We start from the raw sequence: 44632 nt of genomic DNA, 5'->3' as shown, positions 1-44632 counted from the left end.
TTTAATAAGACAAATGATTGGTATGCGGGAGTGTTTAAACTAGGTATGTGGTTATCGAGAGCTAAAAAATATTTTCCCAATAGCAACAACACTATAGGACTCATATTTGATTTTTGAAAAAACTCAGTACAACTCAAAGAGGCTTCTTCCCTACTCCCGACTCCCTACTCCCAGCCTACGCAAATAATTTCAGAAATCAAATCGGATTGCTATATTATTCGTTGGTATGATGAAATTATTGCTTACTTTGATAATGGTACAAATAGTGGCATGGTTGAGGGAATTAATAACAAGATTAAACTGATTAAACGTTCTGGTTATGGATTTAGAAGCTTTGAAAATTTTAGAGTCAGATGCTTATTAAATTGGCATTTTATTTATTAGTTTGGCATAACAAGTACTGAAGAGCCAATTCAGTTTTTATCTCCAAAGTAATTTGAAAAATTTTAATACCATAATTGAGCTATAACGCTTATGTCTTTCTTCTACAAAATTGGTTATTTCACAAAAATTTGCAGAGAATACAAACTACGGCTAAATCATAACTGGTTGTGCAAGTATATAACCTTAAGCTCTCACGAATGAGGACAGATGAACTGATGACGAAGGTGATTGCTTCTGTAAATTTATTAGAGGCGATCGCTCCTTAATTAATCCAGTCACAGAAGATATAGAAATATATTTAGTTTTTGTTTCCAAAATCTGGCTTACTGCCATTGAGCAAAAATCTGCTTTATTTGCTTAATTGCCTCATCAGCTGCTTGCTCGGAGGATATACCATCTACAATTATTCTGTGCAAAGCTTTACCCCAGACATTCTCCTTTAAAACCAAGCTATAGGCTGGGTTTTGAACAAAATAAAATGGGCGCGTTTCTTTATTGAGAAAAATCTTCACGGTAGTCGAAAGATACGGAGCTTTTGAGTCTACCCAAAAAGGATCTTTCCACGCCGATGTTAGGACTGGTAAATGACGACCTCCAGAAGCCTTGAGATAATTTCCCATGACTTCTGGTTGTATTAAGTATGCAAGAAACTCTTTAGCTAGTTTCTGTTTCTTGGACTCGGCAAACAAAAACACTTGCTTAACCGTAATTAAGTAGCGCATCGCCAAGCCATTGGGTTTATTTGGAAATTCTAAGATACCAAGCTTTTGATGATAGATAGATATCAGGGTTTTGCCGTACAGCAGTGTGATTGAAAACAACATCTGCAATGACTTTGACATTACAACTGTGAGCTTTTGTAATAAGTTTTTTGAAATCTCCTTGTGAACCTCTACCTTCAATGACACTGTAGTCTAAGGGTTGATAGCGTGCCCACCATTCTCGACTGGGATTAGATTTTTGGGTTGGAGAAGTTTGGATGTGAGAATATCCTTGCTTACCTAACTCACAAACAAACTGTTCAACATGACTATATTGCTGATTAAATGCATGAAAAATAGCAGTGGGCTTTTCTGTTGCCATTTAAACAGGAGAAACACAAATTGTGTAGAAAATAATTGCACAACTCTTATAAGTTTCTAACGCCATTCTGCTACAAAATGCCAATGACGATCGCCCTTATGCAGGAATGACTAAAGCAATTAGTGAACGTTTATCAAGTGATTGAACTTTACCTACTTGACTAAGATCGCTGACAACGCGGTCTAGTAATTCTCCAGCTTGCTCCCGATATTGATGTTCTCGACCTCGTAAACGAACAGCAAACTTCACAGAATCGCCTTTACTCAACCACCCAATTGCTTGTTCAATGCGTAACTTATAATCAGCCACACCCACGTTTAGACCGAACCGAACTTCTTTTACAACTGGTCTAGCACTTTGGGCCTGACGCTTTTTCTTTTGATACTGAAGTTTGCCATAATTAAGAATCTTTGCAACTGGAGCCTCTTTACCTTCGGAGACTAAAACTAGGTCAAGCTCTAAGCTTCCAGCTAGCTGTAGCGCCTCATATGTGTCGGTCAAACCACGATTGTTATTTTCATGGTCAATCAAGAAAACTTGGGGTGACTTGATTTGCGAGTTAATTAGTTGCTTTTGAATTGCGATAATGTTTTCCTCCCATTTATTCCAAAGCTGTAGTATGCCAATCATGCCAACTTAGCACGACTTTGTTGCTCCCATCTATTGTAACGTAATCCTTTGCTCCTCCCTATTCACAAAACCCGCACCCCACAAGCATCGCTTATCTTCAGAATCTCCTGTGTGCTTGGGGATTCGCTTATACTATAATCACCCTTTAAGAGGTTATTTATAAAGTAAAAATAAAATTCTTGTAGGGTGTGTTGGGCGCATATTTCGATATGATTTGTAACGAAAAATATGACTCTCGGCTATGACGCACCGCTATGTAAGACGGTGCGTCATAGGAAAGCCGTAACACACCCTAACTTTTGATTTACTTTATAAATAGCCTCTAAGAGGAACTTGTGTGAAGCTGTAATAGAGAGCAGGGTCTAACTCTCTTCTGTGTTCAGTTCTAACTTTCATAATTGCAAATATGCCTTCAATTACTTACAACCGCACCGACAGCCAGCAGCCGCAAAGCATTACCATTAAAGGTTATGTTGTCCGTCCAGGATTACACATTCTCACCTACGAGCAACTCAAGTTGCTGCGAGAGCAAACACAGCACCATTCTCAGCTTGAATATCTAGTGAGCCAAGGTGTGATTAAGTTGACTGGTTAATTTATACCATCACCCTCAACCCCGAAGCTCTGGCAACTGCATGGACAACGAATTGCTCCCGTTTTACCAGCAGTTCCTCTTGCTACTCCACCCACAGCAATCCACGCTCCTCGCTGCTTATGGGTAAACAGCACTCTACACCCATCAACCTCCGATTTGTAATCGCAGTATTACTCAGTAGCTTGCTGTAACTGGGCTGTTGTTTGTCCGGGGGGCATTCTTCAATAGAATCTAGCTTAGGTTTCTAGTCTAAAAATACACTTATGTGTTAAATCTCTTAACATCAAGTTTTACACAATTGAGGTGAGATCAGATGCCGGATATTATAGATACTGCAATTAATGCAGGTTCTTTCAACACCTTGGTAACAGCTATTACTACTGCTGGTCTTGATACTGCACTTAAGGGAGATGGGCCATTTACTGTCTTTGCACCAACAGACGAAGCCTTTTCCAAGCTTCCATCAGGAGCCGTAGAAGAACTCCTAGAGGATGTGATTAAGTTAAGAAAGGTTTTAGAGTACCATGTGGTTTCTGGCAAGATTAATGCGACTGATTTAGCTAAGTTGCAAAAGCTAACAACGACCGAGGGAAATGATATCAAAGTTAATGCTGAGAATGATGTTAAGGTGAATGATGCTTACATTGTGACTTCGGATGTGGAAGCTGACAATGGTGTTATCCATGTTATTGATAATGTGTTATTCCCTGAATAACTTTGTTCAGACACTTGCTTTCATTGAAATTTGTAATTCCGATCGGATGAGCATTTAATTTTTTGCCTTTATTGGCAATCAAAATGACCCAAACTAGATATGCTTATTCAGATTGAGTAGTTAATGTTGTATATAGGACTCCTGTCTGATTTATGAACAATATTTCAGATAAAACCCTGATAAAACGGGCTTTTCAGTCTCAGTATATTTTCAAAAATCAAATCGGAGTCCTATATTTCCAATTTGTTTGTAGGAGCTTCTTCATTACTTGAGGTACTTTGCTAGTGGTGGGTTGAACTGGAGCAAATGAGAGCGAATATTATTGATCCAGTTAAACTCAAAGTAACAGCAATAGAGTGCAATGCCATTTCCTCCTGCGTTTTTGACAAGAGAAAACGCTGTGTTGATGCAGCCTTTAGTTCACTGGCCGTTGCTACCCTAGCGTGTGTTGCATCCAAGAGAAAATTGCATAAAAAAAGCCCCCAGTATTTCTACTAGGGGTGAAAAATATAATACCATTTCACTTTATGTTTGTCGGAGATGCCCCTGTTTGTGCCTCTACTTAGATAAAAGGCTGGAGTATTTCTCAAATATTACAGCAAAAAGTGATCAGGTATAAAATTAACCAACATTTGCCAAGAGTAATTCTCGTTTTTCTGATTTTTTTACTCTTATCTGAGAGTCATCATCAACATCGATAATCGCTGTGTCTCCATCTGTAATTTCACCAGACAGCATTGCTTCGGCGAGAGAATCTTCTAGGAGGCGCATAATTGCCCGACGTAATGGTCTAGCACCATAGCTGGGGTTGTAGCCTTCTTGTACCACACGCTCTTTGAAGCGATCGGTAACTTCTAGGATAATTCCCTTTTCTGTCAAGCGGCTAGCAACATCGCGGAGCATAATTTCAGCGATTTGCTTAACTTCATCCTTGGAAAGCTGGGTGAAGACGATAATCTCATCAAGACGGTTGAGGAATTCAGGACGGAAGTAAGCTTTCAATTCCTCATTTACCAAGGTGCGGATGCGGTTGTAACTAGCGTCGGCTTGAGTGTCGAAGTCAAAGCCTAAACCACTACCACCTTTTTCAATCACCTTAGAACCGATGTTGGAAGTCAAAATGATCAGCGTGTTCTTGAAGTCCACTTTCCGACCTTTGGCATCGGTAAGATGACCGTCATCCAAGATTTGCAGCAGCATATTGAATACATCGGGGTGCGCTTTTTCGATTTCGTCGAATAGCAGCACTGTGTAAGGTTTACGCCGCACGGCTTCAGTCAGTTGTCCGCCTTCGTCGTATCCGACATAACCAGGAGGCGAACCAATTAGCTTGGCGACGGTGTGGCTTTCCATGTATTCGGACATATCTAGGCGAATCATCGAGTCTTCCGAACCGAAGAAGTAGGCAGCTAGTGCCTTCGCCAATTCTGTTTTACCGACTCCAGTAGGGCCAGAGAAGATAAAGCTAGCAATAGGACGATCTGGGCTTTTTAGTCCGACGCGGGCGCGACGGATACCGCGAGATACAGCCGAGACTGCTTGCTCTTGACCGATGAGTCGTTGGTGCAGAGTGTCTTCTAGGTGCAGGAGCAACTCTGACTCCGATTCAGTTAGCTTGTTGACTGGTACGCCAGTCCAAGAGGCAACAATTTGGGCGATGTCTTCTTCGTCAACGACGGTGGAGTTGACAGGTTGCTCGTTTTGTGTGAATGTTGCTTGCAGTTGTTCTGCGAGTTCTAACTCTTGGTCGCGCAGGCTTCCAGCTTTGTCAAAATCTTGGACTCTGACTGCTGCTTCTTTAGCTTTGGTGACGCCAGCGAGTTCACGCTTCAGTTCTTTATTAGGAGAACTCTGAGAGTTCCGCAGACGAACGCGAGAACCTGCTTCATCAATCAAGTCTATTGCCTTGTCGGGCAAGAAGCGATCGCTAATATAGCGGTCTGATAATTGTGCTGCTGCTACAAGTGCCGCATCCAAAATTGTGACTTTGTGGTGTTGTTCATAAGCACCGCGCAAGCCGTAGAGAATTTGTACGGTTTCCTCTACTGAGGGTTCCCCAACCATAATTGGTTGGAAACGACGCTCTAGGGCGGCATCGCGCTCGATATGCTTCCGATACTCATCGAGGGTAGTTGCGCCGATGCACTGGAGTTCACCTCGGGCTAAGGCAGGTTTGAGGATATTGGCTGCATCCAAACCACCTTCTGTACCACCAGCGCCAACCAAGGTGTGAATTTCGTCAATCACCAAGATGATATTGCCGACAGTGCGGACTTCTTCCACGACTTTTTTGATGCGTTCTTCAAAATCGCCACGGAAGCGAGTTCCAGCTACCAATGACCCCATATCGAGGCTGATAACTTGCTTACCCTGTAAGCTTTCGGGAACATCCTGGTTGATAATCCGTTGAGCTAGACCTTCTGCGATCGCAGTTTTACCAACTCCTGGTTCTCCAATCAACACTGGGTTGTTCTTAGTGCGACGACCGAGAATTTGGATAGCCCGCTCAATTTCCTTTTGGCGACCGACTACGGGGTCGAGTCTGCCTTCTTGTGCTAATTTGGTCAAATTCCTGCCAAACTCTTCCATAGTTAGCGGTTGGGTGCGCTTTTGACTACCACCACCAGCTAAAGTCGGTGCATTTTCACCCAAACGGCGAACTATGGCGCTGCGAACACTCTTGAAGTCAACTCCTAGATTTTGCAGTACTTTGGCGGCGACACCTTCACCAGCCTCGGTCAATCCCAAGAGTAAGTGTTCAGTGTTAATGTAATTCTGTCCCAGACTATGAGCTTCTTTAAAGGATTGCTCAAAGAGGCTTTTCACCTTGGGGGTAAAAGGAATTTCTGGTGGTACAAAGCCAGAACCCCTACCAATAATTTTTTCTACCTCGCGACGGGCATCTTTGAGGGTAACGCCTAACTCGGCCAGCACTTTAGCAGCAACCCCAGTTCCTTCTCCCATCAAACCCAGGAGAATTTGTTCTGTTCCTACAAAGTTATGTCCCAGGCGACGTGCTTCCTCCTGAGCTAGCATAATTACTCTAATGGCTTCGGAAGTGAAGTGTTCAAACATAGCGGGTTCTTGCTCCCTAGCTGCTTGGACTTTGGGTGAGATAAAATTCACCCTCATCTAAAGTTTTTTGTATTTTCTTAAGGACTAATGTAACTTTATTTAAAGTTAAGTGGCAGTGGTGAGAGCCGTAAGACCTCAGGTGTAGTTGCCGTCTAATAGGAGTGCTGAGTGCTGAGTAAAGTAGCTAGGAACTGAGTAGTGGTTAATTTAACAATTAAGCTTCAGTGTTTGGTGATTTACCTTTGCTTTTTTTGCTCCTCTGCTCTGGGCTAAACTAAAAACTCAGGATTTAGCATTCAACACTCAAGACTGACGATGACTGAAGCAACGGCCGGTAAAGACCAACAACATCCTCTTTATAACCGCGATCGCCCCCTTATTGATATTTTACTCTCTCAAGAGGCGACAGACTATAACTTAGCAGAATTAGCTAGACTGCGAATGCGTTATCAAGGGTTTCCAGGGGCGAGAGACATCCAAAAAGACCTAGATAAAGTCTTGCAGCAGTGGGGTTTGACCGAAGCGGAGCTTTTTGAGAAAACTCGCAAAATTCATGATTTGGGAGGAATTTACAAAAGTCGCGGCAAGAAAGAAGAACAGGATTGGAATTAGTTATGGGGCATTGGGCATTGGGCATTGGGCATTAAGCATTAATCACTTGACTCCTAACAGAGGCGATTAATCGCATCTCTCCCCACTCCCCACTCCCCACTGGAATGACGATCGCTAATTCTGTGCCTTTGCCTAACTCAGATGTCACCGTGAGTTGTCCACAATGTTTTTCTTCCACAATCTGCCGGGAAATTGACAATCCCAAACCTGTACCTTTGCCTACTGCCTTGGTGGTAAATAAGTAATCAAACAGTTTTTGCTTGACATTTTCTGACATTCCCTGGCCATTGTCTTGAATTCGGATCAAGACGTGATGCCGATCTTCAGACAAGCTGGTTTGAATTGTGATGCGATTGGGATTATTCTGGATTTGTTGGAAACTACGCCCTTTGTTAGATTCTTCCAAAGCATCAATGGCGTTGGCAATCAGATTCATAAATACTTGGTTGAGTTGCCCAGGAAAGCATTCTAATTGAGGTATTTGCCCATAATCTTTAACTACTTCAATGTCAGGATGATGCTCATTGGCTTTTAATCGATGGTTCAGGATGAGTAATGTACTTTCAATGCCTTCATGAATATTAAAAGGAACCTTGCGATCGCTATCTCCTCTAGAGAAGGTGCGGAGACTGGCGCTGATGCCACGGATGCGATCGCTACCTTCTTTCAGGGAAGAGATGAGTTTAGGTAAATCTTCTTGGAGATAGTCTAAATCAATTCTGGCGATCGCTGACTCAATTTTTGCTCCCGGATCAGGAAAGGTTTGCCGATAAAGGTCGATTAGTGCCAATAAGTCGTGAATATATTCTTGAGCTGGTTTCAAGTTGCCGGCAATAAAGTTAATCGGGTTATTAATTTCGTGGGCAATCCCTGTAATGAGGTTGCCCAGTGCCGACATTTTTTCGTTTTGCACGAAACTGTTGTATTGTGACTGTTGCAGGTCGTGCAATGCTTGAGTTAATAGTGCTGTTTGTTTTTCTATGGTGATTAAATCGCGGTATGACCTTAAAGCAGCGATCGCACTTGTAATTAACTTTTGGCGAGTCAGTTCCACCTTCAACTTATAATCATTGATGTCATAGTTAAAAATCACTGATTCTTCGGGCGCATCTCCCGGTTGTCCGGTGCGTAAAATCACCCGCACAATCTGATTTTTCAATTCTTCCCGAATATACTTAACCACCCTTAACCCAGCATCATTAGTTTCCATCACCACATCTAATAAAATAAACGCGGTATCTGGGTGAACGGCAATCAGCTTTTTGGCTTCTGTTCCCGAAAAAGCAGAGAGAAAATTTAACGGTTTGCCCTCAAAGGTAAAACTTCTCAAAGCCAGCTTGGTTGCTTGGTGGACTTCAACATCATCATCCACAATCATCATTTTCCAAGTTTCAGAAGTCTCTTGTCCCTGACTCTCTACCTCCAACGGAGTTAAGTGAGTGTGATCACTTATCTGCTCTTGATCATCTTCAAATATGAAGACTTCATCATCTTTCAGTGAGAGAAACATATCGGTATCGTTAAGCATTGCCAACCAACTTTGTTAAAAGGAACAAGAACACTTAATAGTTTGTGGACAGAGGTAGTGTCACTGTAAATAGGGTTCCCTTTTCTACTTCACTATGAACATCAATTGTCCCTTGCAGCTTTTGAGTAACTAAGTTGTAGACAATATGCAGACCTAAACCACTGCCTCCTTTTTGCCTAGCAGTGGTGAAGAAAGGCTCAAAAATTTTGTTTAAGTTTTCTGGTGGAATGCCGCAACCATCATCACTATATTGAATCACAACAGCCTCACCTTCTGGCTTCACCTGAATCCGCAACTGCCCTGATTCATGAAGTTGATAGGCATGAGTTAAGGAATTCATCACTAAGTTGGTGAAAATTTGCGCTAAAGCCCCAGGATAGCTGTTGATGATCACAGTTTCATCTCCTGTCACAATCAGGGTATGGCAAGCTTGTTTGAGTTTGGGATTTAGGCTGATGACAATTTCTTCCAAATACTGCTTGACTAAAAATGTCCGGTGTTCCAAACTGGTTTGATCCACCGCTACTTGCTTGAAACTTTGCACGAGTTCTCCGGCACGATTTAAGTTGCTGAGAATCAAGTCAGTACTTTCCTTGGCAATCTCCAGATAGTTGTTTAAGACTGAACGCTTTAATTGACCTTGTTCGACAGCCGTAATAAACGATCGCGTTTCGTCAGCTAAAGTAGAAGCAACGGTGATACTGGTGCCCACAGGTGTATTAATTTCATGAGCAATCCCAGCCACAAGACCACCTAAAGCCGCCATTTTCTCAGATTCCACCAGTTGCTTTTGGGTAGCTTTCAGGTCTTTTAGAGCTTGAGACAGTTCTTGAGTTCGTTCAGTTACCTTTTGTTCCAAGGTGTTGTACAGGGTAGCATTTTCAATGGAGATAGCAGCTTGAGACGAAAGCAAATTCAGAACTTCCACCCGTTCTGGGGTAAAGGCTCCAGTTGTGAGATTATTTTCTAAATAGACAATCCCGATCAAATTGCCTTGATTGAGGAGGGGAAAACTCAAGATAGATTTAGGTTGCTGTTGATGAATGTAAGAATCACGAGTGAAATTATCTGCATTAGCAGCGTCGCTTAATACAACACTATCTTTGGTACGAACAACGTAATCAATAATAGCATTAGATAATATTGCTTTACTGAAGGTTTCGATGACTTTAACTGCATCTGAGTCAATTGTTCCTGATGCTGCAATCTGCCATTTCCCCTGTTGGTTGAGAAGTAAATAACCCTTTTCTGCCCCAGCATTTTCGATGACAATTGTCATTAGTTTGGTCAGTAAAGTATCGAGTTTGATTTCTCGCCCCAGAATTTGGGAGGCTTTGAGGATGCTTTTTAAATCTAAGGAAGTTGATATGCTGGTACTACTGGTGGAGATGGTTTTAGAGGTTGGAAGTTGAGAGTTTCTTTCGGCTTGGTTTAAAAATTGGGGATAGCGTTTTTCTAAATCTGCTACTTTGGCTTTAGCCCCCCAGCGAGTGTAGGCATAATAGGCATTGAGTAGATAATCTTGGGCAATTCTGTCTTTACCCCATTGGAGATAAAATCTGGCAGCAAGTTCATTAGCGATCGCTTGTTCGTTGAGATATTCATGAACTGTAGCTTTAGCGATCGCGCGATCGTACATCTCAATGGCCTCAGCTTTTTGTCCTAAAACTCGATGCCGTTCAGCTTCCACTAAATAAAATTTGTGCAATAAATTTGTCGGCGTGTAGTTCGCCCAATTCTGCATTTTCGCTTGATTTGCTGTGACTTTTTCTAATAAGCCTGCTTGTGCTGACGGCAGTGCATCAGCATATAAAGCTAACGCCGTCAGAGAAGCGTAAAAATTCTGAAGTGGTACGATTATGTTTCCTATTAGTGCATTTAGACACTTTTCTAACTCTTGGACATTGGCTGCGGCCTGCGGGAAATCTTGGAAAAGATAGCAGAGAAACAACTTGGAGAAATATAGGTACGCCAGTCCAGTGCCATCATTAGCTTGCTGATGCCAGGGTAACATTTGCTCCTCCCGATAAGCTGCCCCACTTAAAAGACAAGGGTTTTCAGTTGTTTCTAGCAGATTTAAGGTTAACTGCCAATAAATAGCTAGATACTCAAAAGCCGCTTTGTTTTGGACTTGACCGAGGGAATGACTGTAGTTAGCAATTTGCCGTTCAACTTCCACCAAGTTTTGGCCAATCGCCCATAAATACACGCTATAAACGACCGCACAACTACCTGAAGATTCTATATCTCCTGTGTCTCTACCAATTTGATAAGCTTCCCTTAAAGACTTGATCGTTTGCGGGAGTGGTTCTTGCCAATGCCGGATGCAAGTATTAAATACAAAGCTGATGTAACATTTGAGATGTTGAGCATCGTAGCGTTCTAACAAACTCAAAGCAAGTTGACCAAATTGATAGCCCAATGTAATCTCTTCCAAGACTCCACAGAGAATTACACCGTACGCCACATAGGCAACCGTTGATAGTTCTGTATTGCCATGTTCCAGAGATAAATTCACCATCTCTAAAACAAGGAATGGGAATATCTCAGGCGCTCCCCGAAAGGCAGGTGACATGATGCTGGAAAGAATTTGCATCGCTGCTAGTTGGTGGGCTTCCCGCATTTGGGGCAGGTTGATTAGGTCTTCGACTTCCCTTCCCGCCAGATGATCTGCTGTTTGCTGTAACACTTTGCCCAGTTCTGAGTGATTTACAGGAGAGGAAAAATTAATTCCCAAGGCTTGCAGAACTTCTAGACCGGTTGCGGTCGCTGCTAGTAATTTATTCTGCATTGAAAAGCCTTGGATTTGAATTTGATAAACTTTTACCTTGTCTAACAAAACTTGAGTATTTTCTAGTACCTCTTCTACACATCTATTCATCTGTGTGAAGTCACCGCACAGAAATGCTGCTTCTGCTGCTGACTCAAATAATGCCAAGGTTTGGTCATAGTTTGTTTGCCAAGAATCTGCTGCTAGTAATTTAATGCCGATTAAAAAATATCCCATAGCAGCTTCATAAGCAGCAGATGCTTTGGCTTTACGTCCTGCTAATAAATTCAACTTAGCTAATTCATCCTGTTCAATTTGAGTATTAATTAACTCTGCACCAATATTTAATTGGTTAACAATTTCAAAAATTTTCTCTTCTTGCTCTGCTGCTGATGTATTGCTCAATATCAGTCGCCCAATTTGTAAATGGGTTGCTTGCTTTTGCGCTTCTGGAATCAAATAATAGGCAGCTTGTTGGACGCGATCGTGCTGGAATTTATAACTAGCTTTTTTCTCATCCCCAAAATTTCTCAGGTAATATTGATTATTTGAGAAAACAATTAAACCTTCTTGTAGTGCTGGTAATAAGTGGTCTAAGACTTCCTTGACTGATTGCTCAGAAATAACTGCCAAGGTAGACAAATCAAAATTATTACCAATACAAGCCGCTAACTGCAAATTTTTCTGAGTGCCTTCTGGCAAATTGACAATTTTTCTTGTCATTAATTCCACAACATTATCGGTAATGTCCTTGGCTTGAATCTGCTCTAAATCCCAGCACCACTGCTTTGTTGGATAATCAAAGCTGAGTAATATATCTGTATAGAGAGATTTCAAAAATTCAGTGATAAAGAAAGCATTACCCTGAGTTTTCTCGCAAACCAAATTAGTTAATGGCTGACTAAAGATAATTGAACAGCCCAATGCTTCCGCAATTAAAGCATTTACATCTTTTGGGGTGAGGTTTTCTAAATGAATCTTGGATACAGTTCCTCCCTCTTTATCAATCTCGTCCAAAGTGATCATCAATGGATGAATTGAATCTACTTCATTATCTCGATAGGCTCCGACAATGAGTAAATTTTGAATGTTGCGATCGCCTAAAATAATCTTGAGCAGTTTTAGCGAACCACTATCAGCCCATTGCAAATCATCAATGAAGAAAACTAGGGGATGTTCAGCCTGACAAATAGCCTTGATAAAGTTTTGGAAGACTAAATTAAAACGGTTTTGGGCTTCTTGTCCAGCCACCTGAGCTACAGGAGGTTGTTCGCCAATCACAAATTTTAAATTAGGAATGACATCAATTAAAACCTGTCCATTATTGCCAACAGCAGCTAATATTTTTTCTTGCCATTGTTTTAAAACGGATTCGCTTTCAGTCAATAATTGATTGCACAGGTCATTGAATCCTTGAGAAATGGCGTAGTAGGGAATATTTTTTTGGTACTGGTCATATTTACCAGTAATAAAATTGCCGCGTTTGGCTGTAATGGGTTTATGAACCTCATTTACTAAAGCTGATTTACCCACTCCCGAATAGCCTGCAACCAACATCAATTCAGTTGTACCATTGGCGATGCGATTGTCCTCTGGACACGCTACGCGATCGAAAGCCGCCAATAACGTCTCTAATTCTGGTTCCCGTCCATAGAGTTTTTGCGGAATTATAAACCGATCAGAAACATCCTGACTACCCAATGGAAACACCTCAATTTTGCCATTGGTTTGCAGTTGACGCAAACATTGTTCTAAATCTGCCTCAATACCAGAAGCAGACTGATAGCGGTCTTCGGCATTTTTCGCCATCAGTTTGATCACAATATCACAGAGGACTTGGGGAATAGAAAAAGAAACCTCACCCCAACCCTCTCCTTGGTAAGGAGAGGGTGCTTTATGCGGGTGAGGTTTATTCATACTTGGTGGTTGTTTAGCAATATGGCAATGAATCAACGCTAGAGGATCATCTCCTTCAAACGGTACTTCTGTTGTTAGTAATTTATAAAAGGTCACTCCTAAAGAATAGAAATCACTACGATAGTCAATCGCCCGATTCATTCGACCTGTTTGCTCAGGAGAAATGTAAGCAATAGTACCTTCTAGAACATTGGGATTTTTGAATGATTGGGTTTCTCGTGACAGAACAGTAGAAATACCAAAATCGATGATTTTAACTTGTCTGGTGTCGGGGTTCAAGACAATATTTGAGGGGTTAATATCTTTATGAATGATGTTAGCAGCGTGGATTTGTCCAAGGATTTCGACGATAGAAATACTCAACTGGAGAAACTCTTCTAACTCTATTTTTCCAGCTAGTTGCAATTGAGCTAAAGAACTACCGCCGAAATCTTCTAACACTAAGACTGGACGTTGTTGGTGAGTTTCCAAAGCGTAAACTTGGACAACTCCTGTGAGATTGAGATTGTGGATAATGTCATATTCACGCTGATAACAAGCAATACGTTCTGGCGAAGGATAAGCATCTCGCAGGGTTTTGAGAATTACAGGTTGGTCATCGGCTTCCCTGTAGCCTCGATAGATCAGAGAGTTGCTGCTGTCGTAGATTTGGTCAATAATTTTATAGCCGGAAAGCGTGAGCATAGTTTGGGTACTCCTTAAAAGTGGGTTAATGCTGTCCCAGTTATTTTGTTGGAGTTAGTGTACCCATTTCGAGACTTTATATCATGTCCGCCAGATTACCCATAATAAAAGAACCCCACCCCCAACCCCTCCCCGCTCTTCGGGAGGGGAGACAAAGCATAGCTTTGGCTCTTTGGGGAACTCCTGAGTTTAATAAGCAATCAAGCGGACATGATATTAGGAACAAAAAGATCCCCGACTTCTTAAAGAAGTCGGGGATCTGAACGTCTCAGTGGAGAGCAAATCAAATAGGATTGCTATATTCCTTATACATCTACAATTAGCCTTGCTTTTCTCAAAAAGAATTGGAGTACAGTTTCTTCTTTAGAAATAATGTCAGCTCTGCCTTCCATTCAAATGGGAATGGAACATTGTTTATTTCCTCGACCTAAAGACAGGCTTTGAGGTTCAATTGTTACCTCATAGAAGGCAGCACCTTTGGGAGTAGTTGTAGTTGCACCTGTAGGGTCAAAGATGCAATCAATGACTTACGAGTCAAACTAGAAAAGCGCTCCGATTTGGAAAACAGTTATAAAGCCAAAGCTCAACAAGTATATGACTGCTTTATTCGTCCTTTTATCAAAGATTTAGAAACAGAGAAAATCGAAACTTTAGTGTTTATCCAAGATGGAATTCTTCGCAATATCCCAATGGCAGCGCTGTTTGACGGTAAGCAATTCTTGATTGAAAAGTATGCGATCGCCACTACCCCAGCCCTGACTCTAACCAAGCCAATCCGCTATAACCCTGAAGAATTAAGGATATTGGCTTTCGGCTTGACACAGGCAGCTACCGTTGAAACTGATGCGGGTGCAAAATTTTTTGAGCCGCTTAGTCAAGTTAAATTAGAGCTTAAAACCATTACAACGAGTTTACCTAAAAGCAAAGGTTTACTGGATCAAGACTTTACACCTGAGCGATTGCAACAAGAGTTATAAAAAAATACTTACTCAGTAATTCATCTACCAACACACGGCAAGTTTGGTATTGATGATAGAGAAACGTTCTTGGTAACTGGGAAAAAAGTTGAAGTAAATCATCAAAAATCTCGCCAAACCGAGACTTATAATGAAAAATTGACAATAATAACTGACCTTTATCAACTAATTAGTAATAGTCGCGATCGCAATAATCCCATAGAGTTATTGACTTTGACAGCTTGTGAAACTCTAGGTCTGGCTGGTATCGCCATCCAAGCCGGATCTCAAAGCGCCATAGGTTCTCTATGGAAACTTGATGATGCAGCAACCACGTAACTAATAGTCAAATTTTATCAAAGCTGGCACAGTGGATTTGAGGTTGAAAACAGTTATAGATTAAAAAATATATGTATAATCATAACAAATAATAATAAGCCAGTATTAACATTATTATTTGTTGGTATTTCTTTTGTCTTGGTCAAAACCAGTTTTATGACGAAGAGATTAATAGAAGTGGATACTCACAGTTCTTCTTACTAACAGAGTCGAAATATTCTTTGTGAGGGTAAGTAAGATACCCACCCCAGGAAAATAAATATTTTTTGTCAGTCAAAGTGTAGTGCCTACAAGACCTTACACTGCCCATAATGCCGTAACAAATGGTCACACAGCACCAATGCCACCATTGCCTCAACCATTGGAACTGCACGCGGTAACACACAAGGATCATGGCGTCCTTTCGCTGCTAATAGCGTTTCTTCGCCCTCACGAGTTACAGTCTTCTGCTCTTTTCTAATTGTTGCTGTCGGCTTAAATGCAACTCGCAAAATGATATTTTCCCCGTTGGAAATCCCCCCTTGAATACCACCAGAACGATTTGTTAGTGTGCGGATTTCACCATTTTGATCAATATAAAATTCGTCGTTATGTTCAATTCCCGTTAGCAGCGTTCCCCCAAAACCGGAACCAATTTCAAAGCCTTTGCTAGCAGGGAGAGACATGACACCCTTAGCGATATCAGCTTCCAATTTATCAAATACTGGTTCACCCAAACCTTTCGGCACATTTCGCGCCACACATTCTACTACACCACCGATAGAATCACCTTGTCTACCTGTTTGCTCAATTAATTCAATCATGCGATCGCTGCATTCAGCATCGGGACAGCGGACGATATTGCTTTCCACTTGTTCTAAGGTGACAGTATTTGGATCAACTACACCTTCCAAGTCTTTGATGCGCTTAACGTAAGCGATAATTTCAACATTGGCAACTTGACGGAGAATTTTTTTAGCGATCGCACCTGCTGCTACTCTTCCGATTGTCTCACGCGCTGACGACCTACCCCCACCTTGCCAATTGCGAATGCCATATTTTGCATCATAAGTTGCATCCGCGTGAGAAGGCCGATACTTCTCGGCCATCTCGTCGTAATCTTGGGGACGAGTGTCTTGATTGCGTACCAAAATTGCTATAGGGGTTCCTAGTGTTTTGCCTTCAAATACCCCTGATAAAATCTCGCAGGTATCCGCTTCTTTCCGAGGGGTCGTAATTTTACTTTGTCCGGGACGCCTTCTATCTAGTTCTACTTGAATTTCTTCTGCCGAAATTTCTAGTTGTGGAGGACAACCATCAATCACAACCCCCACACCGCCGCCGTGAGACTCGCCAAAAGTACTAATGCAAAATAGATGACCAAAAGTGTTGCCCATGATTTTGAGGAAAAAGGTGAGGCTTATGTATTTTACCTAGAGTTCTTGCAAAAGTTTGTTTTTGCTCTGATCTTTGTATAACTTTCTGCTATTTTTTAACATTTATGCAACGGTGTTTCCGAGTTTTTATCCAACTTTATCTGTTGCTAACTTAAACAGGACTTACGCAAACAATAGCCGAAAAGAAAGATTTTCTTCTTAGGGCAATTCATGAATTGCCCCTACAGCGTGTGGTTTTGCGTAAGTCCTATTAAATAAAAAACGCCCCCCCTTTCGGGAGAGCGCTTTTCGATTTAGCTAAACTTTACTATTTAACCGTTGATAGCAGGAGCAGTAAGAGCTACAGGAGCAAAATCACCTGCCGCCAAATCTAGGGGGAAGTTGTGAGCATTGCGCTCGTGCATCACTTCCATACCCAGGTTAGCCCGGTTGATTACATCTGCCCAAGTCGCAATCACACGACCTTCAGAATCAATGATTGATTGGTTGAAGTTGAAACCGTTCAAGTTGAACGCCATTGTGCTGACACCCAAGGCGGTGAACCAGATGCCGATTACAGGCCATGCTGCTAAGAAGAAGTGCAGTGAACGGCTGTTGTTGAAAGAAGCGTATTGGAAGATTAACCGACCGAAGTAACCGTGGGCTGCAACGATGTTGTAGGTTTCTTCTTCTTGACCGAACTTGTAACCGTAGTTTTGGGATTCGGTTTCGGTGGTTTCACGAACTAAGGAAGAAGTTACCAGACTTCCGTGCATTGCAGAGAACAAACTTCCGCCGAATACACCTGCTACACCTAATTGGTGGAAGGGGTGCATTAAGATGTTGTGTTCTGCTTGGAACACGATCATGAAGTTGAATGTTCCAGAGATACCCAAGGGCATACCATCTGAAAAGGAACCTTGTCCGATGGGGTATACCAAGAATACTGCGCTTGCTGCTGCTACTGGAGCAGAGTAGGCTATAGCAATCCAAGGACGCATTCCTAAGCGGTAGGATAGTTCCCATTCACGACCCATGTAGCAGAATATGCCAATCAGGAAGTGGAATACTACCAATTGGTAAGGACCACCGTTGTAGAGCCACTCATCAAGAGATGCTGCTTCCCAAATTGGATAGAAGTGCAAGCCGATGGCGTTGGAGGAAGGTACTACTGCACCAGAGATGATGTTGTTTCCGTAGATTAAGGAACCTGCGACTGGTTCACGGATACCATCAATGTCTACTGGAGGTGCGGCGATGAAGGCGATTACGAAGCAGGCGGTGGCGGCTAGCAGGGTGGGGATCATTACTACGCCGAACCAACCGATGTAGATGCGGTTATTGGTGCTGGTAATCCACTCGCAGAATCGATCCCATACGTTGGCGCTTGAGCGCTGTTGTAAGGTTGCTGTCATGGTTTTATAAGTGCGGTTAGTTATTTATGAATCAGGCAGTTTTGTTTTTGCCTGTGAATGTACTTTACAATGCTTTACAATTTTTAATCAAGTTTTATTACTTCAGTAAAGCTGATAGAAGCTATTAGCTTTACTTATTTAAAAGCAAGCAACGAGGTCAGGATACGCCGAAGCTCTCTTTTGTATGACATCACAATATATATAGTTGTAGAAATTCTGATTCTATTGCCTACTTCTGGGAATAATAGCTTTGTAGATTACCGCTATTCCAAAAAAAATTAACCCTCGGCTTACAACTGGGGGCTTTTTTTGTTTGGCAAAATGGCATATCTATAAATTAGACGGTTGCTATGGTATTTGAGTAGGATACATTCCATGCGAAAAGTACTGACTTGCATTACCCCTGGTAGTTAGCCAGGGGTTTTTATTGGAACTTCTACTGAGATATTGCACCATTCTTAATAACCGTAAAGTTGCCAACTTGGTATGAGTAGTGATTCTAGAATTCCCTGCTTTTCCGAATTAATAAGGGATATCGATTTTAATTCAACTAGGGAAGTGTCAATATAGGCTTATGTCGAAGCCAAAAAATCAAGTACAACGAATTAACGATGACAGAAGCTAAAAACGTAATCGGTGGAAACCTAGAAGCCTGCTGCACTTCTCCCATGACTGGGTTTTACCGCGACGGTTTTTGTCGCACAGGTGGTCAGGATTTCGGGTCGCATGTTGTATGTGCCGAAGTGACATCAGAATTCCTGGAGTTCACCAAATCGCGGGGGAACGACCTGAGCACACCTGTCCCTGATGCTAATTTTCCTGGACTGAAGCCTGGCGATCGCTGGTGTTTGTGTGCTTCTCGCTGGCAAGAAGCTCTCGATACTGGCGTTGCTTGTCCTGTCATCCTCTCTGCAACCCATGCTAGAGCTTTGGAAGTGGTTTCCCTAGACGAATTGAAAAAACATGCCCTAACTTCGTCTTGATTGGGCAAACAGGGCAATTCAATTTTGGATTTTGGATTTTAAATTTTGGATTAAATTTCAATCTAAAATCCAAAATCTAAAATCTAAAAAAATTCTTGCTCCCCCAACTCCCCAGTCCCTAGTCCCCAACTCCCCAGTCCCCAGTTCCAAATCAACTCACTGGAACTTCCAGAGGTAGTTTTAATACATTGACAACCATAGCAATCAATTTAGTGGGGTCAATTGGCTTAGATAAATGCTGCTGAAACCCTGCTGAAAGGGCTTCTAAGCGGTCTTCCTCTCGCGTGTACGCTGTTAAAGCGATCGCCGGGATACGTCCGCCTTTTTCTGGTTCTAAAGAGCGCAGTTTCCGAATCAGCATATAACCATCTTGCTGTGACATGCCGATGTCGCTAATCAGGATATCTGGTTTTGCTTGTTCAAGGACTGCTAGCGCTTCATCAACTGATGCTACCGCAGTGGCAAAAGCCCCATACTCCTCAAACATAAAACTGAGAAAGTTACGGGTATCTGCTTCATCATCTACAACTAAAACTCTTAATCCAGCAAGCGGCGTTGATGCCACAGGGGAGGAAATTTCTCCTGTGGCTTCTCTACTCCCCCTGTTACCCCTATTGTCTTGTAGCAGTGGCAGTTTCACAGTAAAGGTTGCTCCTTCTCCAGTGCCTAAACTTTGGGCAGAGATTGTACCTTTGTGCAGTTCCACTAGATGGCGAACGATCGCTAATCCTAATCCTAGTCCATTGTGCGATCGCGTTGTAGTGCTGTCTGCTTGCCGAAAACGCTCAAATACTTTGGGTAAAAACTCAGAACTGATGCCAATGCCCGTATCGGTAACTTCAATTTTGGCGTATTTGTGAGTTGTTTGTTGTTCTTCACCACAGACTACTGACAGATTCACTTCTACCCTGCCACCTTTAGGGGTAAACTTAATGGCATTAGTTAGTAGGTTCCAAACAACTTGTTGTAACCGGGCTGGATCGCCATAAACTGATCCTACCGAAGTATCCAGGACAGTATTTAACTTAATATCTTTTGCTTCTGCTAAGGGACGCACTGCCTCTAAGGCTGCCTCCATCACCGACATCAGATTAACCGCAGATACATTTAACCGCAGCTGACCACGGATAATCCGGGATACATCTAAGATATCCTCAATTAGTTGCATCTGAGATATAGCATTGCGTTCAATCGCCTCTAGGGCGCGAGAAGTGGCTTTGTCGTCAAGTTTCTTAGAGCGGAGGATTTTTGACCAGCCCAGCATTGAGGTTAGGGGTGTGCGGAGTTCGTGGGACAGAACGGCGAGAAACTCATCTTTCATCCGATTTGCTGCTTCTGCTTCCTGTCTTGCCGTCTGTTCTCGAATCACTTGAGCGCGGACTTCTTCTGCTTGTTTGCGTTCAGTAATATCTTCGAGGGTGCCTACATATCCCAGCAATTCTCCTTGACCGGAAAGCATCGGTGATGAGCGAACCTGTACCCAACGGACGATGCCATAAGCAGTTTGAAAGCGAAACTCTTCAGAGTAATCGCGACCTTCACGAATGTAGTTAGACCAACTGGCAACTGCTCGTTCTCTATCTTCTGGATGAACAGATTCTAGCCAGCTTTTTTCTAAACTCTCTGCCGCTTTCAAGCCACAAATTGTCTGATATCGGGGATTAGTATATCTACATCCTCCTTCAGTATCAATTTCAAAAATGCCAACGGGTGAACAGGTACTTAGCGATCGCAATCGTTCTTCACTTTGCCTGAGTTCTGCATTCACAGCTACCAGTTGCGCTGCTTGTTGCTTGACAGCTTCTGTTTTCTTAAATAGTTCTACGAATACTGTGACTTTAGAAGTCAAAATATTAGGGTCTAATGGTTTGAGCAAATAATCAACTGCACCCAAGGCATAGCCTTTAAACAGCATTTGGTCGCTGGTGCTAAAGGCGGTGAGAAAGATAATTGGAGTGTGACGCGATCGCCCCCGATTGCGAATCAAGGTAGCAGTTTCAAACCCATCCATCCCTGGCATTTGTACATCGAGCAAAATTACCGCAAAGTCTTGATGCAGCAGACACCTCAAAGCTTCTTCCCCAGAAGTAGCTCTCACCAGATTCTCTCCCAGTTTTTCCAGGATTGCTTCTAGTGCCAGCAAATTTTCTAGTTTATCATCCACTAGGAGGATGTTTACTTTGGGTTCCATCTGCATGGGTTTATTTCCGTGATGAGTGACAAAGCTTGACCATTTGGGAAGCAATGTTTGAGAGTGTCAAAATCCAGTCTACTGTAACAGCAGAAATTGCTGCTTCTGGCATAATATCGCTCTCAGCTGTGGCAGGTTCCTGCACAATAGTCAGTCCTCCCCGCGCTTTTATTTTCTTAAGACCTTGCATACCATCTTGATTTGCCCCTGTCAATATTACACCAATTACTTGCTGGGTGTAGACATCAGCTGCTGACTCAAACAGCACATCGATAGATGGTCTAGCATAGGAAACAGGCTGATCAGTCGAAAGAGCAAAGTGACCTAGTTCAACTAGCAAGTGATAATCTGCTGGAGCTAAGTAGATATGTCCTGGTAGTATTTCGTCTTTGTCTTCCACTTCTCGAATCGGTAACGAAGTGGATTCTTGCAATAACTCCTGAAGTGTGTTGTTAGTAGACTCCTTGTGACGATGTTGCACGATCGCGATCGGCACTAAGAAGTCTGCTGGTAAGTTCCCCAGGATAATTTTTAATGCTGATAATCCGCCCAAAGAAGTACCAATTACCACAATTTTAAACGACACTTGTTTAGTCCTCACACCTATAGAATGTGGGTTTCAATCTTAGTGTGACTTGATTCCTCATAAAATCCTTTCAGCATTCTCCAGTTCCACCACGGCTACTAACTTACCTTGATTCGCTTTTATACCAACTACTCAAAATTATATATTTTTGCCATTTGCATTACAATTAAAGATTTTATCATTGTGAAATACTTTACAGAAAAATATTATATTTATAAATTTTAAAATTTTAATTAATGCCAAAATCGATACATTGTGGAAATAGTTTATTGCTAACTAATTAACATTTAAAATTTTAATTATTATTGTTTTGACAATTCATAAAAATTTACTTAAGCTAAGGATAGGTTAAGCAAATCAACAACCGACAGCGATTTGGTTTAGCTACATCAAAAATTGCTGTTGCAGACTATTGGCATGAGGAAATTAATCGCGGTCAAAAATTTTTCTTGTAGGCAATTTTACTAAAATTATCTACAAAAAGCTAAGACATAATTAAGCCTATTGCACCGCGCACATATTGAACAGATTCCGGTCAATTAGAGATGGATACTTGTGGTGATATTAGTGAGTATCCATCAATCATTAAAGTTTGACCAAAGTGCGGTAAATATGTCCAGGAGAAGACAATGCTTGAGTATTTAACATCTTTGAACGACCACAATTTACCCTATCCAGATACGATTCATCCCATCGTTGTCCACTTCGTAATAGCGATGGTGTTGTTTTCCTTCTTTTGCGATGTAATTGGCTATTTTACTGGTAAAGCCAGTCTTTTTGAGGTGAGTTGGTGGAATATGTTAGTTGCCACGATCGCCATCTTCGTTGCAATAATTTTTGGTCAGTTTGAAGCAGGTTTAGCACAACCTTACAGCCTAGCTAAATCAGTTCTGAATTTACATACGCTGATTGGTTGGTCACTTTCGGGAATCATCACGGCGATTACAGCTTGGCGCTATGTAATTCGTGCCCGTAACCCGCAAAAAATACCAATTTATTATTTGGGAGCCGGGTTAATTTTGACCCTAATAGTTGGCTTGCAGGTATATCTCGGAGATGAACTTGTTTGGGTGTATGGATTGCATACAGTACCAGTTGTGGAAGCAGTAAAGGATGGTCTGTTGCGATGAACTCAGAATTAATTGACCAATTGAGCGGCTCTCTAGGCGCAAACGGATTACCTTACACAATTCCCATTCATCCCAACTTAGTCCATTTAACAATAGGTTTGTTCATCATTGGGATGACCTTTGATATTGTTGGTGTTCTGTTCCCCTTTGAAAAATGGGTCTTTAAATTTTTAGCAATTACTGTGGAACGTGACAACTTATTTAATGTTGGCTGGTACAACATGTTAGCTGCCAGCATCATTACATTTTTCACAGTGGGAGCAGGCTTTTACGAAATGCTGTTGGCAACACCACCAGCTGATATGAAAAGTGCCTGGGGATTGCAGGCAATGGAAACTATGCTTTGGCATGGTGTGGGTGGTGTGTTGTTATTAGCGCTGATTGTTGTCCTGACCATCTGGAGAGCATGGCAGCGCTTCGTTTGGGCCAAACAAGAATATAAACAGACAGATAGAGAAGTGCAATGGAGCTATCTGTTGGCAGGCATAGCAATCATGTTCATTCTGTATGTCCACGGGACACTAGGGGCGCAAATGGCTGCCGAGTTTGGCGTACACAATACAGCAGATAATTTGCTGCGATCGCACGAAAACCTCAACACTCAAATAAGTCATTAGTCATTTGCCCCATGCCCCATGCCCAATGCCCAATAACCAAAGACCATGAAGAAGATTTTAAATATTTTGACGCTGCTTACAGGCGCGATCGCAGTGACTCTTACCAGTCTCTGGATCGGCAAGCAGGCTTACTCCTGGCTTCCCCCCCAAGCAGCGGCCGAATCCCTACTAATTGATGATTTGATTAGCTTCTTAGTAACCCTGGGTGCCTTCATTTTCTTGGGAGTAACAAGTACTCTGATGTATTCTGTGATCTTCCATCGGGCAGTCAAAGATGACTTCACTGATGGCCCCCCAATTGAAGGTAATGTCACTCTAGAAGTTGTCTGGACAGCAATCCCTATTCTGTTGGTGTTTTGGATTGCGAGCTACAGTTACCAAGTTTACGAACAAATGGGGATTCAAGGCCCATCAGAATTAGTTCACTTGCATAATCCATTGGCAATGCAATCGGCTTATGCAGCACCAGAAAAAGCCTTAGCAGAACCAGTTGAAAAAATCGACGTACTAGCTAAACAGTGGGCGTGGGTTTTTCACTATCCCGAAAGAGATGTTACGAGTACCGAATTGCATTTACCTAGCGATCGCCGAATACGTTTAGCGCTGCGATCGCAAGACGTTCTCCACGGCTTTTATATACCTGCATTTCGCCTCAAGCAGGATATTATTCCCAACCATGCGATCGACTTTGAATTTACTCCTATCCGCCCTGGACAATACCGATTGACCGATTCCCAATATAGCGGCACATACTTTGCGACGATGCAGGCAAATGTGGTTGTCGAATCTCCTGAAGATTATCAGCAATGGCTGGCCCAAGCTGCAACCCAAAAGCCATCCCTAGCAAATAATCAGGCAGCTTCTGAGTATGCTCAAACATCCAATCAATCAGTCAAAACTGGTTGGGTTACAGTTCCACCTGCTGCACCTCCTCTAGTAAATTCACCTGGTTGAAAGGAAAGTAACCGATGACTAATATTCCGATTGAAGGCATTTTCCCCAGTGAGAAGCCTAACCACGAATCTCCCGGTAACTGGAAAGAATACTTCAGCTTTAGTACTGATCATAAAGTTATTGGTATCCAGTATCTCGTTACCTCATTCTTCTTCTTTCTTGTCGGCGGAATCTTTGCGATGGTGATGCGGGGAGAACTGCTAACACCCGAATCAGATTTAGTCGATCGCACCGTCTACAACGGTATGTTCACCATGCACGGCACTGTGATGCTGTTCTTGTGGACATTTCCTTCCCTAGTTGGTTTTGCTAATTATCTAGTGCCATTAATGATTGGGGCGCGAGATATGGCATTTCCCCGTCTGAATGCCGTTGCCTTTTGGATGGTGCCAGTAGTCGGAATTTTGATGATGGGTAGCTTCTTTGTCCCTGGTGGCCCAGCCCAAGCCGGTTGGTGGTCTTACCCGCCAGTTAGTCTCCAGAATCCCACAGGTAACTTAATAAATGGTCAAGTTATCTGGCTCTTAGCGGTGGCAATATCCGGCGTATCCTCGATTATGGGGGCAGTAAACTTTGTCACCACCATCGTCAAGATGCGGGCGCCAGGAATGGGCTTCTTTCGGATGCCCTTGTTTGTCTGGGGAGTATTCAGCGCCCAGATTATCCAACTGTTCGGACTACCTGCACTGACAGCTGGTGCGGTGATGCTGCTACTCGACCTTACGGTTGGTACTAGCTTTTTTGACCCAGCCAAGGGTGGAAATCCAGTCATGTTCCAGCATTACTTCTGGTTCTACTCCCACCCCGCCGTTTACGTGATTATTTTGCCCGTCTTTGCGATTTTCTCAGAAATCTTCCCAGTTTATTCACGTAAACCCCTATTTGGTTACAAAGTAGTCGCTATTTCATCCATCTTGATTGCAGGAGTGAGCGGCATTGTTTGGGTACACCACATGTACGTCAGTGGTACATCAGGCTGGATGCGGTTGGTTTTCATGATGACAACAATGTGTGTATCTGTACCCACAGGAATTAAAGTATTTGCTTGGGTAGCAACTATCTGGGGAGGTAAGTTGCGGCTAAATACACCAATGCTGTTTGCCTTGGGTGGATTAGTCATGTTTGTCTTCGCCGGCATCACAGGCATCATGCTTTCTTCAGTGCCGGTTGATGTTCACGTCAACAATACCTACTTTGTGGTGGGACACTTCCACTACGTCCTCTACGGCACCGTGACGATGGGCTTATTTGCTGCCATCTATCACTGGTTCCCCAAAATGACTGGGCGGATGTACTCCGAAAGCTGGGGCAAAATCCACTTCTGGTTAGCCTTCATCGGCACCAACCTTAACTTTTTGCCCATGCACCCTTTGGGATTACAAGGGATGTTACGCCGAGTTGCATCCTACGCCCCAGAGTATCAATTCTGGAATGTCATCGCTAGCCTGGGCGGATTTCTCTTAGGAATGTCCACCTTGCCCTTCATATTCAACATGGTAATTTCTTGGATGCAAGGCGAGAAAGCACCTGCTAATCCTTGGCGGGCAATTGGACTAGAGTGGTTAGTTTCTTCACCCCCCCCAGTAGAAAACTTTGAAGAAATTCCCATCATCATCTCTGAACCCTACGGCTACGGCAAATCAGAACCGTTGACAGCCAACCTCCCAGAATAACGCAAACAAAACATCGGGAAGACGCACAAACCCTCCGCGTACCTCTGCGCTTCCCTTTGCGTTTCAAATTCCACCCTCAAGCTAAAAGCAAAATGGACAGTTATATCAATTCAAATGAATTGCACCAGCCAAGCGCAGAACACAGCCACGACGAAGAAGGCAACAAGATGTTTGGCTTCATTGTGTTCTTACTGTCTGAAAGCGTCATTTTCCTGAGTTTTTTCGCAGGATATGCTATCTACAAAACAACAACTTCTAACTGGCTACCAGCTGGTGTTTCTGGACTAGAAGTAAAAGATCCGACAATCAACACAGTAATTCTTGTCGCCAGTAGCTTTGTGATTTACTTAGCAGAACGCGCCCTGCAACGCCATGACTTAGTGAAATTTCGCCTATTTCTATTGGCAACAATGGCGATGGGAACTTACTTTTTGGCTGGACAAGCGATTGAATGGAGCCACCTGGAGTTTGGCTTCACCTCCGGGACATTCGGTGGAACATTCTATCTATTAACAGGTTTCCACGGTTTGCACGTTTTCACAGGTATTCTGTTGCAGTTGATAATTTTGGTACGTTCTTTCATCCCAGGCAACTACGACACAGGTCACTTCGGCGTGAACGCAACTTCGTTGTTTTGGCACTTCGTCGATGTTATCTGGATTATTTTGTTTCTCCTTATCTACGTTTGGCAGTAAACATTAGACTTCTTGCGAGAATACAGTCTAAAGATATTTAGAATCACAGATGCACACAGATTGATCTGGGTGCATCTTTGTTTATCTGTAGTTTCATTATCATAAAGCAGCCTTAGCTTGGGGCGATCGCTTCTCTACGAAACCGAAACGTCGCTTGCTTCATTATAAAAGTCCGATGAACAGACGCCACTTCCGAATTCTGTCGGAGACGCGCAAGGGACAAGTAGGCACAGTGGCTCAACTTTCCAAGATACTGACTTTTGCAAATATTAAATATTGTTGATGTCCTTAAGCTAATCAGCATTTAAATTGCATAGAACTAAAGCTGCAACCCTTACTAAAAGCGAATTATCTTGGAAAAATAAATCACGATTAGCTTACTACTCTAATTGATGCATTTTTGTTAAGTACTTCCAGAAATAAGTTATATCTTAATTTATTTATTGTAATATTACGGGTTAAAATCTTTTTTAATCCGTAATATTACTTAACTGTATTTGCTTGATCAATTAAATAGCTTTACAATAAAAAAATCGCAATGCTTATCTAAACCCCAATGGGAACAAATCTCTCCAATAGGCTAATTGTTGGCTGTAATGACTGGGCTTGAATTATGACTTTAGTCATGGTTTTGTTTGTGACTTTCATTAAACTTTTTCTGGAGAAATCTCAATGACCATTTCAATGTACCAAGCTTCAATACCCGTGTCTATTCGCACACTGAACAACCTCGTAAATATTCTGGAAAAAGGTGCTACATATGCAGAAACTAAAAAAATAGATCCTTCTGTGTTGATCAATAGTCGTCTATCCCCAGATATGTTTCCATTATCAAAACAAGTGCAGATTGCCTCTGACATAGTAAATAGAGGTGCTGCACGACTAGCAGGGATAGAACCACCCCAGTTTGAGGACAATGAAACTACATTCCCTCAACTTATTGACCGCATTCATCAAACTATCTCTCATTTAAATACATTTAAACCTGAGCAAATTGACGGTTCAGAAGAGAGAACAATTACCCTTAAGATGCCTGACAACACTCTATCTTTTCAAGGAATGCCATTTCTCCTATATTTTGTTTTACCAAACCTTTATTTCCATGTCACAACAGCATATGATATTCTCAGGTACTGCGGTGTAGAACTTGGTAAACAAGACTTTCTAGGTAAGCCTTAATAAGAGCAACATCTAACATCATCATTGCTCTAAGGTATTGCATGAAATTTTGAATAACGTCATGCAGCTTATGCCGCTAGTGGGACTTAAACAAAAACGAAGAAGAAAAATAAGTATAAGTTCTAAACTTGATTTACCAGTCAAAAACTTAATTTCCGAGTTGAAAACTTAATCTCCGAGTTGAAAAACCTAATTTCCGAGTTAAAAACTTAATTTCCGAGAGGAAACTACCTAAATGAAAAAGCATTTAGGCAAATTAAGAAAGTAATCTGCCTGAATGCTGATTGAACTCGCTTTATCTATTTTCCCAATGCAGTCTACTTCTTTGTCAAACTAAATAACTTGTGTTGGGCACGATCGCAAAGAAGGCATACTCATACCAAGCAGTCCAAATAAAACTGCGAATCCATCGCTGACGCTTTTCGGGACTCAATTCATATTCAAATGCCCCACGAGATACATCAATGGAAGATAAATGAGAGTTGCAACCGCAGCCGTGTTGATAAGTAAAGCCGTATTTGGAAGCTATACTTTGCACCTTCATCTGGATAGCAAACACCTTACCTGCATGGAGTATGGCATCCCAAGCGCGTTTGTGTTCAATATCGCGCTGATCAAATCTTAATGCACGTTCTTCAAAAACATGATCGCGGTAAATTGGTGCTATATGCACATGATAGAAGCTGGCAGGTAGTTCATAACCAAACTCGTTGAATAAATCTATGCCAATGCGAGCCACTTTTACTTCATTAGCATACTCTGTCCCCTTTGACTCCACATCACGGAGAATTTCTGCAAAATTCGGATAGCTGTGTTTGAGAAAGTCTTGCCCAAAAAACTCTAGGGTTTCCCATGCCAGTTGTGCAAATAGCTGGGAGAATGAGGGTATCAAGTGAGCTAGTTGGGGGCGATCGCTAAATAAGTCAACATCACCATGCTCTAATTTATATAGGAACAACTGTGCCATCTCAACATAGCTTTGGGGATGAGAAAGTCCGACACTCGTGGTTCCTCTAGCAATGTCTTGCCATGTAGAAGGTAGTTGAGAAACGTGAACCGCATTTTCTCCAGCAATGACTGCAACAGGAGGACATTCGAGAAGTTGCATCGACAATCTCCTTTAAGACTTTAATCTGTAATTTACCTTAAGCGATCGCCAAGTATATCTTCTGAACACAATTAAAAATGTTTGACAGACTGTCTTTTGACAGCGATCGGAATTTTGTTCATGATATTCCTTTTACAACACTTCATGTTAATTTGATTGGGCATAGGGCAGAGGTCAATCATCAATAGTTCTTCTTCCCCTGCTCCCCCTGCTTCCCCTGCTCCCTTATCTCCCCAGTCCTCCCCTTCAGCCACCTGCAATTTTCTTATATATTTTCTCACCTTTTATTATCTCTTCATAGTGCTGCTCATAAGGGGTGAACCTGATAGATTCTTGTCGTCCTAAACCCAAGATACCAAAGGTGCAGAGGCTATTATAAAACAGTTCGTGTACCCGCTTTTGAAGTACCTGATTGAAATATATGAGGACGTTACGACAAAGGATGACATTAAACTCATTAAAAGAACTGTCAGTTGCTAAATTATGCTGCGCGAAAACAACATTTTCTCTTAGAGATGCTCGAAAAATCGCGTTATCATAAGCTGCTGTATAATATTCTGAGAAAGACTTCTTACCGCCTGCTTTCAGATAAAGCTGAGTATATTCCTGCATCAGTTTCAGGGAGAAAATACCACTTTTGGCATTTTGTAATACCTTCTCGTTCGTATCAGTGGCATATATGCGGCAACGGTGGTAAAGTCCTTCTTCTTGCAGTAAAATTGCCATTGAGTAGACTTCTTCACCGGTCGAGCATCCAGCGTGCCAGATGCGAATAAACGGATAGGTTTGCAAGAAGGGGATAACTTGATTTCTGAAGGTATTATAAAAGCTCGGATCACGAAACATTGATGTTACATTCACCGTCAGAGCAAGCAAAAATCGTTCTAAATAGGCACGGTTATGGAGTAAACGCTCTTGCAATGAAGAAACATTTGCTAACCCCTCTAATTGCATGAAGCTCTGAATGCGGCGCTTGAGTGAGGAAAAAGCATAATCGCGAAAGTCATAACCGTAGTACTGATACAGCCCTTCCAAGAGCAGATGTATTTCGATGTCCTCCAAGGTCGGTTTGGGCAAAGGCATAATAATTCATAATTAATAATTTATAATTCATAATTATTACCCCAGGCATGAATGGGCTTTTTGAAATAATGATGTTGGACTTTGGGCATTTTCCATAAATCGATTTAGTTGCTTTTTAGGATCAATTAGGGATTAGAAATTAATAATTATTTGCTCATACAATAATCCTAAATAGGTGATAAATAAAAATAATGAGAACTACACGTGTACTCCTAGGGTGAATTAAGCTACGCACAGCAAACGCACTTTAAGGAGACAAAGTACAGGTTCGCGCGGCGGAGTGGACGCACCAGAAGAAAGAAATAGATAAGATGTTTACAAACAATTTAAGATTGCTGTCAAACCCAAGTAGATTTTATGCCTAAAATAGCTTGCTGAATCTATTAAATTTGATCGTGATACTACTTATGGGTTTGAGTTTAACCAAGTGGCTGTTACTCCTAAAACAGCGATCGCTGTTATTGAAATCACAGTTAGCCATCTTACCTGGTAGCGTAGATTTTTAATCTCTTGGCTCAGACTTTCTGTCTGTGGTATGGAATATGGTTGCAGTTCTGTAACTTCGATAGCTACTTGCTGCGGTGTATTTGGGGGATTTCTAAAAGAAACCTGTGTGTGTAGCCAATTAGTAATCAGTTGGGGACAGTTCTTTTTAAACCAATTTAAAGCTAAGGTTCTAAAAACTGGTTTGGACATTCGAGCAATTAATTTCATCACCCTATTTAAGGGTTTCAGGCGAAGCTTTTGGTTGATCAGATTGACTGAACCAACATCATAGAGACAATCCAGAATTAGTTTCACAGTGGCTTCTTCACTGTTAATCAAGTTTTGCAGTAAAAGCAGAACATCATGCATACGCTCTGCTTCAATATACTTTTCTGCTAAGTTTTCTGGAGGACTTACTGAAGGACTTACAGTTGTATTTAGGGTGTTTTGTCTTACTATCGTCATGTTGGTAACATAGCAGCCAGAATAATGTATGTACACCTATCTACCGAGAGAAAGATTTTTTATCTAGAGAGAGAACCTAAAAGCCAAAATTTGTTTGTGAGACATATGACTATATCGTGTCTGTAAAAAGGCTATTTGTCTAGTTCCAATGAATCTTTTCTTTACTTCTGGGTAAATAAAATTTTTATCAAGATGCTAATACCTCAATTTGTGCAACAACTCGTTCTAATTCCTCAATGATTACAGTGCTTCCAGTCTTCCTGAAAGCATCCACAAGCGCCCGATAATACCAAAGAGTTCCTTCTTTACGCCCCTGAAAACGTTCCCAAAGTGATTCGCCCAAAACGCGATAATCTTTGAGAATAGACTGGGCGTTGTAGAGTTTATCTGCTGATGACACGAGCAGTACTGATGGGGAAGCGGTAGGAATGTGAGCAATGTATGCCTCCTTGCGCTGTCGCCAAGGCGGTTTTGGAGTTGTATCAGCGTCAGTACAACCATCTACAATTGCTGTTACATTGTCACCAAAACGGCGGCGAATTTCTGACCGTGTTGCGGTTCCACCTTGGTCTTGTTAGCTAAGGTCGGGGTGTCGCCACTCCGCCTCGCCTCCAGAACCGTGCTTGAGATTTTCACCTCACACGGCTCCTCAGTGACTTGGTGTTTTTCATACATACCTCTATTACCCATAGGGTTTAGGCGGTTAAAAAGGATTAGCATCCAACCATTCCTCATTTAACTCTTTTGTGCCAACAGCGTATAAAGCTGTTACGTTGTCGTGGCAGTGTCGATGAAGAAGTTGAAAGTTTTTATATTCATCTTTACCGCCTTGATGACGGGGAATGACATGATGAATTTCTAGCAAATCTTCATCTTTAAAGTACATTTCACAATGGGCGCATTTCCCTTTCTGCTTCTTGAGGAGTATCGCTACTCTTTTATTGGCTTCAGGATGTTGCCCCATTCTTGAACTCCAGTAAATCCAATCTCCGTCGAAAGGACTGCGATTCCCTTGCACTTTTGTATGTCTAACAATTGGTGTTTTTGCGTGCAAAAGGAGATGCATTTTGTCTTTTACGGTGAATTCCCATCCTTGCCCAGAATCTACGTGCCAGTATTTATTACTGACCCATTGTTTATTCTTTTGTGGGTGACGGCTATCTGCCCAAGCTCTAAGTTGTTGGTATATTAAGTAGTCTACCTTTGTAAAGGTAGCTTTACTTGCTTGAGTTGAATAGTATCTAGCCCATCCTCTAATTATTGGGTTGAGTCTTGTTATTAACGCCAATTGTGGCGCTGACTTGTGGGTTTTGATGACTTTTCCAATGTTCTCAAGATGTTCTTTTACCTTCTTTGGGCTTGGGGTGATTAGTGGCTTAAATCCAAGGGGTTTACCGTTGGTTCCTTTAATTGATCGGTTTTTCCCTGTTGGGAATTGCCTGATGTTAAAGCCAAGAAAGTCAAACCCTACATTTTCCTCAAACTCGTAAAGAGTATGGGTTAAATGTGTTTTACTTGGTTTAAGCTCTAAACTCATGTCTTTTAACCAGTCTGCGATTATCTGCTGACATCTTTGGACAACGGTTAGGTCTTCGTGCATTATCACGAAATCATCGGCATATCTAATGAGAACGGGCGATAGGATTCTTATACATTTTCCGTTGACTCTAGGCTGTCTTACAGGAAATGCCTGCTTTATCCGATTTTCCATACCGTGGAGGGCTATATTTGCTAAAAGCGGAGAGATAATTCCGCCTTGCGGTGTTCCCGTCGCGCGAGTCCGCGCGCCCGCTTCGCTAACAGATGTAGGGAATAGCTCTGCGCCATCCATCACTCCCGCTTTTAGCCAAGCTCGAATTTGTCGGCGAATGGTGGGGGGTGTATTTAATTTTTTCAGCAGCGCATCGTGGTTGATGTGGTCGAAGCATTTAGAGATATCAGCATCAAGTACGTACTTGGTTTTAGCTTTTACCTCGTTCAATATTGCCACAACCGCATCGTGACAGGAGCGTCCTGGTCTAAAGCCGAAGCTATTAGGCTCAAACTTGGCTTCCCATTCGGGTTCCAAGGCTAGTTTAACTAGCGCCTGCAAAGCACGGTCGTGTATCGTCGGAATGGCGAGTGGTCTTTTCTCCTCTATTCCTGGTTTGGGAATCCAGACTCTTCTGGTGGGAGCCGCTTTATGTCCTATTTTTAGGCTGTTTACCAAGATGAGGCGTGCTTTTGGAGTCAGGTTTTTAACTCCGTCCACACCTGCGGCTTTCTTTCCTTGGTTATCTTGCGTTACTCGACGTACAGCTATGCATTTTGCTGACCAGGATTTTGTTACTAATCTCTGGAGTCTGTGAACTGTCTTGACATCTGCACGCTGAGAGGCTTGGTAAATTCGTTTTTGCAGCTTAAACATTCTACGCTCTAGCTTGTGCCAGGGTAGTTTGTTCCATTCATACGTAGTCGTTAACTCGTTCATAACTTATAAACCGCTATTAAAGACTTTACCTTCCAAATCACCGTGTCTCTGTCTGCTTATCCTTGGCGTTACCCAAGGCATTTGCTTCTGAGACAATCCTTCCCAACTCAATGCTTGCGCTGGCTACTACTCAGTTATCGACCAATCCTGAGAGCAATTGAGTGGGTTACTTCGTTCCTGATTTCCGTTATTGTGTTGGTTTTAGAGCCTCTCTATCCACCGGGAGTTTTATGGATGCCTGTTAGTAACCGTCCATTACTAACACCTTTGATAGCTCCGTTCGATAGCTATCACTAACTCCGTTCCCTTTTTGGGCAAGCCGATAATCCGAGTAGGCTTGTTCACGATGACGATGGTTCGGTCGAGAGTTCGTATTCCTGCTCATGACCAACTATGCTAGACGGGATTCTCAAGTCGGATTCTGAGTTACCGCCGTGATTCCCCGCTTCACCTAGTTGAGCTGCCACGCTTAACTAAGTGGGGGACTCGCTGTTACTCCTGCATCTGGAGAGATGGAATTGATTATTTTGGCATTTGCCCCTAGCTGTCTTTGCCTAGTTAGGCTCGGCTAGTTATCTCACCATCACAGAAATCAAGTTGTCAAGGTTCTGTACCTTGCAGTCATCCCTGAGTATTGCTACTCATTTCGACTAACGAATCGCACCGATCGCATCGTGTAAGAGGGCTGCGATCGCTTCATCTTCATTTGCCCCGTATTCTAAAGCAATACTGGCAACACCTAATAAATGGGCAACGTAGGGGACACCTGAACCTTTACGAACTTGGTTGGCGTGCAGTTGGGTAGCGTAGGTGAGGGCTGCGGTAAAACGTTCTGTAAGCATTGTATAAAATGAGTTAAGATAACTCCAGCTAAGAGGTTGTTTGAAAAGGGTTTATGTCAATTTTATAACAAACCGCTCCAGGCTTCGAGGCCGCAAAGAATGAGAGTGGCTAAAGAACCTTTAGCAGAAGGTTGGGATCAGCAAAAGGACAAATTTATCAACTTAGCACCCGACTTTGTAATTGAAATTCGTTCTAAAAATGATATAGGAATCCGAGTTGAATTTTGAAAAAATCTAAGTATTTGTAGGGTGTGTTAGATGGAACGTCGTAACGCACCATCCCAAGCTTTTGGTGCGTTAGCGTAGCATAACGCACCCTACGTGTATTTCAAAAATCAAATATGAGTCCTATAGCTTGGCAAAACTAAAAGCCAAGATGGAAGAATATATTGCTAATGGTGTTCAATTAGGATGGTTAATTGATAGTAAAAATGAACAAGCTTTAGTTTATCGTCGGGATAGTTCAATTACTCAATATCCGGCTACAGCAATGTTAAGCGGTGAAGATATTGTACCTGGGTTTATCTTGCCTTTGAAAAAATTATTGTAAGAGTGAAGCCTACGCACTTTATACCCATTTGATATGACGATGCGTCAAAGCAAAATTCGATTCTAAAGTATGTTGCGAGCTTTTTTCTTAAACAGATTTTAACGAAAGTTCATAAACAAACAACATAACTACTAAATTCTATCTATTCCATCTTTATTTTGAGTGATATTTGACAATAAGCTGTTCTGCATCTACGCCTTAAAGCTCTGAATAAAAAAGCAAAAATTTTTATTGATAATAATGTAGTTCTACTTTTAGATATACAACATTTAAAACTATATTCCATCGCTAGATAGATAAATTTCTGATTATATTTTATTAAGTTTAATCGAGGATATACTATTTAAAGTAGGAGTTAATTTAATAATGGCAGACAGTCCTAGCTTAGGAGAGCAAGCGCTGAATAAAGCGGCAGAAATAGGATTATCTAGCCAATTAGACGAAGTAGAAATTTTAGATGTAAACATCCAAACTCCCGCTGAAACTGGTTAAGGGAGAGGTGGATGCAGTCACGATTGAAGGTGAAGGTTTGGTAATGCAGAAAGACCTCCGTATGGAAAAACTGTTGCTCTGAAAAATGTCGAGTATGGCGAAAGTGAGGAAATATCGCCAGAGTTGACAAAAGCATTGATAGATCAAACTAGCGAAACTTTGAATTTGAGTAACTTTGATTCAGAAGGAATGAGCTTGCAAGTTAAGCAACTAAAAGTAGAAGTAGGCAAACTCACCCTACAAGCTGAAGCTTATATTGAAAAAATTCCTTCTGCTTAAAAATAGGACATTAATAAATTCAGGATACTAACAATGGAAACTACAGAAACAAACCAAACAAGTTCAACACCTTTCCCAAATATTCCACCAGTTATTGAAAGTAACGACAGTGAGTATCGTGATAGCGGCGTACCCAGCACAGTTGCGATCGCAGGACATCCCCTACATCCTCTGAGTGTGATTTTTCCCATAGCCTTTTTAGCCGCAGCCTTGGGAAGTGACATTGGCTACTGGTTAACTAGTGATTTCTTCTGGGCTAGGGCTTCGTTATGGTTAATCGGACTCGGATTAGCTGGAGGTGTCCTTGCCTCAGCGATCGGTCTCAGCGACTTTTTGAAAATTGAACGAGTTCGCAAGCGCACCGCCGGTTGGGCGCATTTGATACTTAACGTTTCTATCCTAGTTTTATCACTCGTCAACTTTCTCCTGCGCTTGGGCGACCCTGAGTCCCGAATAGTCCCTTGGGGACTGTTAATCTCGCTCATTGTCGGTACGCTGGTTAGCCTTTCCGGCTGGTTCGGTGCCGAACTCTCCTATCGTCACAAAATTGGTGTAGTGGGTGCTGGTAGCAGAAGATATCCATAACGAAGTTAGGACTTACGTACAAGAGATCCCCCAACCCCCTTAAAAAGTTGGCTCTTTAATATCCCCCCTTTTAAGGGGGGATCGATGTTTCAGGTTTTCAATGCGTAAGTCCTGGAAGTCATTCTTAATTAAAATCCAAAATTACAAATTATTAAGAAAAAGCAGTCCAGAGGCTAAAATTTTCGTTAGTCTTTAGCCTTGAGAAAATGCTCCAACATCGTAATCAAACAATATTTATTATTATTTCTGTGTTCATCGTTGTACCGATGGGTCTTTTGTCTAAGTTTTACACTGGGCCTGCCCATCAGTGGTTTAATGACTACGGAGGAGATGTACTTTACGAAATATTTTGGTGTGTGTTTGCATTTGGGTTTTTCAGAAGTCGGGCGGCGATAATCCAAATTCCTATATGGGTTTTTGTCATCACCTGTATACTAGAATTCTTGCAACTTTGGCATCCGCCACTATTAAATGAGATTCGCGCCACCTTAATAGGTAAATTGTTACTTGGGACTACATTTGTTTGGTGGGATTTTCCTCATTATTTATTGGGTTGTGTTTTAGGTTGGTTGTGGCTGCAACAATTACACAAAATAGGTTATGCGAAAAAAAGTCAAGGTTAAACCTAATTCAAAACAGCAAAAGATTGAAGAACAACCTGATGGCAGTCTGACTGTGTATTTAAAATCGCCCCCAGTTGATGGTAAGGCGAATGAAGAGTTAATTAAACTACTAGCAGAGAAATTTGATGTAACCAAATCTCATATCAGAATTAAGTCAGGTTTGTCCTCCCGGCAAAAGCTGATAGAAATTGATAAAGATATCTAGTTGCTGTTTAGTAACACCTTCTTGCAAGACTTTGCCTGCCTCCTGAATATGAGGCGATCTCCCACCCAGTACATCCTCTAGTAGAGCCAATAAACGAGAGACAAAAACTCCCAAAATCCAATTTTTATACTTGTCTGATACTGATATACCTTGGTTGAGCTTTGACTCTTTCTATCCAAGCTTGGATAGCAGGGAATTGTGTTAAATTGAACCCACCTTCATTAGCTACATGAGTGTAAGCGAACAAGGCGATATCAGCAATCGTGTAACGCTCTCCCACAAAAAAAGTGTAAGAAGTTAAGTGTTTTTCCATCAAGTTAAGTGCTGCATAACCTGGTTCACGTTTTTGCTTGATAGCTTCACTATATTCTTCAATTTCACCTAGAATAGAAATCCAAAATCTTGATGTAGCAATAAAAGGTTCATGGCTATACTGTTCAAAACATAACCATTGCAGCACCTGCGCCCGTGAAAATGGGTCATAGGGTAAAAATTCTGTGCATTCACTCAGATACACCAATATGGCATTTGATTCTGCCAAGTATTTCCCTGGCTTAATTTCCAGAACGGGTATCTTACCGTTAGGATTTTTACTTAAAAATTCTGGTGTTCGAGTCTCGCCTTTCAAGATGTTAAGCTCTACCCTCTCAAAAGGCATACCTAGTTGTGTCAATAAAAGACGTATCTTATAACCATTGCCAGAAGGTAAAAAATCGTACAAACGCAGTAGTTCCATGCTAAAATGCAGTTAGGAATATGTTGATAAGTGAAGCTTCAAAATACAATATCTTACCAAAAGATTTTCCCAAAACCGGATAATTGTTTTTATATTTAGCTTCTGAGTACTAGATAAAATTATTCCAAAAAATAAAAACAGTATTATTTATTTCTAGATTGAGATGTTTAATTCAGTGAGTCGTGGAGCATAAAAGTATGTGTGGAAGATTTACTCTAAACCAGTCGGCAGCAAGTTTAGCTCAAGTTTTCCATGTTGAGCCAGTTTCGGATTTAGCAGCGGAATATAACATTGCACCTACGCAAATGGTGGCCACAGTGTTACAAAATCCCGAAAGCGAAAAGCGTGAATTTAAGCAGTTGCATTGGGGCTTAATTCCGTCATGGGCGAAAGATGCAGGGATGGGGGCAAAGCTGATTAACGCTAGGGCAGAAACTGTTGCTGAGAAACCCGCTTTTCGCTCGGCTTTTAAGCACAGACGCTGTTTAGTGCTAGCTGATGGCTTTTATGAGTGGCAACGCCAACAAGGCAAAAAGCAGCCGTTTTATTTTCGCCTTCAAGATGGGCAACCCTTCGGCTTTGCAGGTTTGTGGGAAAGATGGCGATCGCCTGCTGACGAGGAAATAATCTCTTGTACAATTTTGACAACGGCAGCGAACGAATTACTCCAACCTATCCACGAGCGGATGCCAGTGATTCTAGAGCCACAAGATTACGATTTATGGCTAGATTCCCAAGTGCAAACGCCCCAAACCCTACAGCAGCTATTGCGTCCCTATCCAGCGCCAGCAATGACTGCCTATCCAGTTAGCACCTTGGTCAATAACTCTCGGCATAATAATTCGCAATGCATCATCCCCCTCAGTGAGAAGAATGCACCCCCAAATCAGTTAAATTAGCTATTGAGTGTACTAGATAGTCTTTATAGCGCGTATACATACTATAATGCACCCCCAAATCAGTTAAATTAGCTATTGAGTGTACTAGGGAATTGGCGAGATGAGGGAGATGGGGGAACAGGGGAAGAAAAACTATTGATTATTGCCCAATGCCCCATGCCCAATGCCCAATGCCCAATGCCCCATGCTCCAGTCCCCAATATCCAGAGACAAATATGCCAAGAACACAAAAAAACGATAATTTTGTTGACAAATCCTTTACAGTGATGGCGGATATCATCCTGAAGATCCTGCCAACCAACAAAAAAGCTAAAGAAGCGTTTGTTTATTATCGAGATGGTATGTCTGCCCAAGCAGAAGGGGAATATGCTGAAGCATTGGAATACTATGAAGAAGCTCTAACACTAGAGGAAGATACCAACGATCGCGGCTATATTCTCTACAATATGGGGCTAATTTATGCCAGCAATGGCGACCACTACAAAGCTTTAGAACTATATCACCAGGCAGTTGAGTTAAACCCACGTATGCCCCAAGCCTTGAACAACATCGCCGTGATCTATCACTACCAAGGCGAAAAGGAGAAAGAAGCTGGAGATAACGAGGCTGGCGAAGCACTGTTTGACCAAGCAGCAGACTATTGGATTCGAGCTATTCGCATGGCTCCCAATAACTACATCGAAGCCCAAAACTGGCTGAAAACCACTAAGCGATCGCAAATTGACGTATTCTTCTAAAAGTGAGGAGTTAGGAATTATGAATCATTCACTCCTAACTCCTGTACAGACGCGATTAATCGCGTCTCTCCTAACTCCTAACTAAAAAAATATGATTGACCAAGAACAAGTTCATAAAGTAGCTAATCTTGCTCGTTTAGAATTGACTCCAGAAGAAGAAGAACAGTTCACTACCCAATTGGGAAGTATTCTGGATTATATTCAACAGTTGGATGAACTTGATGTCAGTAATGTGTCCCCAACAACACGGGCAATTGATGTCAGCAATATCACACGAAAGGATGAATTGCAACCCTATCCTGACCGGGAAAGTATTCTCAACAGTGCGCCTGAACAGGAAGGCGAATTCTTCAAAGTACCAAAAATCCTCAATGCTGAATAGTCTAAAGTCCAGAGTTTTAGATTCTTGACTATTGGCTAATAACTAAGGAGATAATTATGGGTTTGGGAATTCTAAAGGATGGTCAGTGGGTATCTCAAAGGGATCAAGAAGACTCCGAAGGTAAATTTATCCGTCCATCAACAACTTTCCGCAACCACATTACAGCTGATGGTTCTAGTGGGTTGAAAGCTGAAGCGGGGCGCTATCATCTGTATATTTCTTGGGCTTGCCCTTGGGCGTGTCGCACCGCCATTATCCGCCAATTGAAAGGACTTCAAGATGTCATTGGGTTATCGGTCGTTGCAGCAGAAATTGCTCAAAATAGCTGGGAATTTGGCGATGAACCGGGGTGCATTCCTGATACAGTCAACGGTACTCAATATCTTTGGCAACTTTATCTGAAAGCTGACCCTAACTATAGCGGCCGGGTGACAGTTCCAGTTTTATGGGACATCCAAAATGGGACAATTGTCAATAATGAATCCCGCGAAATCATCCGCATGTTTGATACAGAATTCAATGCTTTCGCTAAACAAAATATCAACTTTTATCCAGAACATTTACAAAAAATAATTGACGAGACGATTGATAAAATTTATCAACCAATAAATAACGGTGTCTACCGGGCGGGATTTGCTACCACTCAGTCGGCTTATGATGAAGCCGTAACGGAATTATTCACGGCCCTCGACTACTGGGAAAAAGTATTGGGAAATCAACGCTATCTTTGCGGAAATCAAATTACAGAGGCGGACTGGTGTATGTTCACTACTCTGTTTCGTTTTGATGTAGTTTATTATGTGCATTTCAAATGCAATTTACGCAGGATTGTAGATTATTCAAATCTGTGGAATTATCTCAAAGAACTTTACCAACTGCCGGGAGTTAAAGAAACTTGCAACCTTGACCACATCAAACGGCATTATTATAAGAGCCATCCCCAAGTTAACCCAACTCGCATCGTCCCAAAAGGCCCACTGATTGATTTTGATGCACCCCATAACCGGGATAAAATATTTGCTTGATTAAAACTGCTGACCTTTAACTGTTTTATTCGCTTGTCGCGTCATCGCTTCATGAGTATTACATGCAGCCCAGAACTTAGTGCCATTCATCTGGGGTAAAAAATTTAAAGTAGAGATTTTTGAGATTTTATATTAGCATAAAAAGTAAACTCAGCACACATTCCAAAATAGTAGATATAGATTCTAGTTCACTTCGCTTGAGATGCCCATACAGTTGAGTCAGTCCAGTAAGGGTAAGGTTGTTGGTTTCTGGGTCGATGCTCGTTCAGCCCCAAAGTTCCGAAATTTCTGAATTTCGGTTTCACCTTCGGCTAGAGCGCCCAACATTAGAGCATGGTGAAGATCCCTAGCCACCCGGATGCGACCCCGTAAAGACAGCCAAAAGTGGGCCGCTGAATAATTAACTTGTGAGAAAGGTGTTCGTGAGTTTTTACGGTTATAACAGAAGCCGACATTAGGATACACTGGCTTTTGAATACATCGGAAATTCAGCAGCGACAAACAAAGTCGCTACTGAACTTCCTGCCTAGTATGCTATCGCTTTTTGCTGTATGAAACTTATTCCAATCTACGGTAAGTCTCCCTCAAGAAGGTTTCTTAGCATTTAAAACGACTCCCACTGTTTTGAGCCTATAGCCTTAGAATATTTACAAGCTTTACTTACGAATTAGCTCTCTCTAGAAAAAAGTACCGTTTTTGCTGTATAAGCTGACATTCTACCTGTTTCTATCCGAATTTATGTAGCTTATTAACAAATCAGCGGATTTATTAATATTAAGCCTGCTTTACTATTTAGTTTCTTACCCTGACCTATTAGACTACCTAGTGTTCATTTCACTTTGTTCAATAGCTTTTAGCCCTTATCGCTCCCATGCTGACCCATCACCGCAAGCCCGTGTGCTTATCACTTATTTCCACTGACTTACCAATCTGGTCTGTTGTCGAAACTGCCGGGACATTGTATCAAAAAGACACTGATCGATTCCATTTACTATTGACTGCACCGCCCCTAATTAGCTGTGAAGTAGAGAGTGTCCTAAGTCCAGAGGACACACTTCCCCAAAGTAAGAGCAAAGCTTACGCCCCTAACAGTCCCAGAATTTTGTGGCTGGAGATTTCTCCTTACCGAGTCATCATGACTATGCAAGGTAACGCTCAAGTGAGTTACCGTCACTTTTGGGAAAAGGGCGTTTATGGTATTAGTCGCTATTGGTTGCCAACTGAGTCCTTGCAACCTAACAATCCTATTCGTTTACGAAATTTTACTAGTAGCCTAACTCTCAACGGACATCCCTTGCCAGAACATTTGCGTCTGGAATATGAATTGTGGGCAGAAAAAGTCCAACTAGGATGCTACATACTAAATTTGGAAATTAAACACTGATAGTGATGGGGACTAGGGACTAGGAAGTAGGGAAAAGTTTTTCCAATATCAATAACCCATACCCAATCCCCAATCCCCAATCCCCAATCCCCAATCTCTTTCAACCAAAATAACTAGGTTGGTTTCCAGGTTTCCATTTAATATTGCAACCAACACTCGGCTTTTGCTCACTTGCAACAGGTTTACCCGCCAGCACTGCTTCAATGGCTGCGCGTAAATCTGCGCCAGTTACAGGTTTACCATTACTGGGGCGGCTATCATCTAATTGTCCCCGATAAACAAGTTGCCGTTGGTCATCAAATACAAAAAAATCAGGTGTGCAAGCTGCTGTATAAGCCTTTGCCGTTTCCTGGCTCTCGTCGTAGCATAAGGTAAAATTAAACCCTTGTTCTGTGGCAAATGCTTGTAACGACTCTGGAGCATCATCTGGATAATTGTGTGCATCGTTAGCACTGATGGCAACGATCGCTAAATCACCTGTAAAATAATCTTTTCCTAACTGCGCTAATTCTTTTTGGACGTGCTTTACAAATGGGCAATGCCGACAAATGAACATTACCAACAGCGCTTTTTTATCTGCAAAGGTGGAAAGTGAAGTTGCCTTTCCAGATACCACTTCCGGTAGATCAAAATCTGGTGCTTTTGTGCGTAGCGGCAACATACTTGAAGCAGTTAAAGCCATAATTTACCTGATAACTTTACGCTGATAACTAACGGCTTTTGCTATCAGTATATTTTTACTCTAGCACTAAGTTTTCCATAAATTAAGAGACGGTAAATTTACCGTCTCTTACATTTGTTGAGAATTAAGTTATAGAAATTAGTTATTACAGATTTGCCAAAACACCAACGATACCATGTCCTGTGAATACTTCTAATGCTATCAGAGAGACAAAACCAATCATTGCTAAACGACCGTTGAGCAGTTCTGCGTAAGGAGTGAAGCCTGTGCGATCGCCTTGCTCATCTATATAAACCCTTGGCTCGATCGCAAAGTTGTTCAGTTTCCCTTGGTCGTCAATTATAGCAGTGTTTGTACGCATGGTTTTTTCCCTGTCTTCTCTTTATGTAAATAACTGTAACAAAGACATTAATATTTGTAAAGTATCTTAATTTGCTCAAGTAGAAGTCCAAGCCAGAGATATGATAATGGATCGAGTTGAAAGCCATGTTTAACAAACAGGCTCCGCTGCTTCTGCATAAGCACTTTCAGTCACAAATCCATTCCCAAAAACTAATGCATCGATTTCGAGTAGAGGTTATTGCCAAAACACCAAACCCGCAGCAGGTGATTTATGCCGCGATGCACCAGGACTATACTGATGGGTTCGTGTTTGATGAGCGCGACTCCTGGCCCTCGGAGTCACAAAGCGGCGAAGTTATTGTTAAGCGACTTTTAGCGGGTGAGAGGGGACACTATGGGCCTCTAGAGCATCCCCAGATTGTTTTCAACTGTGGCTACTTTCCCCACAGTGTCATGCAGCAGGCGCGTACTCATCGCGTAAGTGTGTCATTTGATGTTCAGTCTTTTAGGTACACAGGCAACCAATTTATTGATGTAGTAGAAGGTAAAAAAGACATAGAAGATGTTTTTTACCTGCGTCCCGTTGGTTATTACACTGATAGACAAGGTAAAAAATATCATTATTCACCAGAGCAACGAGCCGCAGATTTGCAGTGGTGTCTAGAAGCTGCTAAACGATATAAAGCTGATTTTGAGGCTGGAATGTCTGAAGAACACGCAAGAGGTAAAGTGCCTTTTGATTATCGCCAGCATTTTGTAGTTAGTTTCAATTTAAGGTCTTTTTTACATTTTTGTGACCTGAGAAATAAGAAAGACGCTCAACTTGAAATTCAAAAGTTGTGTGAAATGATGTGGCCTCATTTTGAAGATTGGGCACCTGCGATCGCACAATGGTATGAAAAGCAGCGTCTAGGTAAGGCAAGATTAGCACCTTAGATATTAAGGGTTCTTCAGTACTTGTTATGCCAAATTATTAGCTATGCCCGTAAAATAAGATTAAAAATTGGATTAAAAACTTACTAAAAGCATCGCAGCTATTGACATGTAATGAATATTTGTTATTAGCTGTAAATACTATCAGATGATTTTTTGGAATATTTACAGTTATGGTTCATAAAAATGATATAAAAATCCTCACAGAGATTCTTGATTTAGACGACATAAAAGTAATATCACATCGTCTTCATGAGG

The 44632-nt window shown here is 41.9% G+C and carries 42 protein-coding genes and 6 pseudogenes; 24 read left to right on the top strand and 24 right to left on the bottom strand.

Annotation, left to right across the window (positions count from 1 at the left end):
* Positions 1-213: 213 nt before the first annotated feature.
* Positions 214-384 (top strand): annotated as a pseudogene (locus V7K30_RS31665) (transposase); the annotation flags it as partial.
* Positions 385-707: 323 nt separating this feature from the next.
* Here V7K30_RS31665 and V7K30_RS31660 read toward each other — a convergent pair.
* The 3 genes from V7K30_RS31660 to infC all read right to left on the bottom strand — a co-directional run bounded on the left by V7K30_RS31660 (position 708) and on the right by infC (position 2097).
* A complete protein-coding gene (locus V7K30_RS31660) occupies positions 708-1208 on the bottom strand; it encodes an ABC transporter substrate-binding protein (RefSeq protein ID WP_335006192.1) in 501 nt (166 codons plus the stop codon).
* Positions 1123-1467: an alpha-amylase family glycosyl hydrolase gene (locus V7K30_RS31655; protein WP_335006191.1), complete on the bottom strand. Its 345-nt coding sequence runs from the start codon at positions 1465-1467 to the stop codon at positions 1123-1125. The genes V7K30_RS31660 and V7K30_RS31655 overlap by 86 nt, the downstream gene beginning before the upstream one ends.
* A gap of 96 nt (positions 1468-1563) precedes the next feature.
* Complete coding sequence (gene infC / locus V7K30_RS31650) at positions 1564-2097, bottom strand: translation initiation factor IF-3 (RefSeq protein WP_335006189.1); 534 nt, start codon at positions 2095-2097, stop codon at positions 1564-1566.
* Between the two features lie 406 nt (positions 2098-2503).
* Between infC and V7K30_RS31645 the strand changes: the two genes are divergently transcribed.
* Together V7K30_RS31645 and V7K30_RS31640 are read left to right on the top strand one after the other, a co-directional pair.
* Complete coding sequence (locus V7K30_RS31645; RefSeq protein ID WP_335006187.1) at positions 2504-2692, top strand: hypothetical protein; 189 nt, start codon at positions 2504-2506, stop codon at positions 2690-2692.
* A gap of 313 nt (positions 2693-3005) precedes the next feature.
* The gene (locus tag V7K30_RS31640) at positions 3006-3407 is read left to right on the top strand and encodes a fasciclin domain-containing protein (RefSeq protein WP_335006185.1); all 402 of its coding nucleotides are present in this window, start codon (positions 3006-3008) and stop codon (positions 3405-3407) included.
* A 621-nt stretch (positions 3408-4028) separates the two neighbouring features.
* Here V7K30_RS31640 and V7K30_RS31635 read toward each other — a convergent pair.
* Complete coding sequence (locus tag V7K30_RS31635) at positions 4029-6482, bottom strand: ATP-dependent Clp protease ATP-binding subunit (RefSeq protein ID WP_335006196.1); 2454 nt, start codon at positions 6480-6482, stop codon at positions 4029-4031.
* A 315-nt stretch (positions 6483-6797) separates the two neighbouring features.
* Here V7K30_RS31635 and V7K30_RS31630 point away from each other — a divergent pair, with 315 nt between their 5' ends.
* The gene (locus tag V7K30_RS31630) at positions 6798-7094 is read left to right on the top strand and encodes a DUF3288 family protein (protein ID WP_334735277.1); all 297 of its coding nucleotides are present in this window, start codon (positions 6798-6800) and stop codon (positions 7092-7094) included.
* A gap of 31 nt (positions 7095-7125) precedes the next feature.
* Here the strand turns inward: V7K30_RS31630 and V7K30_RS31625 are convergent, their stop codons facing one another.
* From V7K30_RS31625 to V7K30_RS31615, 3 genes and pseudogenes are all read right to left on the bottom strand, one after another.
* On the bottom strand, positions 7126-8622 hold the full coding sequence (locus V7K30_RS31625) for a hybrid sensor histidine kinase/response regulator (protein ID WP_335006183.1): 1497 nt from the start codon (positions 8620-8622) through the stop codon (positions 7126-7128).
* A gap of 34 nt (positions 8623-8656) precedes the next feature.
* Positions 8657-13993, bottom strand: coding sequence for a trifunctional serine/threonine-protein kinase/ATP-binding protein/sensor histidine kinase (locus tag V7K30_RS31620; RefSeq protein WP_335006182.1), 5337 nt, complete (start codon positions 13991-13993; stop codon positions 8657-8659).
* A gap of 305 nt (positions 13994-14298) precedes the next feature.
* A pseudogene (locus V7K30_RS31615) lies at positions 14299-14481 on the bottom strand (HlyD family secretion protein); the annotation flags it as partial.
* Between V7K30_RS31615 and V7K30_RS31610 the strand changes: the two are divergent.
* Positions 14434-15288: pseudogene (locus V7K30_RS31610) on the top strand (CHAT domain-containing protein). The pseudogenes V7K30_RS31615 and V7K30_RS31610 overlap by 48 nt on opposite strands.
* Before the next feature lie 287 nt (positions 15289-15575).
* Here the strand turns inward: V7K30_RS31610 and aroC are convergent.
* Positions 15576-16664, bottom strand: coding sequence for a chorismate synthase (aroC, locus tag V7K30_RS31605; RefSeq protein WP_335006180.1), 1089 nt, complete (start codon positions 16662-16664; stop codon positions 15576-15578).
* Positions 16665-16975: 311 nt separating this feature from the next.
* Positions 16976-18058 carry a photosystem II q(b) protein gene (psbA, locus tag V7K30_RS31600; protein ID WP_335006179.1) on the bottom strand — a complete coding sequence of 361 codons (1083 nt, stop codon included), beginning with the start codon at positions 18056-18058 and terminating at the stop codon, positions 16976-16978.
* A gap of 611 nt (positions 18059-18669) precedes the next feature.
* On the opposite strand from psbA, the gene V7K30_RS31595 reads away from it, so the two are divergent.
* The gene (locus V7K30_RS31595; protein WP_335006177.1) at positions 18670-19041 is read left to right on the top strand and encodes a DUF2237 family protein; all 372 of its coding nucleotides are present in this window, start codon (positions 18670-18672) and stop codon (positions 19039-19041) included.
* A 151-nt stretch (positions 19042-19192) separates the two neighbouring features.
* Here V7K30_RS31595 and V7K30_RS31590 read toward each other — a convergent pair whose 3' ends face one another.
* Both V7K30_RS31590 and V7K30_RS31585 read right to left on the bottom strand, forming a co-directional pair.
* A complete protein-coding gene (locus tag V7K30_RS31590) occupies positions 19193-21238 on the bottom strand; it encodes a hybrid sensor histidine kinase/response regulator (protein WP_335006175.1) in 2046 nt (681 codons plus the stop codon).
* Between the two features lie 4 nt (positions 21239-21242).
* The gene (locus V7K30_RS31585; protein WP_335006173.1) at positions 21243-21818 is read right to left on the bottom strand and encodes a chemotaxis protein CheB; all 576 of its coding nucleotides are present in this window, start codon (positions 21816-21818) and stop codon (positions 21243-21245) included.
* Between the two features lie 629 nt (positions 21819-22447).
* Between V7K30_RS31585 and V7K30_RS31580 the strand changes: the two genes are divergently transcribed.
* The 6 genes from V7K30_RS31580 to V7K30_RS31555 all read left to right on the top strand — a co-directional run bounded on the left by V7K30_RS31580 (position 22448) and on the right by V7K30_RS31555 (position 28066).
* Complete coding sequence (locus tag V7K30_RS31580; protein ID WP_335006171.1) at positions 22448-22948, top strand: DUF2231 domain-containing protein; 501 nt, start codon at positions 22448-22450, stop codon at positions 22946-22948.
* Positions 22945-23565: a DUF2231 domain-containing protein gene (locus tag V7K30_RS31575; RefSeq protein WP_335006169.1), complete on the top strand. Its 621-nt coding sequence runs from the start codon at positions 22945-22947 to the stop codon at positions 23563-23565. The genes V7K30_RS31580 and V7K30_RS31575 overlap by 4 nt, the downstream gene beginning before the upstream one ends.
* A gap of 45 nt (positions 23566-23610) precedes the next feature.
* Positions 23611-24519 (top strand): cytochrome c oxidase subunit II, encoded by a 909-nt coding sequence (locus V7K30_RS31570; RefSeq protein ID WP_335006168.1) that lies wholly within the window; start codon positions 23611-23613, stop codon positions 24517-24519.
* A gap of 14 nt (positions 24520-24533) precedes the next feature.
* Entirely contained in the window at positions 24534-26192 is a 1659-nt protein-coding gene (gene ctaD, locus V7K30_RS31565; RefSeq protein WP_335006166.1) for a cytochrome c oxidase subunit I, read from the top strand.
* Positions 26193-26284: 92 nt separating this feature from the next.
* On the top strand, positions 26285-26887 hold the full coding sequence (locus V7K30_RS31560) for a cytochrome c oxidase subunit 3 (RefSeq protein ID WP_335006165.1): 603 nt from the start codon (positions 26285-26287) through the stop codon (positions 26885-26887).
* A gap of 672 nt (positions 26888-27559) precedes the next feature.
* Positions 27560-28066, top strand: coding sequence for a DUF1993 domain-containing protein (locus V7K30_RS31555; protein WP_335006163.1), 507 nt, complete (start codon positions 27560-27562; stop codon positions 28064-28066).
* A 328-nt stretch (positions 28067-28394) separates the two neighbouring features.
* Here the strand turns inward: V7K30_RS31555 and V7K30_RS31550 are convergent, their stop codons facing one another.
* The 9 genes and pseudogenes from V7K30_RS31550 to V7K30_RS31510 form a co-directional block, all read right to left on the bottom strand.
* Positions 28395-29174 (bottom strand): hypothetical protein, encoded by a 780-nt coding sequence (locus V7K30_RS31550; RefSeq protein WP_335006162.1) that lies wholly within the window; start codon positions 29172-29174, stop codon positions 28395-28397.
* 71 nt (positions 29175-29245) lie between these two features.
* Positions 29246-29428 (bottom strand): hypothetical protein, encoded by a 183-nt coding sequence (locus V7K30_RS31545; protein WP_335006160.1) that lies wholly within the window; start codon positions 29426-29428, stop codon positions 29246-29248.
* Entirely contained in the window at positions 29421-30257 is an 837-nt protein-coding gene (locus V7K30_RS31540) for a CheR family methyltransferase (protein ID WP_335006158.1), read from the bottom strand. The genes V7K30_RS31545 and V7K30_RS31540 overlap by 8 nt, the downstream gene beginning before the upstream one ends.
* 405 nt (positions 30258-30662) lie before the next feature.
* Positions 30663-31208 (bottom strand): hypothetical protein, encoded by a 546-nt coding sequence (locus V7K30_RS31535; protein ID WP_335006156.1) that lies wholly within the window; start codon positions 31206-31208, stop codon positions 30663-30665.
* Between the two features lie 187 nt (positions 31209-31395).
* A pseudogene (locus tag V7K30_RS31530) lies at positions 31396-31782 on the bottom strand (HD domain-containing protein); the annotation flags it as partial.
* A complete protein-coding gene (locus V7K30_RS31525; protein ID WP_335006154.1) occupies positions 31722-31928 on the bottom strand; it encodes a hypothetical protein in 207 nt (68 codons plus the stop codon). The gene V7K30_RS31525 and the pseudogene V7K30_RS31530, both read right to left, overlap by 61 nt.
* A complete protein-coding gene (ltrA, locus tag V7K30_RS31520; RefSeq protein ID WP_335006152.1) occupies positions 31912-33678 on the bottom strand; it encodes a group II intron reverse transcriptase/maturase in 1767 nt (588 codons plus the stop codon). The genes V7K30_RS31525 and ltrA overlap by 17 nt, the downstream gene beginning before the upstream one ends.
* Positions 33679-34019: 341 nt before the next feature.
* On the bottom strand, positions 34020-34145 hold the full coding sequence (locus V7K30_RS31515) for a hypothetical protein (protein WP_335006150.1): 126 nt from the start codon (positions 34143-34145) through the stop codon (positions 34020-34022).
* Between the two features lie 198 nt (positions 34146-34343).
* Positions 34344-34520 (bottom strand): annotated as a pseudogene (locus tag V7K30_RS31510) (HD domain-containing protein); the annotation flags it as partial.
* Positions 34521-34619: 99 nt separating this feature from the next.
* On the opposite strand from V7K30_RS31510, the gene V7K30_RS31505 reads away from it, so the two are divergent.
* From V7K30_RS31505 to V7K30_RS31480, 6 genes and pseudogenes are all read left to right on the top strand, one after another.
* Positions 34620-34748 (top strand): hypothetical protein, encoded by a 129-nt coding sequence (locus V7K30_RS31505; protein ID WP_335006149.1) that lies wholly within the window; start codon positions 34620-34622, stop codon positions 34746-34748.
* Positions 34749-34827: 79 nt separating this feature from the next.
* The gene (locus tag V7K30_RS31500; protein WP_335006194.1) at positions 34828-35070 is read left to right on the top strand and encodes a Uma2 family endonuclease; all 243 of its coding nucleotides are present in this window, start codon (positions 34828-34830) and stop codon (positions 35068-35070) included.
* 366 nt (positions 35071-35436) lie between these two features.
* A pseudogene (locus V7K30_RS31495) lies at positions 35437-35841 on the top strand (LmeA family phospholipid-binding protein).
* A gap of 33 nt (positions 35842-35874) precedes the next feature.
* Positions 35875-36426, top strand: coding sequence for a DUF2231 domain-containing protein (locus V7K30_RS31490; RefSeq protein WP_335006147.1), 552 nt, complete (start codon positions 35875-35877; stop codon positions 36424-36426).
* Between the two features lie 206 nt (positions 36427-36632).
* Complete coding sequence (locus V7K30_RS31485) at positions 36633-37049, top strand: ribosomal maturation YjgA family protein (protein WP_335006145.1); 417 nt, start codon at positions 36633-36635, stop codon at positions 37047-37049.
* Positions 37027-37254, top strand: coding sequence for a DUF167 domain-containing protein (locus V7K30_RS31480; RefSeq protein WP_335006143.1), 228 nt, complete (start codon positions 37027-37029; stop codon positions 37252-37254). Before V7K30_RS31485 ends, V7K30_RS31480 begins: the two co-directional genes overlap by 23 nt.
* 124 nt (positions 37255-37378) lie before the next feature.
* On the opposite strand, the gene V7K30_RS31475 is transcribed toward V7K30_RS31480, so the two are convergent.
* Positions 37379-37990 (bottom strand): glutathione S-transferase family protein, encoded by a 612-nt coding sequence (locus V7K30_RS31475; protein WP_335006141.1) that lies wholly within the window; start codon positions 37988-37990, stop codon positions 37379-37381.
* Positions 37991-38187: 197 nt separating this feature from the next.
* Between V7K30_RS31475 and V7K30_RS31470 the strand changes: the two genes are divergently transcribed.
* From V7K30_RS31470 to V7K30_RS31455, 4 genes are all read left to right on the top strand, one after another.
* The gene (locus V7K30_RS31470; RefSeq protein ID WP_335006139.1) at positions 38188-38889 is read left to right on the top strand and encodes an SOS response-associated peptidase; all 702 of its coding nucleotides are present in this window, start codon (positions 38188-38190) and stop codon (positions 38887-38889) included.
* 215 nt (positions 38890-39104) lie between these two features.
* Positions 39105-39626: a photosystem I assembly protein Ycf3 gene (locus V7K30_RS31465; RefSeq protein ID WP_335006137.1), complete on the top strand. Its 522-nt coding sequence runs from the start codon at positions 39105-39107 to the stop codon at positions 39624-39626.
* 91 nt (positions 39627-39717) lie between these two features.
* The gene (gene gatC, locus V7K30_RS31460; RefSeq protein ID WP_335006135.1) at positions 39718-40008 is read left to right on the top strand and encodes an Asp-tRNA(Asn)/Glu-tRNA(Gln) amidotransferase subunit GatC; all 291 of its coding nucleotides are present in this window, start codon (positions 39718-39720) and stop codon (positions 40006-40008) included.
* Positions 40009-40064: 56 nt separating this feature from the next.
* On the top strand, positions 40065-41033 hold the full coding sequence (locus V7K30_RS31455) for a glutathione S-transferase family protein (RefSeq protein WP_335006133.1): 969 nt from the start codon (positions 40065-40067) through the stop codon (positions 41031-41033).
* Between the two features lie 219 nt (positions 41034-41252).
* On the opposite strand, the gene V7K30_RS34470 is transcribed toward V7K30_RS31455, so the two are convergent.
* A complete protein-coding gene (locus V7K30_RS34470; protein ID WP_442941126.1) occupies positions 41253-41534 on the bottom strand; it encodes a hypothetical protein in 282 nt (93 codons plus the stop codon).
* 370 nt (positions 41535-41904) lie between these two features.
* Between V7K30_RS34470 and V7K30_RS31445 the strand changes: the two genes are divergently transcribed.
* Positions 41905-42417 carry a hypothetical protein gene (locus V7K30_RS31445; protein ID WP_335006131.1) on the top strand — a complete coding sequence of 171 codons (513 nt, stop codon included), beginning with the start codon at positions 41905-41907 and terminating at the stop codon, positions 42415-42417.
* 100 nt (positions 42418-42517) lie between these two features.
* On the opposite strand, the gene V7K30_RS31440 is transcribed toward V7K30_RS31445, so the two are convergent.
* A complete protein-coding gene (locus V7K30_RS31440; RefSeq protein WP_335006129.1) occupies positions 42518-43099 on the bottom strand; it encodes a thioredoxin family protein in 582 nt (193 codons plus the stop codon).
* A gap of 145 nt (positions 43100-43244) precedes the next feature.
* Entirely contained in the window at positions 43245-43460 is a 216-nt protein-coding gene (locus tag V7K30_RS31435) for a chlorophyll a/b-binding protein (protein ID WP_335006127.1), read from the bottom strand.
* Between the two features lie 194 nt (positions 43461-43654).
* Between V7K30_RS31435 and thyX the strand changes: the two genes are divergently transcribed.
* A complete protein-coding gene (thyX, locus tag V7K30_RS31430) occupies positions 43655-44377 on the top strand; it encodes an FAD-dependent thymidylate synthase (protein ID WP_229488414.1) in 723 nt (240 codons plus the stop codon).
* Positions 44378-44632 lie beyond the last annotated feature (255 nt).

The sequence above is a fragment of the Nostoc sp. genome (assembly GCF_036917655.1).
Classification (GTDB): domain Bacteria; phylum Cyanobacteriota; class Cyanobacteriia; order Cyanobacteriales; family Nostocaceae; genus Nostoc.
Note: the sequence above shows the minus strand (reverse complement) of the source record. Positions and strands in the feature narration are given on the sequence as shown.

Excerpts from the sequence above, each read along its gene's own strand:
- V7K30_RS31660 (WP_335006192.1), bottom strand. The coding sequence starts at position 1,208 with ATGTTGTTTTCAATCACACTGCTGTACGGCAAAACCCTGATATCTATC.
- V7K30_RS31655 (WP_335006191.1), bottom strand. The coding sequence starts at position 1,467 with ATGGCAACAGAAAAGCCCACTGCTATTTTTCATGCATTTAATCAGCAA.
- infC (WP_335006189.1), bottom strand. The coding sequence starts at position 2,097 with ATGATTGGCATACTACAGCTTTGGAATAAATGGGAGGAAAACATTATC.
- V7K30_RS31645 (WP_335006187.1), top strand. The coding sequence starts at position 2,504 with ATGCCTTCAATTACTTACAACCGCACCGACAGCCAGCAGCCGCAAAGC.
- V7K30_RS31640 (WP_335006185.1), top strand. The coding sequence starts at position 3,006 with ATGCCGGATATTATAGATACTGCAATTAATGCAGGTTCTTTCAACACC.
- V7K30_RS31635 (WP_335006196.1), bottom strand. The coding sequence starts at position 6,482 with ATGTTTGAACACTTCACTTCCGAAGCCATTAGAGTAATTATGCTAGCT.
- V7K30_RS31630 (WP_334735277.1), top strand. The coding sequence starts at position 6,798 with ATGACTGAAGCAACGGCCGGTAAAGACCAACAACATCCTCTTTATAAC.
- V7K30_RS31625 (WP_335006183.1), bottom strand. The coding sequence starts at position 8,622 with ATGCTTAACGATACCGATATGTTTCTCTCACTGAAAGATGATGAAGTC.
- V7K30_RS31620 (WP_335006182.1), bottom strand. The coding sequence starts at position 13,993 with ATGCTCACGCTTTCCGGCTATAAAATTATTGACCAAATCTACGACAGC.
- aroC (WP_335006180.1), bottom strand. The coding sequence starts at position 16,664 with ATGGGCAACACTTTTGGTCATCTATTTTGCATTAGTACTTTTGGCGAG.
- psbA (WP_335006179.1), bottom strand. The coding sequence starts at position 18,058 with ATGACAGCAACCTTACAACAGCGCTCAAGCGCCAACGTATGGGATCGA.
- V7K30_RS31595 (WP_335006177.1), top strand. The coding sequence starts at position 18,670 with ATGACAGAAGCTAAAAACGTAATCGGTGGAAACCTAGAAGCCTGCTGC.
- V7K30_RS31590 (WP_335006175.1), bottom strand. The coding sequence starts at position 21,238 with ATGCAGATGGAACCCAAAGTAAACATCCTCCTAGTGGATGATAAACTA.
- V7K30_RS31580 (WP_335006171.1), top strand. The coding sequence starts at position 22,448 with ATGCTTGAGTATTTAACATCTTTGAACGACCACAATTTACCCTATCCA.
- V7K30_RS31575 (WP_335006169.1), top strand. The coding sequence starts at position 22,945 with ATGAACTCAGAATTAATTGACCAATTGAGCGGCTCTCTAGGCGCAAAC.
- V7K30_RS31570 (WP_335006168.1), top strand. The coding sequence starts at position 23,611 with ATGAAGAAGATTTTAAATATTTTGACGCTGCTTACAGGCGCGATCGCA.
- ctaD (WP_335006166.1), top strand. The coding sequence starts at position 24,534 with ATGACTAATATTCCGATTGAAGGCATTTTCCCCAGTGAGAAGCCTAAC.
- V7K30_RS31560 (WP_335006165.1), top strand. The coding sequence starts at position 26,285 with ATGGACAGTTATATCAATTCAAATGAATTGCACCAGCCAAGCGCAGAA.
- V7K30_RS31555 (WP_335006163.1), top strand. The coding sequence starts at position 27,560 with ATGACCATTTCAATGTACCAAGCTTCAATACCCGTGTCTATTCGCACA.
- V7K30_RS31550 (WP_335006162.1), bottom strand. The coding sequence starts at position 29,174 with ATGCAACTTCTCGAATGTCCTCCTGTTGCAGTCATTGCTGGAGAAAAT.
- V7K30_RS31540 (WP_335006158.1), bottom strand. The coding sequence starts at position 30,257 with ATGCCTTTGCCCAAACCGACCTTGGAGGACATCGAAATACATCTGCTC.
- V7K30_RS31535 (WP_335006156.1), bottom strand. The coding sequence starts at position 31,208 with ATGACGATAGTAAGACAAAACACCCTAAATACAACTGTAAGTCCTTCA.
- V7K30_RS31525 (WP_335006154.1), bottom strand. The coding sequence starts at position 31,928 with ATGCTAATCCTTTTTAACCGCCTAAACCCTATGGGTAATAGAGGTATG.
- ltrA (WP_335006152.1), bottom strand. The coding sequence starts at position 33,678 with ATGAACGAGTTAACGACTACGTATGAATGGAACAAACTACCCTGGCAC.
- V7K30_RS31505 (WP_335006149.1), top strand. The coding sequence starts at position 34,620 with ATGAGAGTGGCTAAAGAACCTTTAGCAGAAGGTTGGGATCAGCAAAAG.
- V7K30_RS31490 (WP_335006147.1), top strand. The coding sequence starts at position 35,875 with ATGGAAACTACAGAAACAAACCAAACAAGTTCAACACCTTTCCCAAAT.
- V7K30_RS31485 (WP_335006145.1), top strand. The coding sequence starts at position 36,633 with ATGCTCCAACATCGTAATCAAACAATATTTATTATTATTTCTGTGTTC.
- V7K30_RS31480 (WP_335006143.1), top strand. The coding sequence starts at position 37,027 with ATGCGAAAAAAAGTCAAGGTTAAACCTAATTCAAAACAGCAAAAGATT.
- V7K30_RS31475 (WP_335006141.1), bottom strand. The coding sequence starts at position 37,990 with ATGGAACTACTGCGTTTGTACGATTTTTTACCTTCTGGCAATGGTTAT.
- V7K30_RS31470 (WP_335006139.1), top strand. The coding sequence starts at position 38,188 with ATGTGTGGAAGATTTACTCTAAACCAGTCGGCAGCAAGTTTAGCTCAA.
- V7K30_RS31465 (WP_335006137.1), top strand. The coding sequence starts at position 39,105 with ATGCCAAGAACACAAAAAAACGATAATTTTGTTGACAAATCCTTTACA.
- gatC (WP_335006135.1), top strand. The coding sequence starts at position 39,718 with ATGATTGACCAAGAACAAGTTCATAAAGTAGCTAATCTTGCTCGTTTA.
- V7K30_RS31455 (WP_335006133.1), top strand. The coding sequence starts at position 40,065 with ATGGGTTTGGGAATTCTAAAGGATGGTCAGTGGGTATCTCAAAGGGAT.
- V7K30_RS31445 (WP_335006131.1), top strand. The coding sequence starts at position 41,905 with ATGCTGACCCATCACCGCAAGCCCGTGTGCTTATCACTTATTTCCACT.
- V7K30_RS31440 (WP_335006129.1), bottom strand. The coding sequence starts at position 43,099 with ATGGCTTTAACTGCTTCAAGTATGTTGCCGCTACGCACAAAAGCACCA.
- V7K30_RS31435 (WP_335006127.1), bottom strand. The coding sequence starts at position 43,460 with ATGCGTACAAACACTGCTATAATTGACGACCAAGGGAAACTGAACAAC.
- thyX (WP_229488414.1), top strand. The coding sequence starts at position 43,655 with ATGCATCGATTTCGAGTAGAGGTTATTGCCAAAACACCAAACCCGCAG.